Here is a 54,704-nt window from a genome sequence, read left to right as displayed (position 1 = left end):
ACCGAAGTAAAGCTGGAAGCCTTGGTCCGCCAGCCGATCTACGAGCTGAGCTTGCGGGCGGCGCAAGCCTTCGCCCAGCCGGGAGAAACCTTCCGGCCCTATCGCGCGTATACCAACGTCGCCAGCTACGGCGACATGCTGTTCACCCACACCGATTGCCTGCCGGGCATGGGCGACCTGACCGCGCTCTGGTACATCTGCGACGAGTGGGACATCGAGTGGGGCGGCGAGACCGTCTTCTACGACCAGCAGGGCGAGCTGGCGGCCGCGGTACGGCCGCGGCCGGGGCGCCTGGCCGTGTTCGACGGCTCGATCCTCCATGCTGGGCGGCCGCCCAGCCGGATCTGCTACAAGCCGCGGTACACCTTCGCCATCAAGTTCGAGCGCATCGCGCAATGAAGGGGGCGGGTATGGCGCCGCCCCGCCTCGACTGGTCCGATCCGTCCTGGTACCCCGCGGACCTCGACGTGCGCGGCAACCGGATCGCCATGCTCCGGATCGATCCGAAGGTGATCGCCGAGTCCACGTTCATGGACACGCGGATCGCGGCCGACCTGCGGCAATCGGTGGCCGTCGGCGCCGCGGACGTGCCCGGCCGCCCCGGCTATGCGCCGCCGATTGCCTGGCTGTTCCACACGTCCTTCTGCTGTTCGACGCTGCTGGCCAAGGCGCTGCACGATCACCCAGACACGGTGGTCTTCCGCGAGCCGCTGGTATTGCGACGCCTGGCCGACGCGCGGCACGAGGGCCTCGACCTGGGCCGCTGGGTCCAGACGTGTGCGGATTTGCTGGCGCGCCCGTGGACGCCGGACGGCCGGGTTATCGTCAAGCCCACCCATGCCGCCCTGAACATCGCGCAGGCGCTGATGCGGGCGTCCCCGGGCTCAAGGGCCATCGTGCTGACGTCCTCGCTTCAGGATTTCCTCGTCTCCAATATCAAGAAGACCGACGAAACCCAGGCGCGCATCCCCTTGCTGATTGAAATGGCGCTGAGGGCAGGGGAGCTCCATCGCCGGTTGCCACGGGAGGCGCTGTCGCCACCGTCGCTGATCGCCGCGGCCGGCCTCCAATGGGCCGCCCAGCGTGAGTTGTTGCTCGACATCGCGGAACAGGCAGGCCCGGCCCGGGTGGCGGTGCTGGATGCCGAGTCCCTTCTGGCGGACGTCGAAGGGGCGGTTCGCCAGGCGCACGCCTGGTGGGGCCTGATGGCTGACGCCGATCGCCTGGCGACGCGCCTGGCAGGCGTGACGCGCCGGCACGCGAAACTGGATTCCCGCGAGTACGGGCCGCAGGCGCGTGCACGTGAGGTCGAACTGATCAGTCGCATGCATGCTCCGACCCTGCAGGTCGCAAGCGATTGGATGCAGCGCCATGTGCTTCCGGCGATGCGACAGGATGCGATTGACCTCGCTGCAGGGCGGTGGTCGCTGATGAGGCAATTGGATGAGCAGTGATCAGGCACACCGGCTCTGGATAGCGGCCGAGACGGCGAAAGACCGGGGCGACTGGGCGAATGCGTTGCTGGGGTATCGACGGGCGCTGCGCGCGATGCCACACCACACGCCCTCCCTGTTGGGCTTGTCGTTTGCGCTGGGCAAGGAAGGCCGTCACCGCGAGGCGCGTGACGCGACCCTGCGCGCATGGCGAACCAATCCCAGCCATCCCGCGCTGCGATTCGCGCTGGCGCAACGGCTGCGCTACTTCAACGAATTCGAACGTCTGGTGGAGTGCCTCTCCGCCCCGACATTCGCCGCGCAGGCGCCTTCCGGCGCCGTGGCCAAGGCGGCGGTGATGCTCAGTTCCATCGGCGCCCATGTCGAGGCAAAGCAGCTGTTGGACGCGGCGCTGGTGCGAGTGCCCAACGATGCCGCGTGCCTGCACGTACGGGGTAACCTGCACCTCTTCGATGGCGAACTCGACGAGGCCGAGCACTGCTACGCGCGCTCGCTGGCGCTCGATCCCGCGCTGGTGCAGAACGCCTGGATGCGTGCCAGTGTCCGGACCCAGACGCCCGAGCGGAACCACGTCGCCGACCTTCGCGAGCGCCTTGCGCGGATGCCCGCCAATAGCGCCGGAGAGCCTTATCTTGCGTACGGCCTGCACAAGGAACTGCACGACTTGGGCGATTACGAAGCGGCGTGGGGCGCGCTCGAGCGCGGCTGCCGCAGCAAGCGTCGCCAGCTGAAGTATTCCGTGGAGGAAGACGAGCGCCAGGCCGACGCGCTCATCGCCCAGTGCACGCTTGCCTTCCTTGGGCACCGCAGCGCCCGGCCCCAGCCGGCCGTGCCGATCTTCATCGTGGGCATGCATCGATCCGGAACGACGCTGCTGGAGCGAATCCTGTCCGGCCATCCGGACATCGCCGATGCCGGCGAAACCTACGCGTTCGACGCACAGATGCAACTGGCGACGGACCACGCAACGCCCGGGCGGATCGACCTGGAAATGATCAACCGTGCAGCGGCGGCCGATTTCGACGCGATCGCCGACGGATACGCGGAGGCCGCGCGGTGGCTGTCGCGCGGCAAGCCCTACTTCACCGAAAAACTCCCCATCAACTTCTGGCACGTGGGCTACATTGCCAAGGCGTTGCCCCAGGCCAGGATCCTGCACTTGGTGCGGGACCCGATGGACACCTGTTTCTCAAACCTGCGGACCCTGTTCGCGGGCGTGGCGCCGTATTCGTACGACCTGACCGAGCTGGGGCGGTTCCATCGCGTCTACCAGCGGGTGGTCGCCCATTGGCGCGAACGGCTCCCCGAGGTGTTCCTGGACGTGCACTACGACGAGCTGGTGCGCGACACCGAGGCCGTGGCGCGTCGCGTGGCGGCGCATTGTGGCCTGCAGTTCGTGCCGGCTATGGTGGACGTGCAGCGTTCCAGTGGCACGGTCGCCACGGCCAGCGCGACCTTGGCGCGCCAAGGCATCCGTCGGGACCGCGCACAGGCGCGCGTGCCCTACGAACACCACCTTGGTGCCCTCAGGGATGCGTTGGGGCTCGGCTGACGGTCACGCGCTTTGGGGCTTGGCGTCGCTCGTGCCGAACCAGCAATTGAACGCGATCGTGATCCGCTCGTCGCGCCCGTAGAACGGGAGCACTTCGTGCTGCAGCCACGACGGGAACAGCACCAGTTGCCCAGGCTTGAACCGCACGCTCCAGGTGCCGTGGTGGAACGGGGCACGCAGCCGCGCGTTGCCCGGGTCGAGGAAGACGTTGCTGTAGTAGTGCGGGTTATGGAAGCGCAGCACCCCTGATTCGGGTCGATCTTGCGGGGTCTCGCCAGGCGCCACGCAATACACGCCTGACCACGATGCCATCGGGTGGGTATGTGCAATCGTGAAACCGCCATGGCGGGTCACGTGATACCACGTGTGCGAGAAGATCTGGATCCGGCGGATTTCCTCGGCGGTGTAGCCATTGAGCTCCTGGACGGTGCGCCCCAGCGTGGCCCACGCGAACTGGCGAAGGGTCTGGACGCAGAGCTCCGGCCAGGAAAACAGGTTGAACTCACTCTCGAACACGCCCGCCTGCTGCTGCAGCGACGGATGGGGGTTGGCGTAACGCGCCCCTTCGGCCTCGCGGGCGAGCAGCAACGCCTTCAATTCCTGGTTCAGCCGCTCCGCGTCCGGCAGGAAGTCCTGGGCAAAGGGCACTGCAAAAACCGGGTTGATCTCGAACGGCATGGCGTCGTGTTCCTGGTGGTTTGAGGCTGACCGACCTACCAAAAACTACGGCCCCTTTCGGGGCCGTAGCAAGTGTCACGCAATGCGACCAGATTAGAACTTCTGGTTGTACTGCAGGTACACGAAGCGACCCGGGACTTCATACTGCGGGTCGAAGCTGTTGGCGAACGTGGTGAACGAGACCGGCGGATCCTTGTCGCCGATGTTGTTCACGCCCAGGGTGATGCGGGCGTTCCACGGGGCCTTCCAGTAGGCGGTGACGTCGTGGTAGGTCACGCCGCCGATTGCGTTCATCGAACCGGTCGAAGCGAGCTTGTTCGGGTCATCCGTGGTCGACGCGGTGAACACCGGGTCCGAGCACAGCTGGCCGAAGCCGTAGTCGTTGTAGCCGAACGGGCACTCTTCTTCCTGACGCGAGTAGTAACGGGCCGACCAGGTCGCACCGAAATCACCCTTCTCCCAACGGGTCATCAGGTTGGAACGGACGCGCCAGTTGTTGTTGCGGTCGAAGTACTCGCCCACGACGCTGCCGCCGTCATCGGCGTCGATGTCGCCGTCACCGTCGTTGTCCTGGGAGTCGCTGGCCATGTACGTGGTATCCCACGTGAAGCTCAGCTTGCCCCACGACTGTTCCGGCAGACGATAGTTCATCGTCATGTCGTAGCCTTCGACGTCCCGGGCGCCGAGGTTCAGGCCCGACGACAGCAGGTCGATGATCTGGCCGCTGGAGTTACGGGTGAACAGCGAGCACGCCTGCGCGTTGCCGTTCTCCACGCAGTCATCGAGGATGAACTGGCCGGAGAAGGTGGTGATGACGTCGGTCAGCTCGATCTTCCACCAATCCAGCGACACGTCGAAGCCCTCGATGTAGCCCGGGCTGTAGACGAGGCCGAAGGTGCGGGTCTCGGACTTCTCCGGCATCAGGTTCGGGTTGCCGCCGACGCTGATGCGGATCTGGCCGTTGCCCTGGTCATAGCCGCCCACCGGCACGCCCTGCGCATGGCAGCGAGCCTGCTGGTCGGCGGTCAGGCCGTTGTAGCCGCCACCGAAGGTGGTCGAGCACGGGTCAGCGATCGGCGGGAACGAATCCGCGACGCCCGAGTACAGCTCGGCGATCGACGGAGCGCGGAAGCCTTCCGACCAGTTGCCGCGGACCAGCAGGTCTTCGATCGGGCGCCACTTGAAGCCGAACTTGGCGTTGGTGGTGTCGCCGAAGTTGCTGTAGTCCGAGTAACGACCGGCGATGCTGAACTCCAGTTCCTTGGCAAACGGAACGTCACGCAGCAGCGGGATCGCGAACTCGAGGTAGGCTTCTTCGACCGAGTAGCCGCCGGAGGTGGCGGTACGGGCATTGCCGGTGGTGTCGCCGGCGTTGATCAGGGCGTCCGGAGAGTCGTAGCCGCTCTCGGTGCGGCGCTCGACGCCGGCCGCGAAGCCCAGCATGCCGCCCGGCAGCTCGACGATCTCGCCGCTGATGTTGGCGAAGTACTGCTTCATCTTGTAGCCGAACTCATCGTGCGCGACGAACGAGGAGTAGTTCAGCATGTCCGGGGTGATCGAGCCGGCGGCGCCGAGCAGGTTCATCGGCACGCAGCCGCCGATGATGGTGCTCGGATCATTCGGGGTCGACACGCAGACCGGCTTGCCGTCAACGATCATCGACGGGCCGAGCGCGTTGCGGAGGGCGGAGATGTTGAACAGACCGTAGGTCGTGTCGTTCTGGTCGTTACGACCATAGACCATGCCCGCATCCCACGAGAAGAAGCGGTCGGCGAACTCGAACGAACCTTCCAGGCCGCCGGTGAAACCGAAGGTGTCGACGTTCTGGTTGAACGAACGGCCACCGGTTTCCACGATGCGGCGCTGGATGCGGCTGATCGGCGAGCCGAACGGGTTGTAGATGCTGTCTTCGCTGATCGAGATGTTGCCGCCGTTGGTGCCCGGGGCGACCGAACCCAGCACGACCGGCATGGCAGCCAGCAGCTGCTCGGAGCGACGGTTGTTATAGGTCGCCGAGATGAACGCCGTGGTGTTGTCGGTGATGTTCAGGGTGGCGCGGCCGAACACGGACTTGCGCTCCTGCGGGGTCAGCAGGTAGTTGTCCGGGGCATAGTTGTACATGTCTGCCGGGAACAGCCACGGGCGCCAAGCAGCGCCGGTGTTGCCGGGCGAGTACGTGAACTGGCCAGCCGAACCGTCCGGACGGACTTCAGCATTGACGCGGCGATTCGGGTCGGCAGCCGTCGGGGCCGGGCGGGTGCAGCTGCCGCTCGGGGACAGCACGACGCCCGGAACATCGGTGGGGCACAGGCCGTAGCGGCCAAACGGCGTGGTCGAGCTGCCAAAGGCGACGCCGGTCTTGTACAGCGGGAATTCGGAGATCTCGCGATCGCCGGCCATGACCGACTCTTCCTTGACGTACGCGGCGCCGAACATGGCGCTGAAGCGCTCGTCCGCGGTGCCGATGGTCAGGTCGTAGGACTGACGGGTGCCGTCACCCTTGTCGTACTGGCCGAAGTAGACGTTGGCTTCCGCACCCTGGTAATCGTTACGCAGGATGACGTTGACCACGCCGGCAATGGCGTCCGATCCGTAGATGACCGAGGCGCCGTCCTTCAGGACTTCAATGCGCTCGACCGCGGCGGTCGGGATGGTGTTCAGGTCGACCGCGCCACCGAGACCGGTGCCGCCGACCCAACGACGGCCGTTGACCAGCACCAGGGTGCGGTTGGAGCCGAGGTTACGCAGGCTGACGCGGGTTTCGCCGTTGCCGCCGTTGTTGTAGGTGCTGTTGAGCGTCGAGCCGTTGGCCGTGATGTTCTGGATCACGTCACCGACCGAGGTCAGGCCCTGGGCCTGGATGTCGGCGCGGTCGAGGGTGAAGATCGGCTGCGAGGTCTCGACCTCGGCGCGCTTGATGCGCGAGCCGGTGACTTCGATGCGATCCAGGGTGGTGGCTTCTTCCTGCTGGGCTTCCTGCGCGAAAGCGGCGCCGGTGCCTGCAGTGCCGACGACGAGCGCGAAAGAAATCGCGTCGCGCAGCTTGGTGGTCTTAAAAGTCATCTCTCTCTCCAAGTGAAGGCTTGGTAATTCCCATGGGAACCTCACCAGTGGGGTCAAGAAAGACACCAAATCCGGCAAGGCCGTCCGGATAGTAGCCCCCTTGGAGCGAAAATTAAAGTGTCGTTAACAAATGCGAAGGCCGCCCTCTCGGGCGGCCTTTTTATCCTGAAAAATCAATGGGATTGGTGTGACGGGATCCCCCGTGAAGCCCCATTCAGGTGGTGCTTGATCGGGGTATCGCCGTAAAAATTTCGTCACAGATCCTGCTCGTACCGCACGTACGGCACGGTACCTTCATCGTCACCATGATCGCGCGGGGCGAACGGATTGCGGCCCCGGGTCACGACGTTCTCTGCGCCGACGGTCAGCTGGCCGCTCCAGGGGGTGCGCCAGGTCAGGCCGACGCCCAAGCCTTCCCACTGACCCGGTTGGCTGGGGGTGTCGATCACACGTCCGATGATGTTGGCGCTGAACGCGCCCCGGCCGGCGCCGATCGTGAGCGATCGGGTGGTCCACTGGTCGGCCAGTTCCGTGCTCGCCTGGCCGACGGGAATGAGCGTGGCCCGTGCCCACGTGCCGCCGATGGAGACGGTGGCTTCCGACCCGATGTGCTTCTGGCCGTAGACGGTCAGCGTGTTCTGTTCGAACTTGCTCTGACGGGCGTTGGGCGTCAGCCACGCGGGAAGCGAGTCGCGGCCGGTGCCGAGAGCCACGCCAATGCGACCCGCCGCGCGGCTCAAGGTGGCACCCACGGTGCCTTGGCGGCTGCCGCGGCCACCGCGATCCTGGTCGAGGGTCGCCAGCATGCAGTGGTTGGCCAGATTGCCGATCGCGCTGGCGAGTCCGGTCTTGCGATCGCAGACCAGTCCCAGCGTGTCGCCCGAATCCAGGCCAAATGCGGCGTCAAGCGACGACTGGCCAACGCGCCAGCGTGCACCCGCGACTGGGGTCGCGGTCGGCTCGAGAAGCAGGTAAGCCTCGACCTTGCCGCTAACGTTGTTCAGAACCGGAAGGACCGCGGCCTTGTCACTCTGCGCCGGGGTGCGCGCCTTGGATTGCGCATGCGCGCCACTGGCCACGCCCAAGGCGAGGATCAGGGTCAACGACAGTTGCAGCAGGCGCGGATACATGACGTACGTATCGACCGGTGCGGATCGACGAAGTTCCCCTAGGTCTGGAATCAGACTTTAACGAATTTATACTTCCTTAACAATCACTGCGTCACAGAACCGGGATCCAGTTGCCCCTGTAGGTCACTATTGGGCCCGTTCGGGCGCCTCGTGGGTGCTCTGGGCGGCTTCCAGCAACTGCTCGATCTCGTCGGCGCCGAGTCGATACTCTTCGCCGCAGAACTCGCAACGTACCTGGGCTTCTCCACCGGCCGCGGCCGCACGGGCCTCCTCGGCCCCCAGCGACACCAGCATCGACTCCACCCGTTCGCGGGAGCAGGAACAGGCGAACCGCAGGGGCCGTGAGCCGAGCATGCGGACGTCTTCCTGATGGAACAGGCGCGTGAGCAGGGTGGACGTGTCGCAGGCCAGCAGTTCGTCGGGCCCCAGGGTGTCGAACAGGGCGCCGACGTGGTTCCAGCCTTCGGCATCCCCCTCGTCCCCGGGCAGCTTCTGCAGCATCAGGCCCGCAGCGCGATGTTCGTCCACGGCCAGCAGCAGGCGGGTGGGGAGTTGCTCGGATTGGCGGAAATAGCCTTCGAACGCGCCGGCGAGCGAGTCCGCGTCCAAGGCCACCAGCCCTTGGTACCGGATCGGCTCGCGGCTGCCGAACGCGGGGTTTTCAATCGTGATGGCCAGGATCGCGCCGTCGCCCAGGGTGCGCAGGTCGCGCGAAACCGGGCCGTCGCCCGTAAGTTGGGCGATGCCGCGCAGGGTGCCCGCGGCGGTGCATTCGGCAAACAGCGTGCGCAGGACGGTGTTGCTCCGCAACTGCACCGACAGGCGCCCTTCGACCTTGGCGTGGCCGGTGAACAGGGCCGCGGCCGCCGATGCCTCGCCGAGCAGTTCGACCGCCGCGGCCGGCGGCGTGACGCCCTCCTGCGGCGAGCCGGTGGCGCGGCGACGGATCTGCTGCCAGGTCTCGTCCAGGTGCACGAGCACGCCACGAACCCCGGCGTCTTCGATCAGGAAGCGGGTGAGCTGGTCGCGGTCATCGGGGGAAATTGCAGCGTCGGTCATGGGGGCGCTCATGCTGGGGGGCGCGCATCGCGGATAATGGGGGCTGGCGCGCGGGGCAGATGGCGCGAACATGGGGGCGGGACTTTGAATGTGCAAGGTGCGGGGGCGGCAGTGAAAGCAAAGTCGACGCGGCGGAGGCGATTGCGGTGGCGGCGCTGGCTGGTCGCGCTGCCCCTGCTGTTCCTGGCGGCGACGGTGCTGCAGGTGATGGTGCTGCGCTTCGTGGATCCGCCGTTCAGTGCCTTCATGGTGGCGCGGCAGATGGAGGCGTGGGGCGACGGCGAGTGGCGGTTCCGGGTCGCCTACGACTGGCGCGACATGGAAGACATCTCGGCCTCCGTGCCGGTGGCCATGGTGGCCGCCGAGGACCAGACCTTCGCCGAACATTTCGGCTTCGACCTGAAGGCCATCGAGAAGGCGCACAAGAACAATGCGCGCGGGCGCCGGGTGCGGGGCGGTAGCACCATCACCCAGCAGGTGGCCAAGAACCTGTTCCTGTGGCAGGGCAGCAGCCGGCCGTCGCGCTGGGTACGCAAGGGCGTGGAAGCCTGGTACACGCTGCTGATTGAGATCCTGTGGCCCAAGCACCGCATCCTGGAGGTGTACGTCAACATCGTGGAGTTGGGCGATGGGGTGTACGGCGCCCAGGCGGCGGCACGGACGTATTTCCACAAGAACGCGTCGCGGCTGGCGCCGGCAGAAGCCGCGCGCATGGCGGCAGTGCTGCCCAGCCCGCGCCGCTACAGCATCGCCCGGCCAGGGCCCTACGTGCAGCGGCGCAGTCGGGCCATCCAGCGGCAGATGCGCTATATCGGCGGTGCCGCGTACCTGCGGCAGCTGGACTGAGCGGCGGGCGGTACCAGGGGGCGTGTCCGCCCGCTTCGTCCGCGATGGGTGTTTTCCGGGAGGCGCGGTTAACATCCCCGCATGACCCGGGATCATCTGACCATCGTCGTTGCGGCCTATAACGAGGCCGAAAGCTTGCCGCTGCTGCAGCCGCGCGTGCTGGCCGTGATGGATGCGCTGGAGGCGCAGGCCGATCTCTCGTGCCGCGTGCTCTACGTGGACGACGGCAGCCGTGATGGCACGTGGGAGGTCATGCAGTCCTTGGCCGCCGCCGACGGCCGCGTGGCATTGCTCCGCCTGTCGCGCAACTTCGGCAAGGAGCTGGCGCTGACGGCGGGCCTTGACCGGGTGGAGCGGGGGGCGGCACTGATCCTCGATGCCGACGGCCAGGACCCGCCGGAGCTGATCCCGGAATTCGTGGCCAAGTGGCGCGAGGGGTACGACGACGTGCACGGCACGCGTCTGGAGCGCGATGGCGAAGGCTGGCTCAAGCGCGCCACCGCACACCTGTTCTACCGGGTGATCGGCCGGCTTTCGCGGACGCCGATCCCGGCCGACACGGGCGACTTCCGCCTGTTGTCGCCGCGCGCGTTGGCGGCCCTGCATCAGTTGCGCGAGCGCAACCGCTTCATGAAGGGCCTGTTCGGCTGGGTGGGGTACAACCAGTTCGCGCTGCCGTACCACCGTGAGGCGCGCAACGCCGGGCGCAGCAAGTTCAACTTCTGGCGATTGTGGAACCTGGCGCTGGAAGGCATCACCAGTTTCACGACGGCGCCGCTGCGGTTGGCGACTTACCTGGGGCTGCTGACGGCGGTGGTCGCGTTCGGCTATGGCCTGTGGGTGGTGGCGAAGGCGTTGCTATGGGGTGATCCGGTCGCCGGCTGGCCCAGCATGATGGCGGTCATCCTGTTCCTGGGCGGGGTGCAGCTGATCGCGCTGGGCGTGATTGGCGAGTACCTCGGGCGCCTCTACGACGAGTCCAAGCAGCGGCCGCTGTACCTGGTGGACAGCTGGCGACCGGAGACAGGAGTATCCTCGGAGCCAAGCCCCGTCGGAGGAGTCGGTCATGCGTACCGTTCGGCACCTGCTGGAAGCGAAATCGGCTGACATCTATTCCATTGCGCCCAGCGCGTCGGTCATCGATGCGGTGCGATTGATGGCCGAGCACGGCATCGGCGCGTTGCTGGTCATGGAAGGGGCGCGACTGGTCGGGATCGTGTCCGAGCGCGATTACGCGCGCAAAGTCGTGCTGCAGGGGCGCGCGTCGGCTGACACGTCGGTGTCGGCGATCATGACCTCGCAGTTGGTGACCGTTCGTCCCGAGGACACGGTCGACTACTGCATGGCGATCGTGACCGACCGCCGGATCCGCCACTTGCCGGTGATGCGCGGCGATGAGTTGGTGGGCCTCGTGTCGATTGGCGACTTGGTGAAGGCCGTGATTGAGGACCAGCAGGTCGAGTTGGACCAGTTGCAGCGCTACATCACGTCCTGACGGACGTCGAACGTCCTGCCGGCCAAGCCCAGGGCGGAGGCGCCGCGCCAGCGCATTCCATGCGGCGGGGTTCAGCCGTGCGGCAACACCTGCGCGGTCACCGCGATGAAATGGCACACGCTGCCGGCGATAACGAATAGGTGCCAGATCGCATGCGAGTAGCGCAGGTTTGGCCGGTGGTAGAACACCGTGCCGAGGGTGTAGGCAACACCACCCGCGATCAGCCAACCGAAGGTCCAGTCATCCAAGGCCTGTAACAGCGGCTTGATCGCCACGATCACGAGCCAGCCCATGGCGACATACAGCGCCGTGGACAGCAGTTTGAAGCGGCCGGTGAAGAACAGTTTGAACACCACGCCGCCGATGGCCAGGGCCCAGATCGCAGTGAACAGCCCCCAGCCCCAAGGCCCGCGCAATCCGATGAGGGTGAACGGGGTATAGGTGCCCGCGATCAGCAGGTAGATGGCGCAATGGTCGAAGACCTTGAGCCGGCCCTTGGCCACGGGATGCTGGATCGCGTGGTACAGGGTGGAGGCGGTATAGAGCAGCAGCAGCGCGACGCCGAACACGATGGCGCTGGCCAGTTGCCAGCCGTCGCCACGCAGCGCGGCCAGTGTGATCAGTATGCCGCCGCCGGCCAGCGAGGCTGCGGCGCCGACGCCATGGGTCCAGGCATTGGCCAACTCTTCACGCAACTCGCGCTGGCGGGCCAACAACGCGTCGAGTGTCGCGCCGTGCGCGTGGCTGACCGGGGGGGCGTGGTCGGATGTCATCGGGCCAGCTTCCATGAATGCACTGGAGCAGTTGCTCGGGTCACGGCGCCCGCGGGCGCCGACGTGGGTCGACGCAGCATACCTCCGGAACACGCCCCGGGGCGGATGGGCGCCGGGTGGCCGATGGCCGTCAGTCGATGCCCACCGCGTGCGCGTGCTCGCGCGTGGCCATGAAGGTCACCGCGGGCGCGCGTTCCTGCGCCAATTGCAGGTTCACCCGGGTCGGCGCCAGGTACACCAGCTGGCCGGCCGCATCGAGCGCGAGGTTGAGCGCGTTCTTGTCACGGAACTCCTCCAGCGTCTTGGCGTCATCGCAGCGGATCCAGCGCGCGGTCGCCACCTGCACCTGCTCGAAGCTGGCGTCGACGCCGTATTCGTCCTTCAACCGGTAGGCGACCACGTCGAACTGCAGCACACCGACCGCGCCGAGGATGAGGTCGTTGCTCATGATCGGCTTGAAGAACTGGGTGGCGCCTTCCTCGCTGAGCTGGGCCAGACCCTTCTGCAACTGCTTGAGCTTGAGCGGATCGCGCAGGCGCGCGCGGCGGAACAGTTCCGGGGCGAAGTTGGGGATACCGGTGAAGGCGATGTTCTCGCCTTCGGTGAAGGTGTCGCCGATGGAGATGGTGCCGTGGTTGTGGATGCCGATCACGTCACCGGGGAACGCACTTTCGGCGATCTCGCGGTCGCTGGCCATGAAGGTCAGCGCGTTGGCCAGCTTCACTTCCTTGCCGCTGCGCGGATGGAACGCCTTCATGCCGGCGGTGAACTTGCCCGAACACACGCGCATGAACGCCACGCGGTCGCGGTGCTGCGGGTCCATGTTGGCCTGGATCTTGAAGACGAAGCCGGTGAGCTTGTCCTCGGTAGGCTGCACCTCGCGGGTGGTGGTGGCACGCGGCTTGGGCGCGGGCGCGTGCTCGACGAAGAAGTCCAGCAGCAGCTGCACGCCGAAGTTGTTGACCGCCGAGCCGAAGAACACCGGGGTCTGCTCACCGCGCAGGTAGGCAGCCATGTCGAACGGGTGGCTGGCGCCTTCGACCAGTTCCAGCTGCTCGCGCAGCTCGGCCATGGCAGGCGCACCGATCGCGGCTTCCACGCGCGGGTCGTCGATGGACGGGAAGATGGTGGAGTCCTGGCGGGTGAAGTTGCGGCCCTGTTCGTATAGGTGCACTTCGCCGGTGACCAGGTGCACCACGCCCTTCAGGCGCTGGCCCATGCCGATCGGCCAGGTGATGGGCGCGCACTGGATCTTCAGCACGCTCTCCACTTCATCCAGCAGCTCGATCGGGTCCTTGCCCTCGCGGTCGAGCTTGTTGATGAAGGTCATGATGGGGGTGTCGCGCAGGCGGCAGACCTCCATCAGCTTGATGGTGCGCTCCTCGACGCCCTTGGCCACGTCGATGACCATCAGTGCGCTGTCCACCGCGGTGAGCACGCGGTAGGTGTCCTCGCCGAAGTCGGCGTGGCCGGGGGTGTCGAGCAGGTTGACGATGCGACCCTCGTAGGGGAACTGCATCACCGAGCTGGTCACCGAGATGCCGCGCTCCTTTTCCAGCGCCATCCAGTCCGAGGTGGCGTGGCGCGCGGCCTTGCGGCCCTTCACCGAGCCGGCCATCTGGATCGCGCCGCCGAACAGCAGCAGCTTTTCGGTCAGGGTGGTCTTGCCGGCGTCGGGGTGCGAGATGATCGCGAAGGTGCGGCGACGCAGGGCTTCGAGGGAAACTTCGGACATGGAGGGCATCGGCACCCGGATCGACGGGCGCGGGCAGGAAGGGCAGGGAAGCCGGAATTATACCTGTGTGGTTGGCCCCGGCCGCAGCCGGGTTTACAGCGCGTTCGTCAAGTACTCAGGTGGCTGCGCTGGCGGATTTGTGCACCGATGCACGGTTCGGACATCCCGCGGCAACGCCGGGTCAAGCCAGACGCATCCTGGCCGTTACCGTTCTCGAACGCTTCATGCCTGCAGGAAAGGGGTCGCAGTGCGTATTGTCATCTTGGGAGAAGACTCGGGCCGGGCCGCGGAGTTCAACGAACTCCTGTCGGATTTCGGGCTGGATTGGCAGGTGGATTGGCAGCCCGCGGGTTCGCCGGTGGAGCCGGCGAGCCAGCCGGTCGATGTTTTTGTGTGTGGGCTGCGCCCGGGCGGCGTCGCGGGTTCGGAGCTGCTGGCGCAGGTCGCCGCGCTGCATCCCCAGGCGGTCCGGGTCCTGTTGCTGGACCAGGCGGCGAGTGCGGCCGGGGCTGACGTGGTGCAGGGCCTGGATGGCGCGCACCGGGTGCTGGGACGGCCGTTGGATCCGGGCGAGCTGGTGGCCGCCGTGGAGAGCGTGGTCGACCTGCGTGAGCTGCTGGGCAACGAAACCTTGAAGCACGCCGTGGGGCGCATCAGCTCGCTCCCGCCGCCGCCGCGGCTGTACCTTGAATTGACGCGCCTGTTGCGGGACCCGGATGCGAGCAATGCCGCCATCGCGCAGGTGCTGTCGCAGGATCCCGCCATCGCGGCGAAGGTGCTGCGCCTGTGCAACTCGGCCTACTTCTCCGGTGGGCGCGAGATTGCCGATCTGCGCTCGGCGGTGGTGAGGCTGGGTCATCAGACGCTGTTGCGGCTGGTGCTGGCCAGCGAGGCCTTTGGCGTGCCGCAGTTTGGCAACAACGCGGTGCGCGAGGCGATGCAGGACCGGGCGCTGCGCACCTCGAACCTGGCGCGTCGCGTGCTGTCCGGGCCGAGCGCCGAGTTGGCCGCCACCGCCGGCCTGCTGGCCGAGGTCGGTCGCCTGCTGCCCGGCATCTCGTCCGGCTCGGACGGCGTGGCGGGCCCGCATTACGCTGAGGCGGGCGCATACCTGCTGGGGTTGTGGGGCTTGCCGATGCCGATCGTGGAGGGCGTGGCCTACCACCACAGGCCGTCGCAACTGCGCTCTGGCGGCTTCTGGGTGGCGGGTGCGGTGCACGTCGCCTCGGCACTGGTGGCCGGCGAGACCCCCGACGAGGAGTACCTGCGATCGGTGGGTATGCTTGAGCGCGTGCCGCAATGGCGCGAGCTGGTGGAGCCTTCCGCACAGGGCGTGGCCGCCTGACGGGCGGGGCCTGGGGGGCGGTTGAGGCTCAACGCCCCCCGGCGATATGCAGCGGGCCGCCGGGGCCGGTCATCCGGAATCGGATGGACTCCAGGCGCATGCCCCGGTTGACCTGGACCGCGAAGTGAAGGTGCGGGCCCGTCGTAAAACCGGTGTTGCCGGATAGTCCGATCTGCTGCCCGGCGGCAACGCGCTGCCCCACGCGGACCATGGCGCCTTCGCCCTTGAGGTGCGCGTACAGGCTCATCGAACCGTCGTCATGCACGATGCGCACGAAATTGGCGCGGCCGCCGTACTTCTCCTGGTTGAGGCCGGCCTTTTCGAAGTCCGACTCCACCTGCATCACGGTGCCCGCGCGCGCCGCAAGCACGGGCGTGCCCACCGGGGCCGCAAAGTCGACGGCATAACGGTTCTGCGGGTCGTTGTGGCTGAAGCTGCCGCCAAAGCCCTGGTCGATGCGGAACTGGTCCTGGCGCAATGGCAGCCGGTACTCGACATCCAGCGGCCGCGCGGCGGGGTCGCCCGGCACGCTGTCCATGGCCAACTCGAAATCGCCACCGCGCCCCGGGTCAACCACGTCCAGGGTTGAGACCAGCGTGCTGTTGCGCGCTGGCACCACCTTGCGGATGGGCAGGTGCGGGCTTCCCGACACGTTGTTGACCCGGTTGAAGTCCAGCGCGACTTCGATCGGACCCGCCAGCGCGTTGTCCGCCCAGGCAAGGTAGCGCTCGCCCGCACGCTCGACGCGCAGGCGCGCGATCGCCGAGGGCTGGGCGGTTACCGGGATGACGCTGATGCGCGCCGGCGCCGCGGTCGCGCCTTGCGGAACGTGGTCGCCGTAATGCGTGACGCCATTGCGATCCGTCCACTTGTACACCTTGGCGGCGTGCGCGAGGCACGTCGCGCCGACCAGGATGGCCGAAGCGACCCACAGCGTCGGTTGCTTCAAACCTGCCATTGTCAGCGCGTGCATTCGGCAGGCAGGTTGAACACGCGCGCGACCTCCTGCAGGTCGAACGCGGCGACCGCCTTGTCGTCGTGCACGGCGAACAATGCGCCAGCCGGAAAAACCGCGGTCGTGGCCGCATGCAGGGCAATGCCATCCGTATACGCGGTCACGTCACCGCGAAAGCTGCCCACCGGCTTGAGCGTGTTGCGGTCGAACAAGTGGAAGATGGCGCGCGGCGCCAGCTGGTCGACGGCAATCCAATAGCCGGCATCGCCTTGGCAGCGCCACAGCACGATGCCCTCGGCTTCGGCGCCAAAACTGGCCTCGGGCATGCGTCGGCCGGTGTACTGACCATCGAAGGTGTATTCGCGCAACGTGGACAGGTGGCGGCGGTCCTCGTCGGCGATCAGCAGGCGTCGATTCGCCGGGTCGCCCGCAATGGATTCGACCATGCGCAGCGCGGTTTCCGGACGGGTATCGCCAAACGAGCCCGCGTGACGGGCCTGGATGGTCCCACGATCGTCGACGGTGACATGGAAACGCCGCACGCGCTGGTCCAGTTCCTCGAAGGGGGGCACCACGTCGTACCGCTCGCCCTTCATGAAGCTGTCTGTGACGTAGACCTCCAGCTCGCCCGGTGCCGTCTCATCCACCCACAGGCCGTAGGGGCTTCTCAGCACGTCCGCTCCGAACACGCCCGCGTAGGTGAAATCCGGCAGCGTGAACACCTGCACGCGGTGGTTGTCGCGCTCGACTACGAACAGGAGGTCGCCCTGCACGGCCACGCCGTTGGGCCGATTGAACTGGCCGGCGCCCTTGCCGGGTTCTCCGAAGCTGCGCAGCTGCGCGCCGGTGTCGCCATCGAGTACCAGCAGGCGGTGGGACCGCTTCGCGCTTGCGATGACCCAAGTGCGCCCGTCTTCCGCCGGCCAGGTGGCCAAGGAGTCCAACTCTTCGCCGGGAGTCTCCGTCGAGACGAACGTCTCGGGGATCAGCCGCGACTCCGGGGAGGCGACATGGCGGGCGTGGTCGCTGGTGGCGGAAGAGCTCCGGACCGGGGCGGTGGAGCAGCCTGCGAGGGTGGCCGCCAGCAATGCGGCCAGGACGATACGTGCGTGCATGGCGGGAGTGTAGCCGCGCGCCGGCGATCGCGCTGCGTGGGCCAAGTGCACAGGGGTGGCGCTTATGACAAATCGCTCTATGCGGATAAAGCGATTGACTTCGCGTGGGGCGGGCGGCAGACTGGGGCCATCCATCGAGACCGGCTGAGGGACAGGCCCTTAGAAGCCGGGGCAACCCAGCACTGTGCGAGCAGTGCGAAGGTGCCAATTCCTGCGGTGACCTTGCGTCGCCGGAAGATGGTTGCGTCCAGTCCCCGCGGGTTCCCGCAGGCGACCGGTAGCACTGTCAGCTCGATGGCCCTGATTCCATGGATGCCACGATGAGCCTGACCATTTCCGCTGCCACCACCGCCGACCGCCACGACAGTGCGCTCGCGTTCGCCTTCCCCCAGGCTGCCATTCCCGCCGTTCGCGGCGAGGTGAGCGTGCGCCTGCCGATGCGCCACGCGGGGCTGCGTGACGTGACGGTGCGTTATGAATTGCTGGGCGAGGCGGGGCTGCCGATGGTGTTCGTCGCCGGCGGCATCTCCGCGCACCGCCATGTCGCCGCCAGCGCAGCGTTCCCCGAGGCCGGCTGGTGGCAGGAGCAGGTGGGCGTGGGGCGTGCGATCGACCCCAGCCAGCAGCGCGTGCTGTCGTGTGACTGGATCGGTGCCTGCGGCGGTCTGGACGTGGTCATCGATCCGGCCGACCAGGCCGATGCCATCGCCGCGTTGCTGGATGCGCTGAAGACGGAGCGGTTGGAGGCCTTTGTGGGGGCGTCCTACGGGGCGATGGTGGGCCTGCAGTTTGCCGAGCGCCATGGGCCGCGACTGGGGCAACTTGTCGCCATCAGCGGCGTGCACCGCGCGCATCCGTTCTCGAGTGCATGGCGGGCCTTGCAGCGCCAGGCCGTGGCGCTGGGCGCCCTGCAGTGCGACGAATCGCATGGCCTGTCGCTGGCGCGGCAACTGGCCGTGCTGAGTTACCGCAGCCCGGAAGAATTTGACGCGCGCTTCGAAGCGCCGCAGGTGGTGGAAGGCCGCGTCCGCGTCGGTGCCGAAGCCTACCTGGACCATTGCGGGCAGAAGTACGTGGAACGCACGCCGGCCACCGCGTTCCTGCGCCTGTCTGAATCCATCGATCTGCAAGCCGTTGACCCGGGCCGCATTGCCTTGCCGGTGACGGTGGTGGCCGTGGCGGAAGACCGCCTGGTACCGCTGCAGGATGCCTATGCCCTCGTCGAGCGGTTGCGCGGCGAGACCCGACTTTGCGTGCTGCGTTCGGTGTACGGCCACGACGCATTCCTGAAGGAGGAGGGCGAGATCGCCCGGGTCCTCCGCACCACGCTGGCCGAACAACTGGAGCAAGCAGCATGAGCAACCGCAACGTGTGTACCTCGGCCGTGCGCGCCGGCATCGATCGTGACGTGGCCTTTGGCGCGGTGACGCCGCCCATCGTGCTCTCCTCCAACTTCAGCTTCGCCGGCTTCAACGAGAAGCGCACCTACGACTACACGCGCAGCGGCAATCCGACCCGCGATTTGCTGGGCGAGGCATTGGCCGAGCTGGAAGGCGGCGCGGGCGGTGTCATCACCGCCACCGGCATGGCCGCGATCACCGTGGTGCTGCACGCCTGCCTGAAGCCGGGCGACAAGCTGGTAGTGCCGCACGATGCTTACGGCGGCAGCTGGCGCCTGTTCAACGCGCTGGCAAAGAAGGGCCTGTTCGAGCTGCTGACCGTAGACCTGACGAACGCGCGCGCGCTGAGCGATGCACTGGCGCAGGGGCCGGCCGTGGTGTGGATCGAAACGCCGTCCAATCCGCTGCTGCGCGTCACCGACCTGCGCTTCGTGATCGAGGCCGCGCATGCCGCCGGTGCGATCGCGGTGGTCGACAACACCTTCCTCTCGCCAGCGCTGCAGCGTCCGATCGAGTTCGGTGCCGACCTGGTGGTGCATTCCACCACCAAGTACATCAACGGACACAGCGACGTGGTCGGCGGCGCAGTGGTCGCGCGCGAGGCCGAGCTGCACCAGCAACTGGTGTGGTGGGCCAATGCACTGGGCATCACCGGCTCGCCGTTCGACAGCTTTCTGACCCTGCGTGGCCTGCGCACGCTGAATGCGCGTCTGCGCGTGCACCAGGAGAACACCCAGGCGCTGGTGGCGCTGCTGGATGCCCATCCGGCGGTGCGCGTCGTGCATTACCCGGGGCTGGCCTCCCACCCGGGCCATGCGCTGGCCGCGCGCCAGCAGCACGGCTTCGGGGCCATGCTCAGCGTGGAGATCGAAGGCGGTGAGGCGGCGGTGCGGGCGTTCGTCGACGGCCTGCAGTGCTTCACTCTGGCCGAATCGCTCGGCGGCGTGGAAAGCCTGATCGCCCACCCGGCCACCATGACCCATGCGGCAATGACCGCCGAAGCGCGTGCGGCAGCGGGGATCGGCGATGGCTTGCTGCGTCTGTCGGTTGGCATCGAGCATGCCGATGACCTGATGGCCGACATCGCCGCTGCACTCGACCGCGCGCTCGCCGTGGCCGACACCCACAAACGCGCCGCGCTGTGAGCGCCGTCGTCGCGGAAGTGGCCGACCTCGCCCCGCAGGCGTCGCGTGCGCCGGCCCGTATCGCGTTGCTCGGCACAGGCACGGTCGGCCGTGCCGTACTGGAGCGCCTCACGTCGTGGTCGGGCACGCCGCAGGGCGCGCGCCTGACGCTGGTGTATGCGGCCAATTCTCGACATGCCTTGGGCGGTCGCTTTGGACTGTTGCCGGAAGGCGTGGCCGACCTGTTGCAGCACGAGGGCCAGCCCAGCCGTTTGTCAGCGGTGGAGTCAGCGTTGGGGATCGGCACGGGCGCGCGGATCGTGGTCGACGCGACCGCCAGCGAGGTGGCGGCGGCGCACCACGCGCGCTGGCTGTCCCAAGGCATCCACGTGGTCACGGCGTGCAAGCTGGGCCAGGGCACTTCGCTGGAACGCTGGCGCACGATCCGCGCGGCCTGTGCCGAGGGCGACGCGAGCTACGGTGACAGCGCGACGGTGGGCGCCGGCCTGCCGCTGATCCGCTCGATTCGCGAATTGAGGGCCGGCGGTGACCGCATCCACGCCATCGCCGGCGTCCTTTCCGGCTCGCTGGCCTGGTTGTTCAACCATTACGATGGCCTGCGCCCGTTTTCCGGTTTCGTGCGCGAGGCGCGCGAGGCGGGCTACACCGAACCCGATCCCCGCGACGACCTGTCCGGCGAGGATGTACGCCGCAAGATCGTGATCCTCGCCCGGGCGGCGGGCGTCGAACTGGAATCGCACGACGTGGACGTGACGTCGCTGGTGCCATCCGCGCTGGCGGTCCTGCCGAAAGCAGAGGTGGATGCCGCGCTTCCCGTGTTGGACCAGCCATTGCGTGACCGATTCGCGCAGGCCTACAAGAACGGGGAGAAGCTGCGCTTCATCGCGCGGCTGGAGCACGGCAAGGCGCGCGTGGGGCTGGAATCCCTGCCGGCCGACCACCCGCTGGCCGGCGGTGCCGGCACCGACAACCGCGTGGCGATCTGGTCGGACCGTTACAGCCGCCAGCCGCTGGTGATCCAGGGGCCCGGGGCGGGTGCCGAGGTGACCGCGGCCGGGTTGCTGGACGACGTGCTGCGCTTTTGCGGCTGATGGATCACACACCGGTGGCGGTGGAGTCGAATCCGCCTATCTGACCCGACGCCGCCCGAAACTCGTCGCGGTCAGAGGGCGCAGTCGCCGGAAAGGCATCGGCACAGCCGGAGCCACTAGCGCCATCAGCACTCGATGACGTTAACGGCCAAGCCTCCGCGCGACGTTTCCTTGTACTTGTCCTGCATGTCGCGCCCGGTGTCCCGCATGGTCTTGATGACCTTGTCCAGCGACACCTTGTGCTTGCCGTCGCCACGCATGGCCATGCGGCTGGCGTTGATCGCCTTCACCGCGCCCATCGCATTGCGCTCGATGCACGGGATCTGCACCAGGCCGCCGATCGGGTCACAGGTGAGGCCGAGGTTGTGCTCCATGCCGATCTCGGCCGCGTTCTCGATCTGGCTGCTGGTGCCGCCGATGGCCGCCGTGAGACCCGCGGCCGCCATCGAGCAGGCCACGCCCACCTCGCCCTGGCAGCCGACCTCCGCGCCGGAGATGGAGGCGTTTTCCTTGTACAGGATGCCCACGGCCGCGGCGGTCAGCAGGAACGTGCGCACGCCGTGGATGCTGGCGCCCGGGCAGAAGCGGTCGTAGTAGTGCAGCACGGACGGGATGATGCCCGCCGCGCCGTTGGTCGGTGCCGTGACCACGCGGCCTCCCGCGGCATTTTCCTCGTTGACCGCGAGTGCATAGAGGTTGACCCAGTCGAGGGTGGTGAGCGGGTCGCGCATCGCGGCTTCGGGGCGCGAGGAGAGCTCGTTGTGCAGCGCGGGTGCCCGTCGGCTTACGTGCAGGCCACCCGGCAGCGTGCCGCCCTCGCGAATGCCGCGCGCCACGCACGCGGACATCGCGGCCCAGATCTCGTCCAGGCCCGCGTGGATTTGTTCCGGCGTGCGCCAGGCCTGCTCGTTGGCGAACATCAGCTCGGCAATGCTGAGGCCACTTTCGGCACAGCGCGCCAGCAGTTCGTCACCGGAGTGGAACGGGTAGGGCAGTTCGGTTTCGTCGGCGACGATGCGGTCTTCGGCCGCCTCGTCCTGGTTGACCACGAAGCCGCCGCCCACCGAGTAATAGTCGCGCGTGGCGATGACCTCGCCATTGCCGTCATAGGCGGTGAAGCGCATGCCATTGGTATGGAACGGCAGCTTCTGCCGCTTGTTCATGATCAGGTCGTGCTTCTCGTCGAAACCGATCTCATGTTCGCCATGCAGGCGGATGCGCTTGCTGGCGCGGATGCGCTCCAACGCCGCCGGAATGATGTCCGGGTCGATGAGATTCGGCATGTGGCCTTCCAGTCCCATCAGCACGGCCTTGTCGGTGCCGTGTCCTCGACCGGTCAGGGCCAGAGAGCCGAACACCTCGGCACGCACCCGGGCGGTGCGCTGCAAGTCGCCGTTCTCCACCAGCCAGCCCTCGACGAAGCGCGCCGCCGCGCGCATCGGCCCGACCGTATGCGAGGAGCTTGGGCCAATGCCGATCTTGAACAGGTCGAAACTGCTGACAGCCACGGGAATCTCCAACCAACCATGCAGGGGGGCGCGGCATCCGGCCGCGGGCAACCCATTATGCTACGCGGGCTGGGGCCGCCTCGCGCGTCGCGACGCTCCGTTCTTGTCCATACGCAATCGCATCGAAAGAGTGACGCCTGCCATGCCCGGATTGACCCTGTTCCAACGCGACGACTGCCATCTCTGCGATCTGGCGCTCGACGTGCTGGCGCAGGCGCGCGTGCCCGAGTTCGAGAGCGTGTTCATCGACGGCGACGACACGCTGGAGGCGTGCTACGGCGACCGGGTGCCCGTCCTGCGGGATGCGCGTCGTGGAACCGAACTGGATTGGCCCTTTGACCTGGAGAAGCTGCGGCGATTCCTGGGCTAGCGTTGGCGTCGCGGCAGCATGCGCCGCAAGGTGTCATCGCGCAGGAACACGTGGTGGAACAACGCTGCGCCCGCGTGCACCAGCACCATCAGCAGCAACAGCCAAAAGCCTGCCTCGTGCGCCGCTTCTGCCAGCGCCCGCATGCCATCGTCCTGCGCCGCCAGCGCGGGCAGGTTGAATGCCTTGAACCATTGCAGCGGGTAGCCGGCGGCTGAGTTCAGCCACCAGCCCGTCAGGGGCATCGCGAACATCATCAGATACAGCCCGACGTGCGTGGCTGAAGCGGCCCATCGCTGCCAGGCCGGGACACCGGGCAGGTGGCGTGGCGCGCCCGCGTACAGGCGCCACGCCAGACGTGCGGCGGCCAGTGCCAGCACCGTCAGTCCCAAGGACTTGTGCAAGGCATACACCGAGACCTTTCGCGGTGAATTGGGCAGGTCTCCCATGCTCAGGCCGATGATGGCAATCACCACGATCGCCAGCGCGATCAGCCAATGCAGCAGCTGGCTGACCCATCCCCAGCGCTCGGGGGTATTCCTGAAGCTCATGAGCGTGGCTCCGCCGCACCGGCCGACGTGGGGGCGCTGCTGCTGCTGCCCGCCCGCTGCGCCCCGGGAGCATCGGGTGCCGATGCTGGCTCGTCATTGCGTGCCCGCACCGCTTCGGCTTCGATGCGCAGCGCAATGTCGTCGCCGATCACGTTAGGCCACGCGCCCATCCCGAACGCCTTGCGGCTGATGGTGCCGGAGGCGGAGAAGCCGGCGGTCCGGCGGAACGGAGGTAGCGGATGGCGCTTGACCGCATTGACGGTGACGTCCAGGCAGAGCGGGGCGGTCACGCCGCGCAGCGTCAGGTCGCCACAGGCCCGCGCATGTGTTGCATCGACAGGGGTGACGGTAGTCGAGACAAAACGCGCCTCGGGATGACGGCTGGCGTCGAGCAGGTTGGCCGCCTGGACCGCCGCGTTCCACTTCGCGTCGCCAAAGTCGAGGCGGCCGAGGGGCAGGGCGATGTCCCAGCGCGTGGCCGCAAGGTCCTCCGGTGTGAACCAGATGGTGCCAGTGCTCCCGGATGCGATCCCCAGCGCCTTCGAAAAGCCCGCGTGGTCAACGGCGACCTGGATCCGGGTATGCACGGGGTCCAGTGCATAGGCCTCCGGCTCGGCGGCACGCGCGTTGCTGCTGGCCAACAAGGTGCCCGCCAGGGCGGCGATCAGGCGAGGGCGTGTCAGCGTCATGGATGGCCCAGGGGTGCGGTGGAGTGATCGATTGTAGGCACGCGGAACGGCTTCACGGTCAATTCGGGACGGGGGGCTCATGGGACGCGGGCTTGCATGCCGCGTCCTCATCGCCCAGCCTTGCCGCGGGGAGAGGCGGTGGAGAGCCGCCAGTCAGTCGTTCAGACCGTGGCGCAGAGGGAGGCGCGGGGCATGCAGGGATGGGGTAAGCGGCTGTTGGCATCGTTGTGCCTGCTGTGGGCACTGGCCCTGCCGGAGGCAGACGCCGGGCTGCCCGAGACGCCGCGCCTGCGGCAGTTGACCGTGGCCGACGGGTTGCCCTCGAACCGGATCAACGACCTGGCCGAGGACCACCACGGCTACCTCTGGATTGCGACCAGCGATGGCCTGGCCCGCTTTGACGGACTGAATTACCGGGTGTGGCGCATCGAGCAGGGACTGCGGGACAACTTCGTCTGGAGCGTCCACGTGGATGCGCGCAATCGCCTGTGGGTGGCCACGCGCATGGCCGGCCTGGCCATGTTGGACGAGGCGCGCCAGGCGTTCCGCTATTTCGACACCCGCAACACGCCGGGGATGGCCAGCAACGACATCTGGACCGTCACGTCCACGGCCAACGGCGACATTTGGTTCGGCACCGCTGACCATGGGCTGTACCGGCTCGACGGCAGGGGCCGCGCCACGCGATTCATGCCCCGCGCCGGCGATCCGCGCAGCGTGCCGCATCCAAGCGTATCGAAGGTGCTGGTCGCGCCGGACGGCACGCTGTGGGTGGGCACCAAGGCCGGCGTTGCGCGGTGGACGGGCCGGGATTTCGAGCGGCTTGCCGAGGCGTCGCTGGGCGCATCGTTGGTGAACGCGATGACCGTGGAGCCGGACGGGACGCTCTGGGTCGGCACCAGCCAGGGGGTGGCCGTGCGTCACCCCGACGGCCGCGTGGATCCTAGCCCCTACGGCCGCGACGGCGTACTGCACGTGTTGCATCGCGATCGGGACGGCAGCCGCTGGCTGGATATTCCCCAAGGGTTGGGGCGGGACAACGACGGCGTGTTGTCCGTGGTGCCGCTTTACAGCCTTTCCAGCCGCGGCAGCGTGCGCCCGCCATGGGTCAAGGCCTACGAGGACCATGAAGGCGGCCTGTGGTTTGCCAGCAGCAGCAACGGGTTGTGGTACCTGCCCCCGAACTGGCGTCAGTTCTCGGTGTTGCCGCGTCGACTGGAGGATCCGGCGTCATTGGCCAATGCCCATGTGCTCGGCGTGGCGCCCTCCCGGGACGGAAACATGTGGCTGGTGGGCACCGGGGGCGTGCTGGACCGGTTCGACCCGGAGTCCGGCGGTGTCGAACATGTACTGCAGGATGTGGGCCAGGGGCTGATCGTGCACTCGGTCCTGGAAGACCAGCGTGGCCGGGTGTGGGTCAGCTACGTCGCAGGCCTGGTCCGGTTCGACCCTCGCACGCGCAGTGTGCGGCGCTGGAGCAGCACGTCCCCGTCGGCGGAAGCGCTCGCATTTGAACCCATCGGGATGGTGGAAGATCGTGATGGCGCCATCTGGATTGCGACGGAGGCCAATGGCCTGCAATTGCGTGACGCCGAGGGGCGCGTGCTGCGTAACCTGTCGCCAGGGGACGACCACGGGCTGCCTCGCGACGTCCAGTTGGTTTCGCTGGCATTGGCGCCGGATGGCCGGCCGTGGGTGCTGGGAAAACACGGCGTCCTGGCATGGAATGGGGCGCGAATGCGGCTTGAGCCCGTGCCCGGCATGCCATCCGCAGACGTGCGCCACGTGGCCTGGGGTACCGACGGGCAGGCATGGATTGCCCGCAACGATGCCATCGAGCGTTATCGAAAGACGGCCAAGGGCTACGAGCGCATGTGGCGCCTGGACGCCAAGGGCGGACTGCCGCAGGTGGTGGCCAACGGCATCACCCTGGATGCCGAAGGCATTGTCTGGTTGACCAGTGTGCGCGGCATCATCCGCGTCGACCCGGATGCGCGAAGCGCACGCGTGTTCGGCGTGGCCGATGGCCTGCCCAGCCAGGAATTCAGCGGGCCGCCGGTCGCGCGCCCGGGCGATGGTCGCATCATGGCGGGGACGCCCGAAGGGTTGGTGCTGTACGACCCCGCGGTGGTGAGGCCTTCAAACCGTCCGCCTCGCCTGGTGCTGGAAGGCATCGAGGTTCGCAACGACGCGGGCGTTCACCGACTGGGTAACGAGGGCGGTTTCCAGTTGGCCCACGACGACCGTGACCTGCGCGTGGCGGCTCGCCTGTTGTCGTTCAACAATGCGTTGACGCACGCCTACCGTTTCCGCCTGGAAGGCCATGACAGTGACTGGGTCGACGTGGGCATGCGGGGGGAGCGCGTATTCAGTGCGCTGGCGCCAGGCAATTACCGGCTGGCAATCCGGGCACGCAACGCCGACAACGTGTGGTCACCGGTCCAGCGAATCGCCTTCGATGTTGCGGCGCCCTGGTGGCGTACGCCGGCGGCAGCGACCGGTGCCGCGGCGCTGGCGCTGCTGCTGGCGTGGTGGTTTGTCCAGGTCTACCGCCTTCGCCTGCGGCGCCGTCATGCGCTGCAGATGGCGCGGCACGAGCGGCAAATGGCCGAGCAGGCATCGCTGGCCAAGACCCGGTTCCTTGCCACGCTTGGGCACGAAGTCCGTACGCCGATGACCGGCGTGCTGGGCATGAGTGAGCTCCTGCTGGGCACGTCCTTGGACCGGCAGCAGCACGGCTATGTCGAATCGATCCGGCGTGCCGGCGAGCGGCTGCTGCGTCTGGTGAACGACGCGCTGGACTTGGCGCGCATCGAGTCGGGCAAGCTGGAGCTCGACCTCCAGCCCTTTGATCCGCGCGCGCTGGTGGAGGAAACGGTGGCCCTGATGGCGCCGCTGGCGCGGCAGAAGGGACTGGCGTTCCAGACCCACGTCGCGGACGAACTGCCCGCCGGCCTGCTGGGCGACGCGAACCGGATCGCGCAGATCCTGACCAATCTGTTGGCCAATGCCATCAAGTTCACCGAGCACGGCAGCGTTTCGCTGCGCGTGGGCACCCTGTCACCCGCAGGCCTGGTCCTGGAGGTTGCCGATACCGGTCCTGGCCTGAGCGAAGAGCAGGCGGCGCGCCTGTTCCGTCGCTTCGAGCAGGCCGACGGTGCGCGTACCGCCGCGCGTTACGGCGGTAGCGGTCTGGGGCTGGCGATCTGCCAGGAACTGGCGGGGGCGATGGGGGGCCGGATCAGCGTTTCAGGGGCATTGGGCGAAGGGGCGCGCTTCACGGTGCACTTGCCACTGGATGAGGCCGCGCCACCCGTGGACGCGCATGCCGAAGCCCGGGCCGCGCGGCCATCGGGTGCAGCCGCCAATGCCACGCACGCGCTGAGCATCCTGCTGGTGGAAGACGACGCCACCGTGGCGGACGTGGTGGCCGGGCTGCTGCAGGCGCAGGGGCATCGCGTGCACCACGCGCCCCACGCGCTCGCCGCCTTTGCCGCCACCGCCTCGCAGGCATTCGATGTGGTCCTGCTCGACCTGGATTTGCCCGGGATGGACGGCTTGAGCGTGGCGCGCCAGGTGCGCGCACGCGCGTTCCAGGGGCCGCTGGTGGCGCTCACCGCGCGGTCAGACGAGGCGGCCGTGGAGCAGGCGCTGGAGGCGGGATTCAACCGCTTCCTGCGCAAGCCGGTGACCGGCGCGATGTTGGCTGAGGTACTGGCGGGTTTGGCGGGGAACCCCGCCAACAGCGCGTGAGACAACGGGTGCGCCGACTGGCGCACCCGCCTCAATGTTGCTCAGCGGCGGCTGTGCGCGTGCACCGCGTCGACCAGCACGGCCACGTGTTCGGGGTTCATGTCCGGCGACATGCCGTGGCCCAGGTTGAACACATGGCCTTCGCGAGAACCGTTGTTGCCGTCGCGGTAGCTGTCCAGTGCACGGCCCACTTCGGCACGGATGGCATCGGGCGACGCGTACAAGGTCACCGGGTCGAGGTTGCCCTGCAACGCGACCTTGCCGCCGGTGCGGCGCGCGGCATCGCCCAGGTCCACGGTCCAGTCGATGCCCACGCCTTCGGTGCCGGTGGCGGCCAACTCTTCGACGTAGGCACCGTTGCCCTTGCCGAATAGGATCAGCGGGGTGCGGTCGGCGCCTTCGCCACGCGGCAGTTCCTGCGCGATGCGCTTGAGGTAGCGCAGCGAGAACTCGCGGTACATGGCCGGTGACAGCACCCCGCCCCAGGTGTCGAACACCTGCAGCGCCTGAGCGCCGGCCGCGCGTTGCGCCGACAGGTAGGCGATCACGGCGTCAGTGGTGACTTCCAGCAGTCGGTGCATCGCGGCCGGATCGTTGAGCGCCAGCGACTTCACCCGCGCGTAGTCCTTGCTGCCGCCGCCTTCGACCATGTAGCAGGCCAGCGTCCACGGGCTGCCGGAGAAGCCGATCAGCGGCACGCTCCCGTTGAGTTCGCGGCGGATCAGGCTGACCGCGTCCATCACGTAGCGCAGCTCGGTGCCCATGTCGGGCACGGCCAATTTGGCGATGTCGGCGGCGCTGCGCACCGGTCGCTCGAACTTGGGGCCTTCGCCTTCCACGAAGTACAGGCCCAGGCCCATCGCGTCGGGCACGGTCAGGATGTCGGAGAACAGGATGGCCGCGTCCAGCGGGAAGCGGCGCAGCGGCTGCAGCGTCACTTCGCAGGCAATCTCCGGGTTCTTGGCCATGCCGAGAAAGCTGCCGGCGGCGGCGCGGGTCGCTCGGTACTCCGGCAGGTAGCGGCCGGCCTGGCGCATCAGCCACACCGGCGTGCAGTCGACCGGCTCCCGGCGCAGGGCACGGAGAAAGCGATCGTTGGTCAGCGGGGCGTAGGCAGTCATGCGGAAGTCCTCAGGCGCCAAGTGGCGCGGTGCGGTCAGGAAACGGAGTGGGAGGCGCGCCGGTCAGTCGTGCGCGACACGTGCGATACGTCGGGGGTGGCCACCAGGACGGCGCAAAGGTCGGGGCGCCCAAGGGTGGCGCCGCTCACCGCGGCGCGTCCGCGCCCTGGGTGAACATCAGCTGGAAGCCGCGCTTGATGTGCTGGTCGCGCGCTTTCTCCAGCGCGGCCAGCGCGCTGTCCTGGTCCATGAACTGGTCGCGGCGCAGCTGGCTGCGCCCGCCGATCTGGCCGGACTCACGCACCAGCGTCCACCCGCCTAAAAGGTCGGGTTGCAGCATCAATTGCACGAAGCGGGGAGCTTCGTGGCCCTCGGGCCGTTGTTGCAGGAGCAGGCGCATGGCCTGCCATTGTAGCCGCAGCTTGGCTCAGCCGTGGGCCAGCACGCGCCGCACGGCCTCCTCGTCCACGCCCGACGTGATGCAGGCCTTGCCCGCTCCCGTCCACAGCACGAAGCGCAGGCCGCGGGCGTCGGCCTTCTTGTCCAGGCGCATGCGCGCCAGCAGGGCCTCGGGCGCCAGTCCCGGGGGCACGGCGGTCGGCAGGCCCAGCCGCGTCAACAGCCGTTGCAGCCGGTCGGCATCGCCGGCAGGCGCCATGCCCAGTGCCGCGGACAGTCGTGCCGCCAGCACCATGCCCACGGCCACCGCCTCCCCATGGTTGAGGCCTTCCCCGGTGGTGCCGGCGTAGCCCTGCTCGGTTTCGATGGCATGGCCGAAGGTGTGGCCGAAGTTCAGCATGGCCCGGTCGCCATGCTCGAACGGGTCGCGCGCCACGACGTCGGCCTTGTACTCGCACGATTGCGCGATGGCGTGTGCCAGGGCCGTGTCATCCCGCGCCAGCAGCGCCTCCGCATGGCCTTCGAGCCAGTGCAGGAATTGTGCGTCGAAAATCGCACCGTACTTGACCACTTCGGCCAGCCCGGCGCGCAACTCGCGGTCGGGGAGGGTGCGCAGCGTGGCCGTATCGGCGATCACCGCGCACGGCGGGTGGAAAGCACCGACCAGGTTCTTGCCGGCCGGCAGGTCCACCGCGGTCTTGCCGCCCACCGACGAATCCACCATGGCCAGCAGCGAGGTGGGGAGTTGCACGCAGTCGATGCCGCGCATCCAGCAGGCGGCGGCGAAGCCCGCCAGGTCGCCCACCACGCCGCCGCCCAGCGCCAGCACGGTGGCGTCGCGGGTGGCACCCATGGCGGCCAGCGCCTCGACGCACTCGCCGAAGCGCGCCAGGGTCTTCTCATGCTCGCCCGGCGCGATCACGAAGCGGCGGATCACCAGGTCCGGGCGGGACGCACGCAACGCCGCCTCGACCTTGTCGGCATACAGCGACGCCACGTTGCCATCGCTGACGATCAGCGCATGGCGCCCGCGCAGCGTGTGTGCCAGCCGGGTTCCATCGCCCAGCAACTCCGGGCCAATGGCGATGGGGTAGTGGTAGTCACCGCCCACCTTGACCGTGCGGACCGTGTTCATGCGGTTGCTCCCTGTCGCATCCAGTGGGTGCCCAGCTGCTCGGCCAGCCGCGTGGTGGCCTGGTCCGGGGTGAGCCCGGTCGTGTCGAAAACGAGGTCCGCCACGTTCCGGTACAACGGCGTGCGCGCGGCGGCGAGGTCTTGAAGAACCTGCCCGCGGTCAGGTCGCGCCAGCAGCGGGCGGTCCCTGTCGTCGGCCAGGCGCGCCAGTTGCGTCGCCACGTCCACCGGCAGGTAGACCACGAACGCCCGCTCGCGCATCGCCTGTCGACTTTCGGCATCCAGAACGGCGCCGCCGCCGGTCGCGATCAGCACCCCTTCTTCCGCCAGCAGCTTCGCCAGGGCGGCCTTCTCACGGGCACGGAAGCCGGCCTCGCCCTCGCGCGCGAAGATGGCCGCGACGCTGTCGCCCGCCTCGTGTTCCACGGCCAGGTCCACGTCCCGCAGGCCCAGACCCAGTCGCGCGGCCAGGGCGCGACCCAGCGTGGTCTTGCCCGCGCCCATGGGGCCGACGAGGACGAGGTTGGCGGCGGGATTCATACGGCCATTGTAGGGGCCTGACCGGGCCGCCGGCGGGGCCGTTTCGTGCGCAACCCACTGCGCGGCCTTAACGCCGGCACGCCTAAGGTCAGAGCCCCGCGCCATTCCGGTCGCGGTCACCAGGAGACTTGCCATGGCCATCGCCAAGGTCATCGAACTGAACGCATCGTCCAAGACCAGCATGGAAGACGCGGTGAAGAGTGGGCTGAAGAAGTGCGCTGAATCGGTGAAGAACATCAAGGGCGCGTGGGTCAACGAGACCAAGGTTGTCACGGACAACGAGGGCAACGTCACCGAATGGCGGGTCAACATGCGCGTGTCGTTCGTCGTCGAGTGAGTCCGGCGGCCGGCGTCGCCCCGGCGCGCTGCGCGCCGGGGTTTGATCAGGATCAGGCGCACCCCCCGTGCGGATGGCGCACAATGCAGCGCATGAACGCGCCTGATCTGCTGGACGAAGCCCTCGCCACCTTCGAAACGCTGTTCGCCGAGGCCTCCGCGGCCGGCGAACCGGACCCCACCGCGATGACCGTGGCCACCGCCACCGCGGAAGGGCGCCCCTCCGCGCGCGTGGTGCTGCTCAAGGCGCGGGACCGCCAGGGCTTCGTGTTCTATACCCACCTCGATGGCCGCAAGGGACGCGAGTTGCAGGCCAACCCGCAGGCCGCGCTGCTGTTCCATTGGCCGCGCGTGCGCAATGGCGTGCAGGTGCGCGTGGAAGGTGCGGTCGAAGTCGTCACCGACGCCGAGGCCGACGCCTATTTCGCCTCACGCCCGCGCGTCAGCCAGTTGGGCGCCTGGGCTTCGAAGCAGTCCCGGACGCTGCCCGATCGCGACACCTTCGAGCAGCGCCTGGCCGAGGTCGAGCGCGAGTACGAGGGGCGTGACGTGCCGCGTCCGCCGCGCTGGACGGGCTTTCGCGTCAAGCCTGTCGCGATCGAGTTCTGGTACGGCGCGGACTTCCGCCTGCACGAGCGCCAGCATTACGAGGTCGACGCCGCCGGCCAGTGGTCGCGGCGCATGCTGTACCCCTGATTGCGCTGTTGCCCCGCGCGGTCGTTGGGCACAATGGCGCGATGGGACCCCAACGCATCGTCTGCCTGACCGAAGAACCCACCGAGACGCTGTACGCACTGGGTGAGCAGCACCGCATCGTCGGCATCAGTGGCTTCACCGTGCGTCCGGCGATCGCGCGCAAGGAAAAACCCAAGGTCAGTGCCTTCACCAGCGCGAAGATCGGCGAGATCCTGCGATTGCAGCCGGACTTCGTCATCGGTTTTTCCGACATCCAGGCCGACATCGCCGCCGAGTTGATCCGCCACGGCGTGGAGGTGTGGATCAGCAACCACCGCAGCGTGGATGGCATCCTCGATTACATCCGGCGCCTGGGTGCGCTGGTCGGGGCGGGCGAGCGCGCGGCGGACTATGCCGACACGCTGCAACGTGGCTTGGACGATATCGCCGGGCAGGCCGCCCGCCTGTCGCGCCGACCCAAGGTCTACTTCGAAGAGTGGGATGACCCGATGATCACCGGCATCCGCTGGGTGTCGGAACTGGTGCGGATCGCGGGCGGCGATGACATCTTTCCGGAGCGCGCGACCGAGCCGCTCGCCAAGGGACGCATCCTGGCCGACGGGAGCGACGTGATTGCGCGCGCGCCGGACATCATCCTGGGCTCGTGGTGCGGCAAGAAGTTCCGCCCGGAGAAGGTGGCTGCGCGCCCGGGCTGGCAAGAGGTTCCGGCCGTGCGCGGGGGCTGGCTGCACGAAATCAAGTCGCCGGCCATCCTGCAGCCGGGACCGGCCGCGTTGACCGATGGCGTGCACGAGATCGCCAGGGTCATCCAGGCGTGGGCGCGCGGCGATGCGCCCGTCACCCTCAGCGCGGATAGAACTCGCGGCTGAACTGCATCGTCGACCGGGCGCCCCCCTCGCGCACGATGGCCAGCTCGAAGCGCAAGGTGTCGGGCAGGTCGATTTCAGCGGTGCCGACGTAATCCAGCAGGTCGCCCGTGCGCAACTCGCGCATCGTGATGTCCTGGCGCCGTCCGCGCAGGTCGACGGCGGTGGCGGTGACGGTGGCCGGCAGCGCCGTTTCCTGTGCCTCCGGCCCTTGCCGTACCGCCACCAGCAGCAACGCCAGCCGGTCGCTCCGGGCGATGCCGTACTGCATGGCCACCGGCTCCGACAGCGACGAGGTCTGCACCACGCTGGCGCGGATGGTGACGTCCCCGATGCGGGTCACCGCCTCCTGCGGCGCGGAAGGGGCGGTGGCCGACAGCGCAGGCCGGGAAGGGCCGTCGCCACCGCAACCGGACACGGCCAGCGCAACCAGCAGCAACGCCGCAAGGCGTGGAATCGAAGCGAGGCCCCCCCCAGGCCAGGAACGGCCGTGGCGGGACGTCGGGTGCGGGCGGGCGGTCATGGGACGGTCACTCCTGGCTGGCAGCGGATCAGTGCGGCGCCTGACTACAGGCGCCGGTGGCGTGCCCCTCAGTCGTTGGCCGCCGACAGCTGGCGACCGCGCTCGGTGGCGGCATCGATGGCGCGCGCCACCAGGGCACGGAACCCCCCGGCCTCGAAGGTCTCGATGGCGGCCTGCGTCGTGCCGCCGGGTGAGGTCACGCGGGCGCGCAGTTCGTCGGCCGGCTCGTTGCGTTCGGTCAACATGCGGGCCGCCCCGAGCAGCGTCTGCGTGGCGAGCACGCGGGCCGCTGCGGGGTCGAGCCCCTGTGCCTCGCCGGCCTGCTGCATGGCCTCGGCCAGCAGGAAGGCATAGGCGGGACCGCTTCCGGACACGGCGGTCACGGCGTCCATGAGGCGCTCGTCGTCGATCCACACCGTCGCACCTACCGCGCCGAGGAGCGCCGCGGCGCGGGAGCGGCCCCCGTTGTCCGTCGCCGCGTTGGCGAACAGTCCGGTGACGCCGGCGCCCAGCAGCGCCGGGGTGTTGGGCATGGTCCGCACCACCGACAGTCCGCCCCCCAGCCAGCGATCCAACTGTCCCGTGGTGATGCCCGCGGCGATGGACACCACCAGCGGGCGCCCGGTTTGCGCCGGTGCGGACAGACCCTCGCACACGCCGCGCATGACCTGCGGCTTCACCGCCATCACCCAGGTGTCGGACCCCTGCACCGCATCGGCGGCGTGTTCGAAGGTGTGTACGCCAAAGTCCTGCTGCAGCGCATGTCGCAGCACATCCACCGGCTCGGCGACCCGGATCGTCGACGGGTCGGCGCCGCGTGCGACGAGTCCACCGATCAGGCTGCGCGCCATGTTGCCGCCACCGATGAAGGCTAGATTGGGGGTGTCTTGCGGATTCATGCGGCTTCCTGCGTGTTAGGGGGCTGGGTTACGGGTGAGGGCGGGGCCGTTGTCCTGGGGGTCATTACGGCACAAGGTCGCCGATCGGATGCGGGGGGCGTTACTGGGAGGTCGGCCGCTTCCCGAACAGGGCCGTGCCCACCCGCACCATGGTCGCACCTTCGGCAATGGCCACAGGGTGGTCGTCACTCATGCCCATCGACAGCGTGTCGACACCGGGGTGGTCCTCGTGCAAGGCCTCATACAGCTCGCGCACCCGGGCGAAGGCGGCACGACGAAGCGCCAGGTCCGGCCAGGGCGTGGGAATGGCCATCAGCCCGCGCAGCCTCAGCCGTGGCTCGGATGCGATGGCGCGGGCCAGGGCCGCGACCTCCTCGGGCCGGCAGCCGTGTTTGCTGGCCTCGTCATCGATGTTGACCTGCACCAGCACGTTCAGCGGCGGGCGGTCGGGGTCGCGATGGTGGGCAAGCGCGGTCACCAGCTTCTGCCGGTCCACGGTCTGCACCCAGTCGAACAACTGCGCGGCATCCTTGGCCTTGTTGGACTGCAGGTGGCCAATGAGGTGCCACTCCAGTCCAAGGGGCGCCAGTTCGACGATCTTGGCCGCCGCTTCCTGCACGTAGTTCTCACCAAAGGCACGCTGGCCGGCGGCGGCCAGCTCAGCGACCCGAGCCGCCGGCTGCATCTTGCTGACGGCCAGCAGGCGCGGGGTTGGCCGGTTGGCTGAACGGGCTGCGTTATCAAGTTGCCGAAGTACGTCCTGAAGGGCGCTCGCGAGCACGACGGTGGTCTCGTCCATTGGGTGGATTGGCGACGCAGGTACAGGTCTATACTGCTTCGCAAGGGGTAGTATCGTTCCAACTTGCCGGTCGCGCGACCGGTTCCAACGCAGTGCGGGGGAGCACGCATGGATATCGCCGAACTGTTGGCGTTTTCGGTCAAGAACAAGGCTTCGGACCTTCACCTGTCGGCGGGCCTGCCGCCGATGATCCGCGTGGACGGTGACGTCCGCCGCATCAATATCCCGGCGCTGGAGCACAAGCAGGTGCATGCGCTGGTATACGACATCATGTCGGACAAGCAGCGCCGCGACTACGAGGAGTTCCTCGAGGTCGACTTCTCGTTCGAGATTCCCGGGCTGGCGCGCTTCCGCGTCAACGCCTTCAACCAGAACCGCGGCGCGGGTGCGGTGTTCCGTACCATTCCGTCCGAGGTGCTGACCCTGGAGGATCTTGGCTGCCCGAAGATCTTCAAGGACCTGATCAACCAGCCGCAGGGCCTGATCCTGGTCACCGGCCCGACCGGTTCGGGCAAGTCGACCACGCTGGCGGCGATGCTCGACCACATCAACAAGAACGAGTACGCGCACATCCTGTCGGTGGAAGACCCGATCGAGTTTGTGCACACCTCGCAGAAGTGCCTGATCAACCAGCGCGAAGTGCACCGCGACACGCACGGCTTCAACGAGGCGCTGCGTTCGGCGCTGCGTGAGGACCCCGACTACATCCTGGTCGGCGAAATGCGCGACATCGAGACCATCCGCCTGGCGCTGACCGCAGCCGAGACCGGCCACCTGGTGTTCGCCACCCTGCACACCTCGTCGGCGGCCAAGACCATCGACCGCATCATCGACGTGTTCCCGGCCGGCGAGAAGCCGATGGTGCGCTCGATGCTGTCGGAATCGCTGCGCGCGGTCATCAGCCAGGCGCTGCTGAAGAAGGTGGGCGGTGGCCGTACCGCGGCGTGGGAGATCATGGTGGGCACCCCGGCGATCCGCAACCTGATCCGCGAGGACAAGGTGGCGCAGATGTACTCGGCCATCCAGACCGGCCAGTCGGCCGGCATGATGACCCTGGACCAGCACCTTCAGGACCTGGTCAAGCGCGGCCTGATCCTGCGCCCGCAGGCGCGCGAGTACGCCAAGGACAAGCGCCTGTTCGAATGACTGCGCATCTCGTCGCCGCGATCGATTGATTTCTAGGCCGTGGCGCCCAAGGGCGCACGGCGGGGGAGTACCGCATGAGCACCATCGATTTCACCTCGTTCCTCAAGCTGATGGCCCACCAGAAGGCCTCGGACCTGTTCATTACCGCCGGCATGCCGCCGTCCATGAAGGTGCACGGCAAGATCTCGCCGATCACCCAGACCGCGCTGACGCCGCAGCAGAGCCGCGACCTGGTGCTGAACGTGATGACGCCGCAGCAGCGCGAGGAGTTCGAGAAGACGCACGAGTGCAACTTCGCCATCGGCGTGTCGGGCGTGGGCCGCTTCCGCGTGTCGTGCTTCTACCAGCGCAACCAGGTGGGCATGGTCCTGCGCCGCATCGAGACCAAGATCCCGACGGTGGAAGAGCTGAACCTGCCGCCGATCATCAAGACGCTGGCGATGACCAAGCGCGGCATCATCCTCTTCGTGGGCGCGACCGGCACCGGTAAGTCCACGTCGCTGGCGGCGATGATCGGTTACCGCAACCAGAACTCGACGGGCCACATCATCACCATCGAGGACCCGATCGAATTCGTGCACAAGCACGAGGGCTGCATCATCACCCAGCGCGAGGTCGGCATCGACACCGACAGCTGGGAGGCCGCGTTGAAGAACACCCTGCGCCAGGCGCCGGACGTGATCATGATCGGCGAGGTGCGCACCCGTGAGGGCATGGACCACGCCATCGCCTTCGCCGAAACCGGTCACCTGGTGCTGTGCACGCTGCATGCGAACAACGCCAACCAGGCGATGGACCGCATCATCAACTTCTTCCCGGAAGACCGCCGCCAGCAGCTGTTGATGGACCTGTCGCTGAACCTCAAGGGCGTGGTGGCGCAGCAGCTGATCCCGACGCCGGACGGCAAGGGTCGGCGCGTGGCGATGGAAATCCTGCTGGGCACGCCGCTGGTGCAGGACTACATCCGCGACGGCGAGATCCACAAGCTCAAGGAAGTGATGAAGGAATCCGTGCAGCTGGGCATGAAGACCTTCGACCAGGCCTTGTTCGAGCTGTACCAGGCCGGCGAGATCACCTACGAGGATGCGCTGCGGTACGCCGACAGCCAGAACGAGGTGCGCCTGCGCATCAAGCTGGCCCAGGGCGGCGATGCCAAGACCCTCTCCTCTGGCCTGGACGGCGTGGACCTGGCCGAGGTGCGCTGAGGCGGGGCCGGCTCAGCCGGCCAACGCCTCGATCAACACGCCTGCCACCTGGGCGGGCGTCTTGCGCAGCAGGCTCGTATTCACCTGCAGGCCGAACTCGCCGGTGGCAGGGTTGGCATGGGGCAGCCGAACGCCCCGTGCGCGGGCCCGCGTTGTCAGTGCATCCAGCACGTTGGACGCGGCGCCGGGGGCGGACAGGAAGAAGAGGCTGGTACCTGTCTCCAGCTTGCGGGCCGTGAATCGACCGCTGCTCTCCAGGCGCGCGATGAGCTCGTCCGCTGCCTGCCATGCCTTTGCATAGTCCTGTTCGTACGTCGTGGCAAAGCGCTGGGCGACAGCGACCTGCGACCACGCGTGCGGCAACGACCCGCCGAACATGCGCCGGGTGTGGTACAGCCCTTCCAGCAGCTGGGCGCTGCCCGCGAGGATGGCGCCGCCCGCGGCATTGAAGTGCTTCCACAGCGAGACATACACCGTGTCGAACAACGCGGTGTACTCGTGAAGGCCGCGGCCGGAGTGCAGGGGCAGGTTGAACAGGCGGGCGCCGTCGAGGTGCAGGCCGATGCCCTGCTCGCGCGCGTAGCCGCTCAGGTGCTGCAGCGAGGCGAAGTCCGCCATGCGGTGGTCCAGGCGTCGCACCGGGCTCTCGACGGATATGGCGCCGACCTTGCCCCGCACCCGACCGCTGGCGCTGCGTTCGACCCACGCACGCACGTCGTCAAGCTCCAGCGTCGCGCGGCCCGGTGCGAGGGGGACCAGGTTGAGGCCGCTCAGTTCGGTGGCGCCGTCGCCGCTGTCGTTGTAGAGGTGGCTTTCCGCCTGCACCAGCACCCGCCGGTCCTCGCGTGCGAGCCTGCGCACGGCAAGGTGGTTGGCCAGGGTGCCGGTCGGCACGAACATCGCCGCCTCCTTGCCGAGCAGTCGCGCGAACGTGCGTTCCAACTGCTCGATGGCGCCGCCGAGGCTGTAGGAGTCGGGCTGGAAGTCTTCGGCCGCCGCGACTTCAGCCAAGAGGGCCGCGTACTCGGGCGGACTGAGGCCCAGGCCGTCCAGGACCAGGTTCACCTCGGTGAAAAGCGGGCGTGTGCGGGCACGCCCCGGTGGCGTGGCGACGGCGGGGGCGCCTTGGGCCAGCAGGGGGGAGGCCGCGGCGAACGTGCCTGCGGCCAAGAAACTGCGACGATCCATTCGTACGTACTCCGTTACGCGTCCGAAAAGAGGGGGCTATTGCGCGCGCATCCACGGCGGCTGCAAGGCCGCGATGCGGGCGAAGGCGGGACAGTCCTCGCGATGGGTGCCGGGCAGGTACCCCAGGCTCATCAGGAACTCGCCGGTGATCTCGCCGCCGGTGAAGCGGAAAGTGCGCTTGAACAGCTTGACCCAGCCGGCCTTGTCGCGGGCCGCGCCGCCGTCGCGCAGGTGCGCATCCAGCCATTGCGCGAAACCGCCGTGCGAGCCGCGCAGGCGCTGCACCACCTGGGCGTTGTGGATCGCGGCGTCCACTTTCAGCCGGTTGCGGATGATGCCGGGGTCGGCCAGCAGCCGTTCGCGATCACGCGGCCCGTAGGCGGCCACGGTGTCGACGACGAACCCGTCGTAGGCGCGGCGGAAGCCGTCACGCTTCCTGAGGATCGTTTCCCAGCTCAGGCCGGCCTGGTTGATCTCCAGCACCAGGCGTTCGAACAGCACGGTCTCGTCGCGGTGCGGAACGCCGTACTCGGTGTCGTGGTAGGGGCCGTGCAGGGGGTGGCCCGGAGCGAAATCGCAGTAGCTGGACATGGACGGCCGCCGGAATGTCGCCCGGAGTATGGCACGGGCTAGAATGGGCGTATGTCACTGATGCCCACGCCCCTGACCAACCAGTTGCTGATCGCGTTGCCGGCGTTGACCGACGGCAACTTTGCCCGCAGCGTCACGCTGGTGTGCCAGCACGACGACGACGGAGCGATGGGCATCATGGTCAACAAGCCGTCCGAGTACACGCTCGGCGACGTGCTGGGGCAGATGGGGCTTGAGGCCCCCGACCCCGCAATGGCCGCGCAGATCGTGCTGGCGGGCGGTCCGGTGCATCCCGAGCGTGGCTTTGTGCTGCACGATGGCGGCATGCGCTGGGATTCCTCGCTGCAGGTGAGTGAGACCCTGTTCCTCACCACCTCGCGCGACATTCTCGAGGCGATGGCCAAGGGCGAGGGACCGGCCCATGCCCTGGTCGCGCTGGGCTGCGCCGGCTGGGGCCAAGGGCAGCTCGAGCAGGAGCTGACCGAGAATGACTGGCTGACTGCGCCGGTGGACGCTGAATTGCTCTTCGCGCTGCCCCTGGAGGCGCGCTGGCAAGCCGCGGCCGGCCGCATTGGCGTCGACTTCGCCCACCTGGCCGATTACGCCGGGCACGCATGAGCGCCACCATTCGTCGCGACGGCACGGTGCTGGGCTTCGACGTGGGGGCACGCCGCATCGGCGTGGCGGTGGGCAGCGCCTTTGGCCACGGCGCGCGCGCGCTGGCCGTGGTGGACGTGCACGCCAACGGGCCCGACTGGCCGGCCATCGATCGCCTGCTCAAGGAGTGGCGCCCTGACGGCATCGTGATCGGCGATCCGATGACCCTCGAGGGCGGCGACCAACCCATTCGCGAGCGTGCGCACGCCTTCGCCCGCGAACTGCACGGCCGCTGCAAGCTGCCGGTGGTGCTGGTGGACGAGCGTTCCAGCTCCATCGAGGCCGCGCAGCGCTTCGCCAGCGACCGCGCCGAAGGCCGCAAGCGCCGCCGCGATGCCGAGGCGCTGGACGCCGTGGCCGCGGCCGTCATCATCGAACGCTGGCTCGCCGCCCCCGACGACGCCACCCCGCTCGCCAACCTGCCTTCCGCATGACCTCCCAGACCGACACGTTCGGCGCCCTGCGCCATTTGCTCACCCTTGATGGGATGCCGCGCGCGCAACTGCTCGCACTGCTCGACCGCGCGCAACACTTCGCCGAAGGGCATGACGCGCGCGGCGCGCTGGCCGGCACCGCGGTATGCACGCTGTTCTTCGAACCGTCCACCCGCACCCGCATGAGCTTCACCCTCGCTGCGCAACGGTTGGGCGCGGATGTACTGAGCTTCGATGCGTCGTCGTCCTCCACCAGCAAGGGCGAGACGGCGCGCGACACATTGAAGAACCTCGAAGCCATGGGCGTGCGCGGTTTCGTCGTCCGCCACAAGCAGGACGGCGCCGTGGCCGAGCTCGCCGCCGCCGCCAATGCCGGCACGGCGCTGCTCAACGCGGGCGACGGCCGCAGCAACCATCCCACCCAGGGGCTGCTGGACATGCTGACCCTGCGCCAGGCCAAGGGCGCGGACTTCTCGCGGTTGAAGATCGCGATCGTCGGCGACGTGAAGCACTCGCGTGTAGCCCGTTCGGACCTGCACGCGCTGCGCACGCTGGGCGCGGCCGACATCCGCGTCTGCGGCCCGGCGTCGTTGCTGCCGGAAGACGGCACGTTGGCCGGCTGCACGGTCACCCATGACCTTGACGCGGCGCTCGAAGGCGTCGACGTGGCCATGATGCTGCGGCTCCAGCGCGAGCGCATGGAAGAGGGACTGGTGGATTCGCTGGACGACTACCACCGCGACTATGGCCTGAGCGTCCAGCGCCTGCGCCGCGCCGCGGCCGACGCGGTGGTGATGCACCCGGGGCCGATGAACCGAGGCGTGGAGATCACCGATGAGGTGGCCGATGGCCCCCAATCGCTGATCCTCCGCCAAGTGCGCAACGGCGTGGCCGCACGCATGGCGGTTCTCGAGGCGCTGCTGTCTCCGGGCGGGCCTATTTCCCCGGGTTGACCCCCGCGATTCTCATCCCGGGGCTCCACGCTTTCTGCCGGCAAGCGTATGCTCAAGCCGGGGAGTAATGGGGAGTTGTGTGGCAGTCTCGGGCCGCTCATCGCGATGGCAGCGCAATGCCGGTTTGGCCTTGGCCACGGCAATGCTCTTTTACGTGTCCTTTCCCTACCGGGCCGAGTTCTTTGGCCACGTGGCAAGCGCATCGCTCGCCCACCTGCACCTGGGCCTGATGCTCGCCGTCGCCATGCTGGTGCGCGACCCCTGGGCGCTGAGGGCCTGCGTGGCGGCGGCCACGATCTCCTGGTTGGCGCGCGTGGCATCGCATTCCGGGCTGACATGGCTGCACTGGGCCTGGGCGCCGGCATTCGCGGTGTTCACTTACGCCTTGCTGCGCTGGGTCGCGGCACGGCTCGGGTGGCCCCGCGCCGTGCCACGCGGCCGCCTGCGGGTGCGCGACCTATGGCAGTTCGCGTTGCTGGGCGGGGGCGTGCTGGCGCTGGCCCCTGCGGCCGCGAACCTCGCGTTGTACCTGGGCGAAAGCGCCCTGGCCGGCACGCCGCACCTGGACTGGAATGCGTTCGTCCAGGTAACACTGGCGAAGTTCTTCGGCGTGGCGATCCTCACGCTGCCCATCGTGGTGGTGGCGACGGACGGCGCTCGCCGCCGCGGTCCGGCCTGGTGGGCGGGCGTGCCGTGGACGGTCCTGTTGGCGGGGCTGCTGCCCCATGTGGCGCTGATCGCGTTGCAGGCCAACGGCCTTGATGCTTCGGCATTCCTGGCGGCGGCACTGGAATATCGCCTGCTGCTGTTGGGACTGGTCGCCCTGTTGGCGCTGCGCTCGCCCGTCGAGGTCGCCATGCCGGCACTGGCGGCGACCCAGTGGCTGTTCGTCCTGGCGGTGTCCAGCCGCAGCGCACAAGCCACGCTCGTCGATGCCCTGTACATGGCACGGATGGCGGCGGAACTGGTGCTGATCCAGGGGACGGTGTTGACCCTGTACATGCGGGTGCGTGACCAGGTGCGGCGGGCCGCGCGCTACCACCGCGCGAGTCAGGTGGAACCGTTCTCCGGCTTGCGCAACCTGACCGCACTGCGCGCGAGGGCGACGCGCGAGGGCGTGGGTTCGTTGGGCTTCCTGGTGCTGGACCGCAGTGACCGGCTGACCGCCAGCCTCGGTCCCCGTGCCGATTCCCGGCTGCTGTTGCGGCTGTCACGGCACCTGCGCGGCCTTGCTGACAGCTACTACATGGGGACGTCGCGACTGGCCCTGGTGCTGCCCGAAGGCCCTGCCATCGCCGGCGATGGCCACGATGCTCGAACCGGCGAGGCGCAATCCGCGAGCGCGTGGCAACGGGTGCTGTCGCGGATCAGCGACTTCGAATACCGCGAAGGGGGTCGGCTGGTGCGGGTGTTGCCGTACCTTGGGGTCAGCCACGTCGACGGCGGTCGCGATGACATCGAATCACGCATGACGCAAGCCGCCAACGCGGCCTTCGAAGCGCGCGAGCGAGGCGAGTTGCGCACGGTGTTCGCGCCCGCGGAAGGCCCGCGCACCGGCCATCGGCTGCCGGGGGGCACGAACAGCCAACGATCGCTGGCGATGGCGGCCACCGTGCTGTCACGCATCCGTGCAGGCGAATTGGAGCTGCATTTCCAGCGCATCGAGCCACTCAATGCGAGCCTGCACGCGGAAGAGGTGGCCGGTGAGGTGCTGGTCCGGCTGCGCGACACCGATGGCCGATTGATGTTCCCAGGCGAATTCCTGGGTGAACTGCAGGCCGACCACCGGATGGCGGAGCTCGACCTTGCGGTACTTCGTCGCCTGGACGGGTGGCTGCGCGAAAACGAGGGGCGCTTGCCGGACTTCCACCACCTGGCGGTCAACATCAGCGGTCAGTCACTGTCGTCCCATGCCTTTGCCGAGGAATGGCTGGCACTGGTCGACGGCTTTCCATTGCCGCCCGGCAAGTTGTGCTTCGAGGTCACCGAGACGGCGGGCATCACGCACGAGGAGGAGGCCATGGCCCTCCTGCACGCACTGCGCGCGCGCGGCTGCAGCGTGGCGCTGGATGACTTCGGCGTGGGCCACCAGTCGTTCGAGCGGCTCAAGCAGGTACCGGCGAACGTGATCAAGATCGACGGCACCTTTGTGCGGGGCATGGCCGGGTCAAGCCGCGACTACGCCCTGGTGCGCGCACTGGTGCTGGCGGCGCAGGCGTTCGAGGCCGAAACGGTGGCCGAGTTCGTGGAAGACCGGCAGACGGCGCATGACCTGCGTCGCCTGGGCGTGGGGTGGGGCCAAGGCTGGTACTGGTCCAAGCCCCGTCCCATCGATGAGCTGCTGACGGCTCCCGTCGAGTGCGTCGCCTCGTCGGGCGACCTCGAACCGGACTGAGCGACGTCACAGCGTCAGGACGAGCCCCGGCCCGCCAGCCGGTCAGCGAAGCAGCAGCAGCGTCGCCAGCCCGAGGAAGGTGAAGAAGCCCATCACGTCGGTGACCGTGGTCAGGAAAATGCTGCTGGCCAGCGCCGGGTCGTAACCCGCGCGCTTGAGCGTCACCGGAACCATCACGCCCGCCAGTGCGGCGAACAACAGGTTGGCGGTCAGTGCGGTGAAGATCACCAGTGACAGCCCCAGGTTCTGGAACCACACCAGCACGATCAGCGACAGCACCAGCCCCAGCACCAGCCCGTTGAGCAACGCCACGCGCGCTTCCTTCCACAGGAGCGTGCGGATGTTGGAGGCGCCCACCTGGCCCAACGCCAGGCCGCGCACCATCAGCGCCAGCACCTGGGTGCCGGCGTTGCCGCCCATGCCGGCGACGATGGGCATCAGCACCGCCAATGCGACGATTTCATCGATGGTGCCCTTGAAGCTGTCGACAACCTTCGCGGCCAGGAACGCCGTGCCCAGGTTGATGCTCAGCCACATCAGGCGGCGGCGCCACGCGCGCGGCACCGGGCTGAACAGGTCCTCGTCCTCGTCCAGGCCGGCGGCGCCCAGCGCCTGGTGCTCGGCCTGGTCGCGGATGATGTCGACCACGTCGTCGATCGTGATGCGGCCGAGCAGGATGTTGTTGTCGTCCACCACCGGGGCGCTGATCCAGTCGTGGTCGGAGAACTGGCGCGCGACTTCGGTGGCGGTCTCGCCCACGTCGATCGCGGGCTGCTCGTCGTCGACCAGCTTGTTGATCGGCGTGCCAGGCTCGTGGGTCAGTAGCGCGGTGACCGCGATGCGGCCCAGGTACTGGTGGCGACGGCTGACCACGTACAGGTGGTCGGTGTGGTCGGGCAGCTCGCCGCGCAGGCGCAGGTAGCGCAGCACGACGTCGATGGTGGTGTCGGTGCGGACCGTCACCACGTCGGGGTTCATCAGGCGTCCGGCAGTGTCCTCCGGGTACGACAGCACCTGCTCCAGACGATCGCGGTTCTCGCGGTCCATCGACTTGAGCACTTCGTCGATGACGGTGTCCGGCAGGTCCTCGACCAGGTCGGCGAGGTCGTCGATGTCCAGGTCCTCGACCGCCGCGACCAGTTCGTCCGGGTCCATGTCGGCGATGAGGTCCTCGCGGACGTCCTCACCCACGTGCAGCAACACCTCGCCGTCGTCCTCCGGGTCGACCAGGCCCCACACCACCGTGCGCTTGCCCGGCGGCAGCGACTCCAGCAGGTTGCCGATCTCGGCCGGGGAGAGGGTGTTGACCAGCCGCTTGACCGGACCGAGGCGGCCGCTGTCGAGTGCATCGGACAGCAGTCGCAGCTGGCGTGCGGTCTTGTCGTGGCGGATGGCTTCGGCCATGCGGCGCTCCGTGGGCGGTCTCGGGGAAGCGGCACGGGCCGGTTCCAGCGGGGAGCCGCAACCATCGCCTCGGGTGGGCGACGACGGATGCGACCGGGCGTCATGCGTTCATGCGCGCATTATCGCCCCTGGAGGCCATGCTGCACACCCCGCGGCGGCCAATTGAGTCATGCCACTGGCGCTGACGCGCCTGTGTGCGCCTGCACTGCACGCCCGCCTGTCAGGGGCGGCAGGCGCGTTCGACCCAGGCTTCGATGTCGCTGCGGTCGCGCGCGCGCATGAGCGATGGCGTGCGCTTCTTCAACGTGGCCAGGTCGCACTCGCGGATGCGACGCCGCACTTCCAGCAATGTGCCCGGGTGGAGGCTGAACTCCTTCAGCCCCAGGGCCAGCAGCAGCGGGGTGAAGGTCGGGTCGCCGGCCATCTCGCCGCAGACCGCCACGGACTTGCCGTGTGCACCGGCCAGGCGGATGACGTCGCGCACCAGCCGGATCACCGCCGGATGCAGCGGCGTGTACAGGTCGACCAACGCCTCGTTGTTGCGGTCGGTGGCCAGCAGGTACTGCACCAGGTCGTTGGTGCCGATGGACAGGAAGTCGAGCTTGCCGATGTAGCCCGGCAGCGCGAGTGCGGCGGCGGGCACCTCGATCATGGCGCCCAGCGGCACGTAATCGGCAATCTCGAACCCCTGCGAGCGCAGGTCACGGCCGATGAGCTTGATGCGCGTGCGGACCGAGGCAATCTCCTCGCGCGACGTCACCATCGGCACCAGGATGCGGACTGGCCCGTAGCCCGAAGCGCGCAGCACGGCGCGCAACTGGGTGTCGAGCAGGCCGGGACGCGCCATCGACAGGCGCACGCCGCGCAGCCCCAGCGCCGGGTTGGGCTCGTCGCGCAGCGCGAGTCCGGTGCGGTCGGCCTTGTCCGCGCCCAGATCCAGGGTACGGATGGTCACCGGCCGCCCACTCATGCCGAGCACGACATCGCGGTACGCGCGGAACTGCTCTTCCTCGTCCGGCAGCTCGTGGCGCTGCAGGAACAAAAACTCGGTGCGGTACAGGCCGATGCCGCTCGCGCCTAGCGCATGGGCTTCGGCCACGTCCTCGCGCGATTCGGCGTTGGCCAGCAGTTGGATGTCGTGGTCGTCGCGGGTGCGCGTGGGCTCGCGCCGCAGGCGATGCAGTTCCTTGCGCTCGCGGATGTACTCGCGCTCGCGCGCACGATGGTCGCGCAGGTCGTCGGGGCTGGGTTCGCGCACGACCAGGCCGCTGCCGCCGTCGACCACCAATGCGTCGCCATCGTTGATCTTCTGCAGCGCCTGCGCCGCGCCGACCACCAGGGGCAGGTGGAGGCTGCGGGCGAGGATGGCGCTGTGCGACAGCATGCTGCCGCCGGCGGTGACGATGGCCACCACGCCTTGCGCCTGCAGCTGCGCCAGTTCGGCGGGGGCGACGCTGTCGGTGACCAAGATCTCGCCGGCCATTCCGGCGGTCTCGGCCACGTGGCGATGCAAGGCCGCATGGATGCGGCCGATCACCTGGTCGATGTCGTCGACGCGGCTGCGGAAATAATCATCGTCCATCGCCTCGAACACGCCGACAATGCGGTCGCGTTGCAGGCGCAAGGCGTAGTCCGCGGTGTAGCGCCCGGTGCGGATCAGTGCGTCCAGCCCCTGCAGCAGCTCGGGGTCGTCCAGCAGCAGCGTGTGCAGGTCGAGGAACTCGCCGACCTCGTGCGCCAGCGCGCCATGCAGGCGTTCGCGCAGCGCGTGCATCTCGCCACGCACCGTCTCGATCGCTTCGTGCAGGCGGACCAGTTCACCTTCGACCTCGTCGGCCCCAATCTGCTCCTCGGCCACCTCCAGCGCATGCGGCAGGCGGACCCGGGCGCGTCCCAGTGCGCTCCCGCGCGACGCCCCCAGTCCGTTGAAAACCTGCCTCATCCGGGAACTCCGCTCAGCTGTCTTCGTCGAAACGGCGGTCGAACAGCGACGCGACGGCGTCGCAGGCCGTACCTTCGTCTTCGCCTTCGACACGCAGCTTGACCTGGGTGCCCTGGCCCGCCGCCAGCAGCATCACGCCCATGATGCTCTTGGCGTTGACCTCGCGGCCCTTGGCGACGAGGGTCACGTTGCTCTTGTAGCCCGACAGCAGTTGCACCAGCTTCGCGGTGGCCCGGGCATGCAGGCCGAGGCGGTTGGAGACGGTCAGTTCGCGTTCGATCATGTGGGGGGCCTCACGCGTCGTCCAGGATCACGCCATTGCGGGCGCCGGCGGATGCCACGGCGGGCAGCTCGTCCAGCTCCAGCTCCGCATAATTGAATACCCGCAGCAGCATCGGCAGGCTCACCGCCGACACCCGTCGCACCGGCGTTCCCAACCGTGCCACACGGGCCGCGAGGTTGCTGGGCGAGGCGCCATACAGGTCGGTCAGCACCAGCACGCCGGCACCACCGTCCACGCGACGCAGCGCGGCGCTCGCCTGCGGGAGCAATTCGTCCGGGTCGCTGCCGAATGGCACTTCCAACGACTCGGTGCGCAACGGCAACGTGCGCAGCAGGCCGGTGGCCACCGCGAGGAGTGCGTTGCCAATGCCAGGGTGGGTGATGAGCAGGATTCCGACGGCCATGGGGGAAACTTAACAGAGCGGGGAGGCCGCCCGGAAGCGGGTGGCCCATTCGAGGCGTCGCTGGGCAGCGGCGCGCGGCAGGTGTCGCTAGTCCAGCTCGCGGTGGTGCACGGCCACTTCATCCCAGCCGCGCGCGCGCGCGTGGGCGGCCATGCGTTCGGCGAGATAGACCGAGCGGTGGCGGCCCCCCGTGCAGCCGAACGCGATGGTCACGTAACTGCGGGTGGTGTCGGCATTCATGCGTGGCAGCCACATGTCCAGGAACTGGCTGAGCTGGCCGAAGAACGCCTCGACATCCGGCTGCCGGTCCAGATAGTCACGCACCCCGGCATCGCGCCCGGACAAGGGACGCAGCACGGCGTCCCAATGCGGGTTGGGCAGGGCGCGCGCGTCGAACACGAAGTCCGCCTCGGCAGGCACGCCGTGGCGGTACGCGAAGGACTCGAACAGCAGCGACAGCTTCTTGTCGTTGCCCATTTCGAAGTCGGTGATGATCTGGCGCCGGAGCTGGTGGACGTTGAGCGCGCTGGTATCGATCACCGTGTCCGCGATCTGGCGCAACGGGCGCAGCAGTTCGCGTTCGCGGTCGATCGCCTCCACCAAGGGGAGGCCCAGGTGGCTGAGCGGATGGCGGCGGCGCGTGTCCGCGTAGCGGCGCAGCAGGACCTCATCGGAGCATTCGAAGAACAACAGCCGGGGGTCCAGTCCCAGTTCGCCGACGGCCGACAGCCACCCAGACGCCTTGGCCAGGCCGCCGCTCCGGTTGCGTACATCGATGCCGACCGCCAGCTTGGGCGGCGCATCCTCGCCGCTACTGACGCTGCGCACGAACGGCGACAGCATCTCGATCGGCAGGTTGTCGACGCAGTAGTACCCCAGATCCTCGAACGTGCGCAGCGCCACCGACTTGCCCGAGCCGGACAGGCCACTGACGATCACCAGCGACGGGACGCCCGACGTGCTCATGCTTCGCCTCGCTCCAGGAAGTTGCTGTGGCGCGCGATGAAGGCCGCAGCCGGGTCCAGGCCCTTCATGCGCAGGCTGTGCAGGCGCGTGGCGGCCTCGGTCAGCACGGCGAGGTTGCGGCCGGGCATCACCGGCAACGTGGTCATCGGCACGTCCAGGTCGAGGATGCGGCGCGTGCTGTTGTCGCCGGTCAGGCGTTCCAGGCCACTGGGCAGCGGGTCGGTCATCGGCTTGGTGAGATGGACGATGAGGCGAAGGTACTTGTTCTTCTTGACCGCTGTGTCGCCGAACATCTGGCGGATGTTGAGCACGCCCAGTCCGCGCACTTCCAGCAGGTCCTGAAGCATGTCCGGGCAGGTGCCGTCGAGCACGTCGGGGGCGATCTGGGTGAACTCGGGTGCGTCATCGGCCACGAGCCGGTGGCCGCGGGTGATCAGTTCCAGTGCTAGTTCGCTTTTGCCCGATCCGGACTCACCGGTGATGAGCACGCCAATGGAGTAGATCTCCATGAACACGCCATGCAGAGTGATGCGGGGGGCCAGGGCGCGCGCCAGATGGTACTGGAGCAGGTTGAGCAGTTCATGGCCGCGCCGCGGCGAACACCACAACGGGGTGTCCGACTCCTCGGCCGCCAGGCGCAGGTCCTCCGGACAGGCCTGGCTCTTGCTCACCACCAGCGCCAAGGGGCGGAACTGGATGATCTTTTCGATCGTCTCCCAGCGCTGGCGCGGATCCAGCCCGTCCAGCCAGGACAGCTCCTCGGTGCCCAGGATCTGCACCTTGTTCGGGTAGATGGCGTTGAGGTAGCCCGCCAGCGAAGGTCGTCGGGCGACGGTGTCGCCGGCTTCCAGCATGCGGTCGCCGCCCGACTGGCCGGCGATCCAGCGCAGGTCCAGACGTTCGCGCTGCTGGTCGAAGAGTTCGTTGGCGCTGATGCGGGTCGTCATCAGTCCATCTTAATGGGACTCAGGCGCCGATGGGCCGCTGTGCCCCCAGCAGGTGGTGCAGTTCGGCCACGGTATCCGCGGCCCGCAGGGCGGCACGGAAATCCGGATCGGAGAAGCGTTCGGCCACTTCGGCCAGGCGGTGCAGGTGTTCCTGTGCGAAGTGCTCGGGCACGGCCATGGCGACCACCAGGTCGACCGGCTCGCCGTCCAGCGCGCCAAAATCCACGGGCGTCGACAGCTTGAGGAACGCGCAGCGGGTGTCTTCCAGGTCGGCAATGCGGCCGTGGGGCAGCGCGACGCCGTGGCCGATGGCAGTGGTGGCCAGGGCCTCCCGGGCCCTCAGGCTGTCGCGGATGAGCGCTACGTCATCGGGAGAGGCCGCCGCGCCGGCCAGCAGCCGGGCGGCAGCGTCGATGACCGCTTCGCGGTTGCCGGCCGAAGCCAGCTGCGCGATGCGGTCATCGTCGAGCATGTCATGCAAGGGCATCCGTCAGCCAAAGTCGGCACTGCGGGCAATGCCCTCGCCACGGCGCTGGTTATCGGACTGCTTTTCCTTGTGCTTTACCAGCAGGCGGTCGAGCTTGTCGGCCAGCAGGTCGATGGCGCCGTACATGTCCACGCCAACGGCGTCGGCGTGCAGGGTCTTGCCGGCGATGTTGATGGTCGCTTCGGCGCGTTGCTCGACCTTGTCGACACTGAGCAGCACGCGCACGTCGATCGGATGTTCGAAATGGCGCGGCAGCCGTTCCAGCTTTGACTCCACGTAGTCACGCAGGGGCTGGGTGACGTCGATCTGCTGACCGTGGACTTCGATTCGCATCGGAAACCTCCTTCACGTTGGAACGGTAGTGACAGCATCTCATTTCTGGGATGCCTTGGAGCCAGTTTCAATACTTGGGGGTCATCCTCGCCTTGATGGCGATCAATTCATGCGCCACTCGCGCCTGGACCTTTCATGGGGACGGCCGTGGAGCGGGCAGGCAGGCGCCTTGCGCAGGCACGTTCAGCAGATTCGAACCCGGTCCTGCGACGAGGGAATGTTCATTGCTTCCCGGTACTTGGCGATGGTGCGCCGCGCCACAGGCATCCCTCCCGCCTTGAGCGACTCCGCCAGGCGGGCGTCGGAAAGCGGCTTGCGCGGGTTTTCGGCCTCGATCAGCTGCCGGATCATGGCCTGGATGGCCGTGCTGGAGGCCTCGCCGCCAGCGCCGGTCTCGATCCCGGAGGCGAAGAATGCCTTCAGGGGGATGGTGCCTCGTGGCGTGCGCGCGTATTTGCGGGCGATCGCCCGGGAAATGGTCGATTCATGCACGCCCACGTCCTGGGCCACTTCGCGCAGGGTCAGCGGGCGCAGGGCGCTGTCGCCAAATTCGAGGAAGCCGGCCTGCTGCCGGATCAGGCAGCGAGCGACCTTGAGCAGTGTGTCGCCTCGGGCCTCCACGCCCTTCAGCAGCCAGCGGGCCTCCTGCAGGCGGCCGCGCAGGTACTGGGCGTCGGTGCCGCTGGCGTGGCGAAGCATGGCTTCGTACCCACGGTGTATGGCCAGCCCCGGACGCGTCCCGGAGGCCAGGGCGGCGCGCCAGACGCCGTGCTGGCGCCAGATCACCACGTCCGGACTGACGTAGGTGTCGTTGCTGACGCCACCGATCTGCGCGCCCGGCCGAGGATCCAGCGATCGCAGCAATTGCACGGCGACGTCCACGTCGGAGGGGTCCAGCTTCAGCTCGGCGGCCAGGCCGGCCACGCCCACCCGAGGCAGGCGCTCCAGCGGGCCCTGGGCCAACTGGGTGGCCAGCGACTTACCAGGCGTGGCGTCGGGCAAGGTTTCCAGCTGCAACTGCAGGCACTCGCCGAGGGTGCGTGCGCCTACGCCGACCGGGTCGAACCGTTGGATCTGGCACAGGACCGTGGCGACCTCGGCGGGAAGCGCCTCGATCTCCGGTCGCAATGATTCGGTGAAGCCATCGAGCGCTTCACGCAGGTAGCCGTCGTCGTCGATCGCATCGATCAGCGCGACGCCGATGGCACGGTCGCGCGGTGACAGCGGGCTGAGGTGGAGCTGCCACAGCAGGTGCTCGTGCAGGCTTTCTCCCCCGGCGACCTGTTCAGCCGCCGGCGTTTCCTCATCGATGTCGGACGGGCCGATGCGCTGGTACCAGGTGTCGCCCTCGGGCAGGCCCCAGTCGTCCTCCTCCGGTCGCGTCGTGACTTCCGACGGCGCCTGCTCAGCCGGAAGGCTCACGCCCAAGGCCGGGGGCGGAAGATCCTCGGTCCATTCCAACAGCGGATTGGACTCGACCGCGGCGGCCAGTTCGGCTTCCAGTTCCGCGGTGGACAACTGCAACAGATGGATGGCCTGCCGCAATTGCGGCGTCATCACCAGGTGTTGTCCGAGGGAGGCTTGGAGGCGAGGTTTCATGGTCGATCACGAACGTGCCGCGGCAGGGCCGACGGTCGTTCGCGATCCGATCAAAGGCGGAAGGATTCGCCCAGGTAGACGCGACGCACGTCGGGATTGGCCAGCAGCGCGTCCGGAGCCCCCTGCGCGAGCACGCCGCCATCGCTGAGGATATACGCACGATCGCAGATGCCCAAGGTCTCGCGCACATTGTGGTCGGTGATGAGCACGCCGATGCCGCGGTTCTTGAGGTGGGTGACGATGCGCTGGATCTCGCCGACGGAGATCGGGTCGACGCCGGCGAACGGCTCGTCGAGCAGGATCAGGCGGGGTTTTCCGGCCAGTGCGCGGGCAATCTCCACGCGTCGGCGCTCACCGCCGGACAGGCTGGCGCCCAGCTGGCCGGCGACGTGGCCGATCTGCAGTTCGTCCAGCAGCTCGGCAAGTTCGCGCTCGCGACCGGCCTTGTCCAGGTCCTCGCGCAGCTCCAGCACCAGCATGATGTTGTCGGCCACGCTCAGCTTGCGGAACACCGACGGTTCCTGCGGCAGGTAGCCCACGCCGAACTTGGCGCGCGAGTACATCGGCTCGTGGGTGATGTCACGGCCGTCGAGCTTGATCTCGCCGGCATCGGCGGGCACCAGACCGACGATCATGTAGAAGCAGGTGGTCTTGCCGGCGCCGTTGGGGCCCAGCAGGCCGACGACTTCGCCCGCGTCCAAGGTGAGGCCAAAGTCGCGGACGACCTCGCGGGAGCGGTAGGCCTTGCGCAGTCCATTGGCGACCAGCATCAGCCGCCACTCCCGTTAGTACGGGCGCCCTTGGGCATGATGCGCATCTTCACGCGGCCGTTGCCCGCGCCGCCGCCGGTGACCTGGTTGGTGCGCATGTTGTAGACCACGCGCTCGCCGCTCAGGTTGCCGCGGGGCTGGCGGATGTCGACCTTGCCGGTGAACACGACCACTTCGGTGGTGAGGTCGTAGTCGATCTTGCTGGCCGTCGCGGTCATGGGCGTGCCGTCATCCATCTGCTGCTTGAGCGTGACCGGGGCGCCGGTCAGCACCACGCGGGTGGGCTCGCCGCCACTGCGGCTAACGACCGCGGTGCTGGCGCGGATGTCGAGGGTACCCTGGGTGAGGGTGACGCCACCGGACAGCGTGGCCGGTTTGTTGTCATCGAGGCTGTAGTCCGTGTGGCCGGCATCGATGTCCATCGGCTGGTTGCGGTCGGAAGAGCGCGCGAGCACGGCCGCCGGCACGGCAAGCGCGGCAGCGAGCATGATCACCAGCGAACTAGCGGGCAGTCCTTTCATATCGGGCCTTGACGTCGGATTGGAGGACGATGCGCTTGGCATCGAGTTGGGCGTCGAGCCCGCGGCCGTTCAGTATAAAACCCGGCTGCGTCATCGAGACCTTCGCGCTGGACGTGGCGCGTTGCGCGTTGGGGAAGACGTTCAGCTCTTCAGTGGTGATGCTGACCGGGCGCCCCTGTTTGTCCTGGCTGTCGGCCTGCACGCGTCCGCGCAGGCGGATCTCGTCGCCCTTTGGGGCCACCCAAGCCGTGGCCGAGGTCACTTGCCACGGCGCCCCGGCCGCGCCGGCGCGCGGCGGGATCACGAACACCGGGGTCTGGATATCCATCGACTTGGCCGAGGGATCGCGGGTCAGCTGCGGCGCACGCAGGGTGAAGGCTTCGCGGCCCTGGTCATCCAGGGCAATCAGTTCCAGGTCGTTGAGCACGTAATCCGGGCGAAACTGACCCTGCGCGGGCGCCGTCTCCGCCGGGCGCTGGCGCCATGCCATCCAGCCGGTAACGATCGCCGCGATCAGCAGCACCCATGTACTCGCGGTCCGCCAACTCATGCATTGCCCTCGACGCGCACGCCATCGATGCGGACCACGTCAGCCAGCAGTGCCTCGGCCTTGCCCTGGGCGGCCAGTACCAGGTCACAGAACTCGCGGACGGCACCGTTGCCGGCAGGCGCGGTGGTGCGCCAGTGCGCGCGCTCGCGCACCCACGGGTGACCGCTGCCCGGGGCGACGGAAAAGCCCACCTGCTGCATCACCCGCAGGTCCGGCAGGTCGTCGCCCATGAAGGCCACTTCGTCCAGGCCGATGCCGAGACGGGACGCAATGCCCTTCACGCAGGCCAGCTTGTCGGCCACGGCGGTGTGGACTTCGACAATGCCCAATTCGCGCGCGCGCTGTTCGGCAATGGTGCTGGCCCGTGCGGTGACGAAGGCGACGGAGATGCCCGCCTTGCGCAGCAGCACCAGGCCTTGGCCATCGTGCACGTGGAACGCCTTGAGCTCGCGGCCTTCGGTGTCGAAGAACAAGCGGCCGTCGGTCAGCGTGCCATCGACATCGAAGCAGGCCAGCCGGACCCGTGTGGCATGTTCGCGCACCGGGGCCGGGTAGTCGTTGAGGTGGGAATAGGGCATGGCGTCGATAATCCGGCGTCGTCGGGATCAGACCACCCGGGCGCGCAACAGGTCGTGAATGTTGAGGGCGCCGACCACCCGCTGTTCAGCGTCGACCACCAGCAGGCCGCTGATCTTGTGGGTTTCCATCAGTTGCGCGGCTTCCACCGCCAATGCATCGGCGTCAATGGTCTTGGGCGAGCGGGTCATCACGTCCGCGATGCGGGTGGCGCGGATGTCGACGTTGGCGTCGTCCAAGCTGCGGCGCAGGTCGCCGTCGGTGTACAGGCCCAGCAGGCGCTGGTCCCCGTCGACGACGGCGGTCATGCCCAGCCGCTTGCGGCTGATTTCCACCA

At 68.1% G+C, this 54,704-nt stretch carries 55 protein-coding genes and 1 riboswitch (2 of these 56 only partly in view); of the genes, 21 read left to right on the top strand and 34 right to left on the bottom strand.

Translation table 11 applies throughout. The annotated features are described in order from the left end of the window. The 3 genes in view from ACYVBS_RS05700 to ACYVBS_RS05690 are tightly spaced (at most 11 nt apart) and all read left to right on the top strand, a layout consistent with a single transcriptional unit that may run on beyond the window. Positions 1-399: the 3' portion of a 2OG-Fe(II) oxygenase gene (locus ACYVBS_RS05700; RefSeq protein ID WP_460822377.1), read on the top strand. It extends 189 nt beyond the left edge of the window; only the last 399 of its 588 coding nucleotides appear in the window; the start codon falls outside the window, past its left edge; the stop codon is at positions 397-399. 11 nt (positions 400-410) lie between these two features. Beyond that, positions 411-1,454 carry a hypothetical protein gene (locus ACYVBS_RS05695; RefSeq protein WP_460822376.1) on the top strand — a complete coding sequence of 348 codons (1,044 nt, stop codon included), beginning with the start codon at positions 411-413 and terminating at the stop codon, positions 1,452-1,454. After that, positions 1,444-3,006 (top strand): sulfotransferase family protein, encoded by a 1,563-nt coding sequence (locus ACYVBS_RS05690; protein WP_460822374.1) that lies wholly within the window; start codon positions 1,444-1,446, stop codon positions 3,004-3,006. The genes ACYVBS_RS05695 and ACYVBS_RS05690 overlap by 11 nt, the downstream gene beginning before the upstream one ends. A gap of 3 nt (positions 3,007-3,009) precedes the next feature. On the opposite strand, the gene ACYVBS_RS05685 is transcribed toward ACYVBS_RS05690, so the two are convergent. The 4 genes from ACYVBS_RS05685 to hslO form a co-directional block, all read right to left on the bottom strand. Beyond that, positions 3,010-3,684 carry a putative 2OG-Fe(II) oxygenase gene (locus tag ACYVBS_RS05685; protein WP_460822373.1) on the bottom strand — a complete coding sequence of 225 codons (675 nt, stop codon included), beginning with the start codon at positions 3,682-3,684 and terminating at the stop codon, positions 3,010-3,012. Positions 3,685-3,777: 93 nt separating this feature from the next. Then, positions 3,778-6,747, bottom strand: a complete 2,970-nt coding sequence (locus ACYVBS_RS05680; protein ID WP_460822372.1) for a TonB-dependent receptor plug domain-containing protein — start codon at positions 6,745-6,747, stop codon at positions 3,778-3,780. A gap of 254 nt (positions 6,748-7,001) precedes the next feature. Next, entirely contained in the window at positions 7,002-7,841 is an 840-nt protein-coding gene (locus ACYVBS_RS05675; protein ID WP_460822619.1) for an XOO1806 family protein, read from the bottom strand. A 162-nt stretch (positions 7,842-8,003) separates the two neighbouring features. After that, positions 8,004-8,936, bottom strand: coding sequence for an Hsp33 family molecular chaperone HslO (hslO, locus tag ACYVBS_RS05670; RefSeq protein ID WP_460822370.1), 933 nt, complete (start codon positions 8,934-8,936; stop codon positions 8,004-8,006). Positions 8,937-8,972: 36 nt separating this feature from the next. Here hslO and mtgA point away from each other — a divergent pair, with 36 nt between their 5' ends. From mtgA to ACYVBS_RS05655, 3 genes are all read left to right on the top strand, one after another. Then, a complete protein-coding gene (mtgA, locus tag ACYVBS_RS05665) occupies positions 8,973-9,782 on the top strand; it encodes a monofunctional biosynthetic peptidoglycan transglycosylase (RefSeq protein ID WP_460822369.1) in 810 nt (269 codons plus the stop codon). Between the two features lie 81 nt (positions 9,783-9,863). Next, entirely contained in the window at positions 9,864-10,889 is a 1,026-nt protein-coding gene (locus ACYVBS_RS05660; protein WP_460822368.1) for a glycosyltransferase family 2 protein, read from the top strand. Continuing rightward, positions 10,849-11,277 (top strand): CBS domain-containing protein, encoded by a 429-nt coding sequence (locus tag ACYVBS_RS05655; protein WP_460822367.1) that lies wholly within the window; start codon positions 10,849-10,851, stop codon positions 11,275-11,277. Before ACYVBS_RS05660 ends, ACYVBS_RS05655 begins: the two co-directional genes overlap by 41 nt. Before the next feature lie 71 nt (positions 11,278-11,348). Here the strand turns inward: ACYVBS_RS05655 and trhA are convergent, their stop codons facing one another. Both trhA and ACYVBS_RS05645 read right to left on the bottom strand, forming a co-directional pair. Beyond that, positions 11,349-12,050 (bottom strand): PAQR family membrane homeostasis protein TrhA, encoded by a 702-nt coding sequence (gene trhA / locus ACYVBS_RS05650; protein WP_460822365.1) that lies wholly within the window; start codon positions 12,048-12,050, stop codon positions 11,349-11,351. 130 nt (positions 12,051-12,180) lie between these two features. Then, positions 12,181-13,785, bottom strand: coding sequence for a peptide chain release factor 3 (locus ACYVBS_RS05645; RefSeq protein WP_460822364.1), 1,605 nt, complete (start codon positions 13,783-13,785; stop codon positions 12,181-12,183). A 247-nt stretch (positions 13,786-14,032) separates the two neighbouring features. Between ACYVBS_RS05645 and ACYVBS_RS05640 the strand changes: the two genes are divergently transcribed. After that, positions 14,033-15,130: an HDOD domain-containing protein gene (locus tag ACYVBS_RS05640; RefSeq protein ID WP_460822363.1), complete on the top strand. Its 1,098-nt coding sequence runs from the start codon at positions 14,033-14,035 to the stop codon at positions 15,128-15,130. Between the two features lie 28 nt (positions 15,131-15,158). On the opposite strand, the gene ACYVBS_RS05635 is transcribed toward ACYVBS_RS05640, so the two are convergent. Continuing rightward, entirely contained in the window at positions 15,159-16,088 is a 930-nt protein-coding gene (locus ACYVBS_RS05635; protein ID WP_460822361.1) for a peptidoglycan DD-metalloendopeptidase family protein, read from the bottom strand. A gap of 2 nt (positions 16,089-16,090) precedes the next feature. Then, positions 16,091-17,200, bottom strand: a complete 1,110-nt coding sequence (locus ACYVBS_RS05630) for an NHL repeat-containing protein (protein WP_460822360.1) — start codon at positions 17,198-17,200, stop codon at positions 16,091-16,093. A gap of 128 nt (positions 17,201-17,328) precedes the next feature. Beyond that, positions 17,329-17,444: riboswitch (SAM riboswitch) on the top strand. A gap of 76 nt (positions 17,445-17,520) precedes the next feature. On the opposite strand from ACYVBS_RS05630, the gene metX reads away from it, so the two are divergent. From metX to ACYVBS_RS05615, 3 genes are read left to right on the top strand one after another with little or no spacing between them, the layout of a single operon-like run. Further along, complete coding sequence (gene metX, locus ACYVBS_RS05625) at positions 17,521-18,558, top strand: homoserine O-succinyltransferase MetX (RefSeq protein WP_460822358.1); 1,038 nt, start codon at positions 17,521-17,523, stop codon at positions 18,556-18,558. Beyond that, a complete protein-coding gene (locus ACYVBS_RS05620) occupies positions 18,555-19,745 on the top strand; it encodes an O-succinylhomoserine (thiol)-lyase (protein ID WP_460822357.1) in 1,191 nt (396 codons plus the stop codon). The genes metX and ACYVBS_RS05620 overlap by 4 nt, the downstream gene beginning before the upstream one ends. Next, positions 19,742-20,836, top strand: coding sequence for a homoserine dehydrogenase family protein (locus ACYVBS_RS05615; RefSeq protein WP_460822355.1), 1,095 nt, complete (start codon positions 19,742-19,744; stop codon positions 20,834-20,836). Before ACYVBS_RS05620 ends, ACYVBS_RS05615 begins: the two co-directional genes overlap by 4 nt. Before the next feature lie 125 nt (positions 20,837-20,961). Here the strand turns inward: ACYVBS_RS05615 and ACYVBS_RS05610 are convergent, their stop codons facing one another. After that, a complete protein-coding gene (locus tag ACYVBS_RS05610; protein WP_460822353.1) occupies positions 20,962-22,344 on the bottom strand; it encodes an L-serine ammonia-lyase in 1,383 nt (460 codons plus the stop codon). Between the two features lie 142 nt (positions 22,345-22,486). Between ACYVBS_RS05610 and ACYVBS_RS05605 the strand changes: the two genes are divergently transcribed. Continuing rightward, the gene (locus tag ACYVBS_RS05605; protein ID WP_460822352.1) at positions 22,487-22,714 is read left to right on the top strand and encodes a glutaredoxin family protein; all 228 of its coding nucleotides are present in this window, start codon (positions 22,487-22,489) and stop codon (positions 22,712-22,714) included. On the opposite strand, the gene ACYVBS_RS05600 is transcribed toward ACYVBS_RS05605, so the two are convergent. Together ACYVBS_RS05600 and ACYVBS_RS05595 are read right to left on the bottom strand one after the other, a co-directional pair. After that, entirely contained in the window at positions 22,711-23,262 is a 552-nt protein-coding gene (locus ACYVBS_RS05600) for a cytochrome b (RefSeq protein ID WP_460822351.1), read from the bottom strand. The genes ACYVBS_RS05605 and ACYVBS_RS05600 overlap by 4 nt on opposite strands. Further along, complete coding sequence (locus ACYVBS_RS05595) at positions 23,259-23,951, bottom strand: YceI family protein (RefSeq protein ID WP_460822350.1); 693 nt, start codon at positions 23,949-23,951, stop codon at positions 23,259-23,261. The genes ACYVBS_RS05600 and ACYVBS_RS05595 overlap by 4 nt, the downstream gene beginning before the upstream one ends. 192 nt (positions 23,952-24,143) lie before the next feature. On the opposite strand from ACYVBS_RS05595, the gene ACYVBS_RS05590 reads away from it, so the two are divergent. Continuing rightward, positions 24,144-27,704: a two-component regulator propeller domain-containing protein gene (locus ACYVBS_RS05590; protein WP_460822349.1), complete on the top strand. Its 3,561-nt coding sequence runs from the start codon at positions 24,144-24,146 to the stop codon at positions 27,702-27,704. A gap of 41 nt (positions 27,705-27,745) precedes the next feature. On the opposite strand, the gene hemE is transcribed toward ACYVBS_RS05590, so the two are convergent. The 4 genes from hemE to ACYVBS_RS05570 all read right to left on the bottom strand — a co-directional run bounded on the left by hemE (position 27,746) and on the right by ACYVBS_RS05570 (position 30,898). Beyond that, positions 27,746-28,825 carry a uroporphyrinogen decarboxylase gene (hemE, locus tag ACYVBS_RS05585; RefSeq protein WP_460822347.1) on the bottom strand — a complete coding sequence of 360 codons (1,080 nt, stop codon included), beginning with the start codon at positions 28,823-28,825 and terminating at the stop codon, positions 27,746-27,748. A gap of 145 nt (positions 28,826-28,970) precedes the next feature. After that, on the bottom strand, positions 28,971-29,225 hold the full coding sequence (locus ACYVBS_RS05580) for a WGR domain-containing protein (protein WP_460822346.1): 255 nt from the start codon (positions 29,223-29,225) through the stop codon (positions 28,971-28,973). A gap of 27 nt (positions 29,226-29,252) precedes the next feature. Further along, positions 29,253-30,359 (bottom strand): 3-dehydroquinate synthase, encoded by a 1,107-nt coding sequence (gene aroB / locus ACYVBS_RS05575; RefSeq protein ID WP_460822344.1) that lies wholly within the window; start codon positions 30,357-30,359, stop codon positions 29,253-29,255. Beyond that, positions 30,356-30,898: a shikimate kinase gene (locus ACYVBS_RS05570; protein ID WP_460822343.1), complete on the bottom strand. Its 543-nt coding sequence runs from the start codon at positions 30,896-30,898 to the stop codon at positions 30,356-30,358. Before ACYVBS_RS05570 ends, aroB begins: the two co-directional genes overlap by 4 nt. 133 nt (positions 30,899-31,031) lie before the next feature. Here ACYVBS_RS05570 and ACYVBS_RS05565 point away from each other — a divergent pair, with 133 nt between their 5' ends. The 3 genes from ACYVBS_RS05565 to ACYVBS_RS05555 all read left to right on the top strand — a co-directional run bounded on the left by ACYVBS_RS05565 (position 31,032) and on the right by ACYVBS_RS05555 (position 32,799). Further along, a complete protein-coding gene (locus ACYVBS_RS05565; RefSeq protein WP_460822341.1) occupies positions 31,032-31,235 on the top strand; it encodes a dodecin family protein in 204 nt (67 codons plus the stop codon). 92 nt (positions 31,236-31,327) lie between these two features. Further along, positions 31,328-31,930, top strand: a complete 603-nt coding sequence (gene pdxH, locus ACYVBS_RS05560; protein WP_460822340.1) for a pyridoxamine 5'-phosphate oxidase — start codon at positions 31,328-31,330, stop codon at positions 31,928-31,930. 41 nt (positions 31,931-31,971) lie between these two features. Next, complete coding sequence (locus tag ACYVBS_RS05555; protein ID WP_460822339.1) at positions 31,972-32,799, top strand: ABC transporter substrate-binding protein; 828 nt, start codon at positions 31,972-31,974, stop codon at positions 32,797-32,799. Here ACYVBS_RS05555 and ACYVBS_RS05550 read toward each other — a convergent pair. The 3 genes from ACYVBS_RS05550 to ACYVBS_RS05540 form a co-directional block, all read right to left on the bottom strand. Beyond that, on the bottom strand, positions 32,774-33,319 hold the full coding sequence (locus tag ACYVBS_RS05550) for a DUF4426 domain-containing protein (RefSeq protein ID WP_460822338.1): 546 nt from the start codon (positions 33,317-33,319) through the stop codon (positions 32,774-32,776). The two genes, ACYVBS_RS05555 and ACYVBS_RS05550, sit on opposite strands and share 26 nt — an antisense overlap. A gap of 68 nt (positions 33,320-33,387) precedes the next feature. After that, entirely contained in the window at positions 33,388-34,218 is an 831-nt protein-coding gene (gene proC / locus ACYVBS_RS05545; protein ID WP_460822337.1) for a pyrroline-5-carboxylate reductase, read from the bottom strand. A gap of 100 nt (positions 34,219-34,318) precedes the next feature. After that, positions 34,319-35,017: a YggS family pyridoxal phosphate-dependent enzyme gene (locus ACYVBS_RS05540; RefSeq protein ID WP_460822336.1), complete on the bottom strand. Its 699-nt coding sequence runs from the start codon at positions 35,015-35,017 to the stop codon at positions 34,319-34,321. Between the two features lie 108 nt (positions 35,018-35,125). Here ACYVBS_RS05540 and ACYVBS_RS05535 point away from each other — a divergent pair, with 108 nt between their 5' ends. Both ACYVBS_RS05535 and ACYVBS_RS05530 read left to right on the top strand, forming a co-directional pair. Further along, a complete protein-coding gene (locus ACYVBS_RS05535; protein ID WP_460822335.1) occupies positions 35,126-36,163 on the top strand; it encodes a type IV pilus twitching motility protein PilT in 1,038 nt (345 codons plus the stop codon). Positions 36,164-36,237: 74 nt separating this feature from the next. Then, positions 36,238-37,368, top strand: coding sequence for a PilT/PilU family type 4a pilus ATPase (locus tag ACYVBS_RS05530; RefSeq protein ID WP_460822334.1), 1,131 nt, complete (start codon positions 36,238-36,240; stop codon positions 37,366-37,368). A gap of 12 nt (positions 37,369-37,380) precedes the next feature. Here the strand turns inward: ACYVBS_RS05530 and ACYVBS_RS05525 are convergent, their stop codons facing one another. Further along, a complete protein-coding gene (locus ACYVBS_RS05525; protein WP_460822333.1) occupies positions 37,381-38,556 on the bottom strand; it encodes a threonine aldolase family protein in 1,176 nt (391 codons plus the stop codon). 36 nt (positions 38,557-38,592) lie between these two features. Continuing rightward, entirely contained in the window at positions 38,593-39,147 is a 555-nt protein-coding gene (locus ACYVBS_RS05520) for a DNA-3-methyladenine glycosylase I (RefSeq protein ID WP_460822332.1), read from the bottom strand. A gap of 51 nt (positions 39,148-39,198) precedes the next feature. Here ACYVBS_RS05520 and ACYVBS_RS05515 point away from each other — a divergent pair, with 51 nt between their 5' ends. The 4 genes from ACYVBS_RS05515 (at position 39,199) to ACYVBS_RS05500 (ending at position 43,586) form a co-directional block, all read left to right on the top strand. Beyond that, positions 39,199-39,765, top strand: a complete 567-nt coding sequence (locus ACYVBS_RS05515; protein ID WP_460822330.1) for a YqgE/AlgH family protein — start codon at positions 39,199-39,201, stop codon at positions 39,763-39,765. Then, positions 39,762-40,238, top strand: a complete 477-nt coding sequence (gene ruvX / locus ACYVBS_RS05510; protein ID WP_460822329.1) for a Holliday junction resolvase RuvX — start codon at positions 39,762-39,764, stop codon at positions 40,236-40,238. Before ACYVBS_RS05515 ends, ruvX begins: the two co-directional genes overlap by 4 nt. Then, positions 40,235-41,191, top strand: coding sequence for an aspartate carbamoyltransferase catalytic subunit (locus tag ACYVBS_RS05505; protein WP_460822328.1), 957 nt, complete (start codon positions 40,235-40,237; stop codon positions 41,189-41,191). The genes ruvX and ACYVBS_RS05505 overlap by 4 nt, the downstream gene beginning before the upstream one ends. Positions 41,192-41,345: 154 nt before the next feature. Beyond that, a complete protein-coding gene (locus ACYVBS_RS05500; protein WP_460822327.1) occupies positions 41,346-43,586 on the top strand; it encodes an EAL domain-containing protein in 2,241 nt (746 codons plus the stop codon). A gap of 42 nt (positions 43,587-43,628) precedes the next feature. Here the strand turns inward: ACYVBS_RS05500 and mgtE are convergent, their stop codons facing one another. The 14 genes from mgtE to ACYVBS_RS05430 form a co-directional block, all read right to left on the bottom strand. Continuing rightward, the gene (gene mgtE / locus ACYVBS_RS05495; protein ID WP_460822326.1) at positions 43,629-44,990 is read right to left on the bottom strand and encodes a magnesium transporter; all 1,362 of its coding nucleotides are present in this window, start codon (positions 44,988-44,990) and stop codon (positions 43,629-43,631) included. 220 nt (positions 44,991-45,210) lie between these two features. Next, a complete protein-coding gene (ptsP, locus tag ACYVBS_RS05490) occupies positions 45,211-46,932 on the bottom strand; it encodes a phosphoenolpyruvate--protein phosphotransferase (protein ID WP_460822325.1) in 1,722 nt (573 codons plus the stop codon). Positions 46,933-46,945: 13 nt separating this feature from the next. Continuing rightward, positions 46,946-47,215, bottom strand: coding sequence for an HPr family phosphocarrier protein (locus ACYVBS_RS05485; RefSeq protein WP_460822324.1), 270 nt, complete (start codon positions 47,213-47,215; stop codon positions 46,946-46,948). Positions 47,216-47,225: 10 nt separating this feature from the next. Further along, complete coding sequence (locus ACYVBS_RS05480; protein ID WP_460822323.1) at positions 47,226-47,618, bottom strand: PTS sugar transporter subunit IIA; 393 nt, start codon at positions 47,616-47,618, stop codon at positions 47,226-47,228. 87 nt (positions 47,619-47,705) lie between these two features. Continuing rightward, positions 47,706-48,584 (bottom strand): RNase adapter RapZ, encoded by an 879-nt coding sequence (gene rapZ, locus ACYVBS_RS05475; RefSeq protein WP_460822322.1) that lies wholly within the window; start codon positions 48,582-48,584, stop codon positions 47,706-47,708. Beyond that, positions 48,581-49,531, bottom strand: a complete 951-nt coding sequence (hprK, locus tag ACYVBS_RS05470; RefSeq protein ID WP_460822321.1) for an HPr(Ser) kinase/phosphatase — start codon at positions 49,529-49,531, stop codon at positions 48,581-48,583. Before hprK ends, rapZ begins: the two co-directional genes overlap by 4 nt. Positions 49,532-49,550: 19 nt before the next feature. Continuing rightward, positions 49,551-50,018, bottom strand: a complete 468-nt coding sequence (locus ACYVBS_RS05465) for a PTS sugar transporter subunit IIA (RefSeq protein WP_460822320.1) — start codon at positions 50,016-50,018, stop codon at positions 49,551-49,553. A 3-nt stretch (positions 50,019-50,021) separates the two neighbouring features. After that, positions 50,022-50,351 carry a ribosome hibernation-promoting factor, HPF/YfiA family gene (gene hpf, locus ACYVBS_RS05460; RefSeq protein ID WP_460822319.1) on the bottom strand — a complete coding sequence of 110 codons (330 nt, stop codon included), beginning with the start codon at positions 50,349-50,351 and terminating at the stop codon, positions 50,022-50,024. A 183-nt stretch (positions 50,352-50,534) separates the two neighbouring features. Further along, the gene (locus ACYVBS_RS05455; protein ID WP_460822318.1) at positions 50,535-51,950 is read right to left on the bottom strand and encodes an RNA polymerase factor sigma-54; all 1,416 of its coding nucleotides are present in this window, start codon (positions 51,948-51,950) and stop codon (positions 50,535-50,537) included. A gap of 50 nt (positions 51,951-52,000) precedes the next feature. Then, positions 52,001-52,720 (bottom strand): LPS export ABC transporter ATP-binding protein, encoded by a 720-nt coding sequence (gene lptB / locus ACYVBS_RS05450; RefSeq protein WP_460822317.1) that lies wholly within the window; start codon positions 52,718-52,720, stop codon positions 52,001-52,003. Then, entirely contained in the window at positions 52,720-53,241 is a 522-nt protein-coding gene (gene lptA / locus ACYVBS_RS05445; protein ID WP_460822316.1) for a lipopolysaccharide transport periplasmic protein LptA, read from the bottom strand. Before lptA ends, lptB begins: the two co-directional genes overlap by 1 nt. Next, positions 53,222-53,791: an LPS export ABC transporter periplasmic protein LptC gene (lptC, locus tag ACYVBS_RS05440; protein ID WP_460822315.1), complete on the bottom strand. Its 570-nt coding sequence runs from the start codon at positions 53,789-53,791 to the stop codon at positions 53,222-53,224. Before lptC ends, lptA begins: the two co-directional genes overlap by 20 nt. Next, positions 53,788-54,369: a KdsC family phosphatase gene (locus tag ACYVBS_RS05435; RefSeq protein ID WP_460822313.1), complete on the bottom strand. Its 582-nt coding sequence runs from the start codon at positions 54,367-54,369 to the stop codon at positions 53,788-53,790. The genes lptC and ACYVBS_RS05435 overlap by 4 nt, the downstream gene beginning before the upstream one ends. Positions 54,370-54,396: 27 nt before the next feature. After that, positions 54,397-54,704: the 3' end of a KpsF/GutQ family sugar-phosphate isomerase gene (locus ACYVBS_RS05430; protein WP_460822312.1), read on the bottom strand. 688 nt of this gene lie beyond the right edge of the window; 308 of the gene's 996 nt are visible here — the last part of the coding sequence; its start codon lies beyond the right edge, outside the window; its stop codon occupies positions 54,397-54,399.

The organism is Lysobacter olei, from assembly GCF_054777355.1.
The sequence above is the reverse complement of the archived record's forward strand: the minus strand, read 5'-3'. Positions and strand labels throughout refer to the sequence as shown.

What these genes read in the sequence shown, in the direction of transcription:
- ACYVBS_RS05695 (WP_460822376.1), top strand. Translation starts at nt 411, where the DNA reads ATGGCGCCGCCCCGCCTCGACTGGTCCGATCCGTCCTGGTACCCCGCG.
- ACYVBS_RS05690 (WP_460822374.1), top strand. Translation starts at nt 1,444, where the DNA reads ATGAGCAGTGATCAGGCACACCGGCTCTGGATAGCGGCCGAGACGGCG.
- ACYVBS_RS05685 (WP_460822373.1), bottom strand. Translation starts at nt 3,684, where the DNA reads ATGCCGTTCGAGATCAACCCGGTTTTTGCAGTGCCCTTTGCCCAGGAC.
- ACYVBS_RS05680 (WP_460822372.1), bottom strand. Translation starts at nt 6,747, where the DNA reads ATGACTTTTAAGACCACCAAGCTGCGCGACGCGATTTCTTTCGCGCTC.
- hslO (WP_460822370.1), bottom strand. Translation starts at nt 8,936, where the DNA reads ATGACCGACGCTGCAATTTCCCCCGATGACCGCGACCAGCTCACCCGC.
- mtgA (WP_460822369.1), top strand. Translation starts at nt 8,973, where the DNA reads ATGGGGGCTGGCGCGCGGGGCAGATGGCGCGAACATGGGGGCGGGACT.
- ACYVBS_RS05660 (WP_460822368.1), top strand. Translation starts at nt 9,864, where the DNA reads ATGACCCGGGATCATCTGACCATCGTCGTTGCGGCCTATAACGAGGCC.
- ACYVBS_RS05655 (WP_460822367.1), top strand. Translation starts at nt 10,849, where the DNA reads ATGCGTACCGTTCGGCACCTGCTGGAAGCGAAATCGGCTGACATCTAT.
- trhA (WP_460822365.1), bottom strand. Translation starts at nt 12,050, where the DNA reads ATGACATCCGACCACGCCCCCCCGGTCAGCCACGCGCACGGCGCGACA.
- ACYVBS_RS05645 (WP_460822364.1), bottom strand. Translation starts at nt 13,785, where the DNA reads ATGTCCGAAGTTTCCCTCGAAGCCCTGCGTCGCCGCACCTTCGCGATC.
- ACYVBS_RS05635 (WP_460822361.1), bottom strand. Translation starts at nt 16,088, where the DNA reads ATGGCAGGTTTGAAGCAACCGACGCTGTGGGTCGCTTCGGCCATCCTG.
- ACYVBS_RS05630 (WP_460822360.1), bottom strand. Translation starts at nt 17,200, where the DNA reads ATGCACGCACGTATCGTCCTGGCCGCATTGCTGGCGGCCACCCTCGCA.
- metX (WP_460822358.1), top strand. Translation starts at nt 17,521, where the DNA reads ATGAGCCTGACCATTTCCGCTGCCACCACCGCCGACCGCCACGACAGT.
- ACYVBS_RS05620 (WP_460822357.1), top strand. Translation starts at nt 18,555, where the DNA reads ATGAGCAACCGCAACGTGTGTACCTCGGCCGTGCGCGCCGGCATCGAT.
- ACYVBS_RS05605 (WP_460822352.1), top strand. Translation starts at nt 22,487, where the DNA reads ATGCCCGGATTGACCCTGTTCCAACGCGACGACTGCCATCTCTGCGAT.
- ACYVBS_RS05600 (WP_460822351.1), bottom strand. Translation starts at nt 23,262, where the DNA reads ATGAGCTTCAGGAATACCCCCGAGCGCTGGGGATGGGTCAGCCAGCTG.
- ACYVBS_RS05595 (WP_460822350.1), bottom strand. Translation starts at nt 23,951, where the DNA reads ATGACGCTGACACGCCCTCGCCTGATCGCCGCCCTGGCGGGCACCTTG.
- ACYVBS_RS05590 (WP_460822349.1), top strand. Translation starts at nt 24,144, where the DNA reads ATGCAGGGATGGGGTAAGCGGCTGTTGGCATCGTTGTGCCTGCTGTGG.
- hemE (WP_460822347.1), bottom strand. Translation starts at nt 28,825, where the DNA reads ATGACTGCCTACGCCCCGCTGACCAACGATCGCTTTCTCCGTGCCCTG.
- ACYVBS_RS05580 (WP_460822346.1), bottom strand. Translation starts at nt 29,225, where the DNA reads ATGCGCCTGCTCCTGCAACAACGGCCCGAGGGCCACGAAGCTCCCCGC.
- aroB (WP_460822344.1), bottom strand. Translation starts at nt 30,359, where the DNA reads ATGAACACGGTCCGCACGGTCAAGGTGGGCGGTGACTACCACTACCCC.
- ACYVBS_RS05570 (WP_460822343.1), bottom strand. Translation starts at nt 30,898, where the DNA reads ATGAATCCCGCCGCCAACCTCGTCCTCGTCGGCCCCATGGGCGCGGGC.
- ACYVBS_RS05565 (WP_460822341.1), top strand. Translation starts at nt 31,032, where the DNA reads ATGGCCATCGCCAAGGTCATCGAACTGAACGCATCGTCCAAGACCAGC.
- pdxH (WP_460822340.1), top strand. Translation starts at nt 31,328, where the DNA reads ATGAACGCGCCTGATCTGCTGGACGAAGCCCTCGCCACCTTCGAAACG.
- ACYVBS_RS05555 (WP_460822339.1), top strand. Translation starts at nt 31,972, where the DNA reads ATGGGACCCCAACGCATCGTCTGCCTGACCGAAGAACCCACCGAGACG.
- ACYVBS_RS05550 (WP_460822338.1), bottom strand. Translation starts at nt 33,319, where the DNA reads ATGACCGCCCGCCCGCACCCGACGTCCCGCCACGGCCGTTCCTGGCCT.
- proC (WP_460822337.1), bottom strand. Translation starts at nt 34,218, where the DNA reads ATGAATCCGCAAGACACCCCCAATCTAGCCTTCATCGGTGGCGGCAAC.
- ACYVBS_RS05540 (WP_460822336.1), bottom strand. Translation starts at nt 35,017, where the DNA reads ATGGACGAGACCACCGTCGTGCTCGCGAGCGCCCTTCAGGACGTACTT.
- ACYVBS_RS05535 (WP_460822335.1), top strand. Translation starts at nt 35,126, where the DNA reads ATGGATATCGCCGAACTGTTGGCGTTTTCGGTCAAGAACAAGGCTTCG.
- ACYVBS_RS05530 (WP_460822334.1), top strand. Translation starts at nt 36,238, where the DNA reads ATGAGCACCATCGATTTCACCTCGTTCCTCAAGCTGATGGCCCACCAG.
- ACYVBS_RS05525 (WP_460822333.1), bottom strand. Translation starts at nt 38,556, where the DNA reads ATGGATCGTCGCAGTTTCTTGGCCGCAGGCACGTTCGCCGCGGCCTCC.
- ACYVBS_RS05520 (WP_460822332.1), bottom strand. Translation starts at nt 39,147, where the DNA reads ATGTCCAGCTACTGCGATTTCGCTCCGGGCCACCCCCTGCACGGCCCC.
- ACYVBS_RS05515 (WP_460822330.1), top strand. Translation starts at nt 39,199, where the DNA reads ATGTCACTGATGCCCACGCCCCTGACCAACCAGTTGCTGATCGCGTTG.
- ruvX (WP_460822329.1), top strand. Translation starts at nt 39,762, where the DNA reads ATGAGCGCCACCATTCGTCGCGACGGCACGGTGCTGGGCTTCGACGTG.
- ACYVBS_RS05505 (WP_460822328.1), top strand. Translation starts at nt 40,235, where the DNA reads ATGACCTCCCAGACCGACACGTTCGGCGCCCTGCGCCATTTGCTCACC.
- mgtE (WP_460822326.1), bottom strand. Translation starts at nt 44,990, where the DNA reads ATGGCCGAAGCCATCCGCCACGACAAGACCGCACGCCAGCTGCGACTG.
- ptsP (WP_460822325.1), bottom strand. Translation starts at nt 46,932, where the DNA reads ATGAGGCAGGTTTTCAACGGACTGGGGGCGTCGCGCGGGAGCGCACTG.
- ACYVBS_RS05485 (WP_460822324.1), bottom strand. Translation starts at nt 47,215, where the DNA reads ATGATCGAACGCGAACTGACCGTCTCCAACCGCCTCGGCCTGCATGCC.
- ACYVBS_RS05480 (WP_460822323.1), bottom strand. Translation starts at nt 47,618, where the DNA reads ATGGCCGTCGGAATCCTGCTCATCACCCACCCTGGCATTGGCAACGCA.
- rapZ (WP_460822322.1), bottom strand. Translation starts at nt 48,584, where the DNA reads ATGAGCACGTCGGGCGTCCCGTCGCTGGTGATCGTCAGTGGCCTGTCC.
- hprK (WP_460822321.1), bottom strand. Translation starts at nt 49,531, where the DNA reads ATGACGACCCGCATCAGCGCCAACGAACTCTTCGACCAGCAGCGCGAA.
- ACYVBS_RS05465 (WP_460822320.1), bottom strand. Translation starts at nt 50,018, where the DNA reads ATGCCCTTGCATGACATGCTCGACGATGACCGCATCGCGCAGCTGGCT.
- hpf (WP_460822319.1), bottom strand. Translation starts at nt 50,351, where the DNA reads ATGCGAATCGAAGTCCACGGTCAGCAGATCGACGTCACCCAGCCCCTG.
- ACYVBS_RS05455 (WP_460822318.1), bottom strand. Translation starts at nt 51,950, where the DNA reads ATGAAACCTCGCCTCCAAGCCTCCCTCGGACAACACCTGGTGATGACG.
- lptB (WP_460822317.1), bottom strand. Translation starts at nt 52,720, where the DNA reads ATGCTGGTCGCCAATGGACTGCGCAAGGCCTACCGCTCCCGCGAGGTC.
- lptA (WP_460822316.1), bottom strand. Translation starts at nt 53,241, where the DNA reads ATGAAAGGACTGCCCGCTAGTTCGCTGGTGATCATGCTCGCTGCCGCG.
- lptC (WP_460822315.1), bottom strand. Translation starts at nt 53,791, where the DNA reads ATGAGTTGGCGGACCGCGAGTACATGGGTGCTGCTGATCGCGGCGATC.
- ACYVBS_RS05435 (WP_460822313.1), bottom strand. Translation starts at nt 54,369, where the DNA reads ATGCCCTATTCCCACCTCAACGACTACCCGGCCCCGGTGCGCGAACAT.